The 56,669-nt window shown below is 66.8% G+C and carries 54 protein-coding genes and 2 pseudogenes; 38 read left to right on the forward strand and 18 right to left on the reverse strand.

All coding sequences use genetic code 11. The annotated features are described in order from the left end of the window. Nucleotides 1-368 precede the first annotated feature (368 nt). From ACPYN4_RS10050 to ACPYN4_RS10085, 8 genes are all read right to left on the reverse strand, one after another. Entirely contained in the window at nucleotides 369-3,452 is a 3,084-nt protein-coding gene (locus ACPYN4_RS10050) for a type III restriction-modification system endonuclease (protein ID WP_239279651.1), read from the reverse strand. A gap of 557 nt (nucleotides 3,453-4,009) precedes the next feature. Beyond that, entirely contained in the window at nucleotides 4,010-5,911 is a 1,902-nt protein-coding gene (locus tag ACPYN4_RS10055; RefSeq protein ID WP_424446289.1) for a site-specific DNA-methyltransferase, read from the reverse strand. Nucleotides 5,912-5,967: 56 nt separating this feature from the next. Then, a complete protein-coding gene (locus tag ACPYN4_RS10060; protein ID WP_239279648.1) occupies nucleotides 5,968-6,633 on the reverse strand; it encodes a DUF4391 domain-containing protein in 666 nt (221 codons plus the stop codon). Further along, nucleotides 6,630-9,884: a helicase-related protein gene (locus ACPYN4_RS10065; protein ID WP_239279647.1), complete on the reverse strand. Its 3,255-nt coding sequence runs from the start codon at nucleotides 9,882-9,884 to the stop codon at nucleotides 6,630-6,632. Before ACPYN4_RS10065 ends, ACPYN4_RS10060 begins: the two co-directional genes overlap by 4 nt. Before the next feature lie 3 nt (nucleotides 9,885-9,887). Further along, on the reverse strand, nucleotides 9,888-10,076 hold the full coding sequence (locus ACPYN4_RS10070) for a helix-turn-helix domain-containing protein (RefSeq protein WP_239279646.1): 189 nt from the start codon (nucleotides 10,074-10,076) through the stop codon (nucleotides 9,888-9,890). 119 nt (nucleotides 10,077-10,195) lie between these two features. Next, nucleotides 10,196-10,585 carry a hypothetical protein gene (locus ACPYN4_RS10075; RefSeq protein WP_239279645.1) on the reverse strand — a complete coding sequence of 130 codons (390 nt, stop codon included), beginning with the start codon at nucleotides 10,583-10,585 and terminating at the stop codon, nucleotides 10,196-10,198. 29 nt (nucleotides 10,586-10,614) lie between these two features. Then, nucleotides 10,615-11,010, reverse strand: a complete 396-nt coding sequence (locus ACPYN4_RS10080) for a hypothetical protein (protein ID WP_239279644.1) — start codon at nucleotides 11,008-11,010, stop codon at nucleotides 10,615-10,617. 53 nt (nucleotides 11,011-11,063) lie between these two features. Beyond that, the gene (locus ACPYN4_RS10085; protein WP_239279643.1) at nucleotides 11,064-11,417 is read right to left on the reverse strand and encodes a MarR family transcriptional regulator; all 354 of its coding nucleotides are present in this window, start codon (nucleotides 11,415-11,417) and stop codon (nucleotides 11,064-11,066) included. Between the two features lie 251 nt (nucleotides 11,418-11,668). On the opposite strand from ACPYN4_RS10085, the gene ACPYN4_RS10090 reads away from it, so the two are divergent. The 5 genes and pseudogenes from ACPYN4_RS10090 (at nucleotide 11,669) to ACPYN4_RS10110 (ending at nucleotide 18,013) form a co-directional block, all read left to right on the forward strand. Beyond that, on the forward strand, nucleotides 11,669-12,391 hold the full coding sequence (locus tag ACPYN4_RS10090; RefSeq protein ID WP_239279642.1) for a TnsA-like heteromeric transposase endonuclease subunit: 723 nt from the start codon (nucleotides 11,669-11,671) through the stop codon (nucleotides 12,389-12,391). Next, the gene (locus ACPYN4_RS10095; protein ID WP_315551895.1) at nucleotides 12,388-14,505 is read left to right on the forward strand and encodes a hypothetical protein; all 2,118 of its coding nucleotides are present in this window, start codon (nucleotides 12,388-12,390) and stop codon (nucleotides 14,503-14,505) included. Before ACPYN4_RS10090 ends, ACPYN4_RS10095 begins: the two co-directional genes overlap by 4 nt. Beyond that, complete coding sequence (locus ACPYN4_RS10100) at nucleotides 14,502-15,623, forward strand: ATP-binding protein (RefSeq protein ID WP_315551893.1); 1,122 nt, start codon at nucleotides 14,502-14,504, stop codon at nucleotides 15,621-15,623. Before ACPYN4_RS10095 ends, ACPYN4_RS10100 begins: the two co-directional genes overlap by 4 nt. Nucleotides 15,624-15,649: 26 nt before the next feature. Then, nucleotides 15,650-16,048, forward strand: a pseudogene (locus ACPYN4_RS10105) (TniQ family protein); the annotation flags it as partial. A 168-nt stretch (nucleotides 16,049-16,216) separates the two neighbouring features. Beyond that, nucleotides 16,217-18,013, forward strand: a complete 1,797-nt coding sequence (locus tag ACPYN4_RS10110; RefSeq protein WP_424446369.1) for a LysR family transcriptional regulator — start codon at nucleotides 16,217-16,219, stop codon at nucleotides 18,011-18,013. Here the strand turns inward: ACPYN4_RS10110 and ACPYN4_RS10115 are convergent. Further along, nucleotides 17,967-18,251: a helix-turn-helix transcriptional regulator gene (locus ACPYN4_RS10115; protein ID WP_315551889.1), complete on the reverse strand. Its 285-nt coding sequence runs from the start codon at nucleotides 18,249-18,251 to the stop codon at nucleotides 17,967-17,969. The two genes, ACPYN4_RS10110 and ACPYN4_RS10115, sit on opposite strands and share 47 nt — an antisense overlap. 244 nt (nucleotides 18,252-18,495) lie before the next feature. Here ACPYN4_RS10115 and ACPYN4_RS10120 point away from each other — a divergent pair, with 244 nt between their 5' ends. The 4 genes from ACPYN4_RS10120 to ACPYN4_RS10135 all read left to right on the forward strand — a co-directional run bounded on the left by ACPYN4_RS10120 (nucleotide 18,496) and on the right by ACPYN4_RS10135 (nucleotide 19,855). Continuing rightward, nucleotides 18,496-19,050 (forward strand): hypothetical protein, encoded by a 555-nt coding sequence (locus ACPYN4_RS10120; RefSeq protein ID WP_424446290.1) that lies wholly within the window; start codon nucleotides 18,496-18,498, stop codon nucleotides 19,048-19,050. A gap of 130 nt (nucleotides 19,051-19,180) precedes the next feature. Then, the gene (locus ACPYN4_RS10125; RefSeq protein ID WP_424446291.1) at nucleotides 19,181-19,300 is read left to right on the forward strand and encodes a sigma factor-like helix-turn-helix DNA-binding protein; all 120 of its coding nucleotides are present in this window, start codon (nucleotides 19,181-19,183) and stop codon (nucleotides 19,298-19,300) included. Further along, nucleotides 19,297-19,461, forward strand: a complete 165-nt coding sequence (locus tag ACPYN4_RS10130) for a hypothetical protein (protein ID WP_315551882.1) — start codon at nucleotides 19,297-19,299, stop codon at nucleotides 19,459-19,461. Before ACPYN4_RS10125 ends, ACPYN4_RS10130 begins: the two co-directional genes overlap by 4 nt. Nucleotides 19,462-19,648: 187 nt before the next feature. Next, nucleotides 19,649-19,855 carry an ABC transporter ATP-binding protein gene (locus ACPYN4_RS10135; RefSeq protein ID WP_300591229.1) on the forward strand — a complete coding sequence of 69 codons (207 nt, stop codon included), beginning with the start codon at nucleotides 19,649-19,651 and terminating at the stop codon, nucleotides 19,853-19,855. Between the two features lie 117 nt (nucleotides 19,856-19,972). On the opposite strand, the gene ACPYN4_RS10140 is transcribed toward ACPYN4_RS10135, so the two are convergent. Further along, on the reverse strand, nucleotides 19,973-20,155 hold the full coding sequence (locus ACPYN4_RS10140; RefSeq protein ID WP_300591230.1) for a hypothetical protein: 183 nt from the start codon (nucleotides 20,153-20,155) through the stop codon (nucleotides 19,973-19,975). 304 nt (nucleotides 20,156-20,459) lie between these two features. Here ACPYN4_RS10140 and ACPYN4_RS10145 point away from each other — a divergent pair, with 304 nt between their 5' ends. The 7 genes from ACPYN4_RS10145 (at nucleotide 20,460) to ACPYN4_RS10175 (ending at nucleotide 27,138) form a co-directional block, all read left to right on the forward strand. After that, complete coding sequence (locus tag ACPYN4_RS10145; RefSeq protein ID WP_300591231.1) at nucleotides 20,460-20,612, forward strand: hypothetical protein; 153 nt, start codon at nucleotides 20,460-20,462, stop codon at nucleotides 20,610-20,612. Between the two features lie 121 nt (nucleotides 20,613-20,733). Beyond that, nucleotides 20,734-22,299: an AAA family ATPase gene (locus ACPYN4_RS10150; RefSeq protein WP_315551879.1), complete on the forward strand. Its 1,566-nt coding sequence runs from the start codon at nucleotides 20,734-20,736 to the stop codon at nucleotides 22,297-22,299. A 26-nt stretch (nucleotides 22,300-22,325) separates the two neighbouring features. After that, a complete protein-coding gene (locus tag ACPYN4_RS10155) occupies nucleotides 22,326-23,303 on the forward strand; it encodes a hypothetical protein (RefSeq protein ID WP_315551878.1) in 978 nt (325 codons plus the stop codon). Next, nucleotides 23,300-24,010: a hypothetical protein gene (locus tag ACPYN4_RS10160; RefSeq protein ID WP_315551877.1), complete on the forward strand. Its 711-nt coding sequence runs from the start codon at nucleotides 23,300-23,302 to the stop codon at nucleotides 24,008-24,010. The genes ACPYN4_RS10155 and ACPYN4_RS10160 overlap by 4 nt, the downstream gene beginning before the upstream one ends. Before the next feature lie 307 nt (nucleotides 24,011-24,317). Further along, nucleotides 24,318-24,677 carry a Cd(II)/Pb(II)-sensing metalloregulatory transcriptional regulator CmtR gene (gene cmtR / locus ACPYN4_RS10165; RefSeq protein ID WP_229935213.1) on the forward strand — a complete coding sequence of 120 codons (360 nt, stop codon included), beginning with the start codon at nucleotides 24,318-24,320 and terminating at the stop codon, nucleotides 24,675-24,677. Then, entirely contained in the window at nucleotides 24,674-26,581 is a 1,908-nt protein-coding gene (locus ACPYN4_RS10170; RefSeq protein ID WP_424446292.1) for a heavy metal translocating P-type ATPase, read from the forward strand. Before cmtR (ACPYN4_RS10165) ends, ACPYN4_RS10170 begins: the two co-directional genes overlap by 4 nt. Before the next feature lie 131 nt (nucleotides 26,582-26,712). Beyond that, nucleotides 26,713-27,138, forward strand: a complete 426-nt coding sequence (locus ACPYN4_RS10175; RefSeq protein ID WP_229935211.1) for a signal peptidase II — start codon at nucleotides 26,713-26,715, stop codon at nucleotides 27,136-27,138. Between the two features lie 226 nt (nucleotides 27,139-27,364). Here ACPYN4_RS10175 and ACPYN4_RS10180 read toward each other — a convergent pair whose 3' ends face one another. Genes ACPYN4_RS10180 through ACPYN4_RS10195 form a run of 4 tightly spaced genes read right to left on the reverse strand, consistent with a single transcriptional unit; the run spans nucleotide 27,365 to nucleotide 30,950 of the window. Beyond that, nucleotides 27,365-27,628 carry a DUF2933 domain-containing protein gene (locus ACPYN4_RS10180; protein WP_424446293.1) on the reverse strand — a complete coding sequence of 88 codons (264 nt, stop codon included), beginning with the start codon at nucleotides 27,626-27,628 and terminating at the stop codon, nucleotides 27,365-27,367. Further along, nucleotides 27,625-28,668: a type II glyceraldehyde-3-phosphate dehydrogenase gene (locus tag ACPYN4_RS10185; RefSeq protein ID WP_005049566.1), complete on the reverse strand. Its 1,044-nt coding sequence runs from the start codon at nucleotides 28,666-28,668 to the stop codon at nucleotides 27,625-27,627. The genes ACPYN4_RS10180 and ACPYN4_RS10185 overlap by 4 nt, the downstream gene beginning before the upstream one ends. Before the next feature lie 39 nt (nucleotides 28,669-28,707). Further along, the gene (locus ACPYN4_RS10190) at nucleotides 28,708-30,363 is read right to left on the reverse strand and encodes an ABC1 kinase family protein (RefSeq protein WP_424446294.1); all 1,656 of its coding nucleotides are present in this window, start codon (nucleotides 30,361-30,363) and stop codon (nucleotides 28,708-28,710) included. Further along, complete coding sequence (locus ACPYN4_RS10195; protein ID WP_424446296.1) at nucleotides 30,363-30,950, reverse strand: AAA family ATPase; 588 nt, start codon at nucleotides 30,948-30,950, stop codon at nucleotides 30,363-30,365. Before ACPYN4_RS10195 ends, ACPYN4_RS10190 begins: the two co-directional genes overlap by 1 nt. A 60-nt stretch (nucleotides 30,951-31,010) precedes the next feature. On the opposite strand from ACPYN4_RS10195, the gene ACPYN4_RS10200 reads away from it, so the two are divergent. The 7 genes from ACPYN4_RS10200 to istB all read left to right on the forward strand — a co-directional run bounded on the left by ACPYN4_RS10200 (nucleotide 31,011) and on the right by istB (nucleotide 37,293). Continuing rightward, nucleotides 31,011-31,295 carry a metal-sensitive transcriptional regulator gene (locus tag ACPYN4_RS10200; protein WP_005049572.1) on the forward strand — a complete coding sequence of 95 codons (285 nt, stop codon included), beginning with the start codon at nucleotides 31,011-31,013 and terminating at the stop codon, nucleotides 31,293-31,295. A 46-nt stretch (nucleotides 31,296-31,341) separates the two neighbouring features. After that, a complete protein-coding gene (locus ACPYN4_RS10205) occupies nucleotides 31,342-31,701 on the forward strand; it encodes a heavy-metal-associated domain-containing protein (RefSeq protein WP_051498747.1) in 360 nt (119 codons plus the stop codon). Continuing rightward, nucleotides 31,698-33,977, forward strand: coding sequence for a heavy metal translocating P-type ATPase (locus tag ACPYN4_RS10210; protein ID WP_424446297.1), 2,280 nt, complete (start codon nucleotides 31,698-31,700; stop codon nucleotides 33,975-33,977). Before ACPYN4_RS10205 ends, ACPYN4_RS10210 begins: the two co-directional genes overlap by 4 nt. Nucleotides 33,978-34,002: 25 nt before the next feature. After that, nucleotides 34,003-34,281, forward strand: a complete 279-nt coding sequence (locus ACPYN4_RS10215) for a YHS domain-containing protein (protein WP_005049577.1) — start codon at nucleotides 34,003-34,005, stop codon at nucleotides 34,279-34,281. Between the two features lie 30 nt (nucleotides 34,282-34,311). After that, complete coding sequence (locus tag ACPYN4_RS10220) at nucleotides 34,312-34,929, forward strand: hypothetical protein (RefSeq protein ID WP_135948657.1); 618 nt, start codon at nucleotides 34,312-34,314, stop codon at nucleotides 34,927-34,929. 328 nt (nucleotides 34,930-35,257) lie between these two features. Then, nucleotides 35,258-36,508 (forward strand): IS21 family transposase, encoded by a 1,251-nt coding sequence (istA, locus tag ACPYN4_RS10225; RefSeq protein WP_315550624.1) that lies wholly within the window; start codon nucleotides 35,258-35,260, stop codon nucleotides 36,506-36,508. Continuing rightward, the gene (gene istB, locus ACPYN4_RS10230; protein ID WP_281652965.1) at nucleotides 36,508-37,293 is read left to right on the forward strand and encodes an IS21-like element helper ATPase IstB; all 786 of its coding nucleotides are present in this window, start codon (nucleotides 36,508-36,510) and stop codon (nucleotides 37,291-37,293) included. The genes istA and istB overlap by 1 nt, the downstream gene beginning before the upstream one ends. Before the next feature lie 64 nt (nucleotides 37,294-37,357). On the opposite strand, the pseudogene ACPYN4_RS10235 reads toward istB, so the two are convergent. From ACPYN4_RS10235 to ACPYN4_RS10250, 4 genes and pseudogenes are all read right to left on the reverse strand, one after another. Further along, nucleotides 37,358-37,567, reverse strand: a pseudogene (locus ACPYN4_RS10235) (cytochrome c biogenesis protein ResB); the annotation flags it as partial. Beyond that, nucleotides 37,545-38,462 (reverse strand): prolipoprotein diacylglyceryl transferase, encoded by a 918-nt coding sequence (lgt, locus tag ACPYN4_RS10240; RefSeq protein ID WP_239279408.1) that lies wholly within the window; start codon nucleotides 38,460-38,462, stop codon nucleotides 37,545-37,547. The gene lgt and the pseudogene ACPYN4_RS10235, both read right to left, overlap by 23 nt. After that, the gene (locus ACPYN4_RS10245; RefSeq protein WP_005049595.1) at nucleotides 38,435-39,106 is read right to left on the reverse strand and encodes a M23 family metallopeptidase; all 672 of its coding nucleotides are present in this window, start codon (nucleotides 39,104-39,106) and stop codon (nucleotides 38,435-38,437) included. Before ACPYN4_RS10245 ends, lgt begins: the two co-directional genes overlap by 28 nt. A 394-nt stretch (nucleotides 39,107-39,500) precedes the next feature. Further along, the gene (locus ACPYN4_RS10250) at nucleotides 39,501-39,956 is read right to left on the reverse strand and encodes a DUF6153 family protein (RefSeq protein ID WP_056207388.1); all 456 of its coding nucleotides are present in this window, start codon (nucleotides 39,954-39,956) and stop codon (nucleotides 39,501-39,503) included. A gap of 164 nt (nucleotides 39,957-40,120) precedes the next feature. Here ACPYN4_RS10250 and ACPYN4_RS10255 point away from each other — a divergent pair, with 164 nt between their 5' ends. The 15 genes from ACPYN4_RS10255 to ACPYN4_RS10325 all read left to right on the forward strand — a co-directional run bounded on the left by ACPYN4_RS10255 (nucleotide 40,121) and on the right by ACPYN4_RS10325 (nucleotide 56,592). Further along, the gene (locus ACPYN4_RS10255) at nucleotides 40,121-40,591 is read left to right on the forward strand and encodes a DUF6153 family protein (RefSeq protein WP_036286051.1); all 471 of its coding nucleotides are present in this window, start codon (nucleotides 40,121-40,123) and stop codon (nucleotides 40,589-40,591) included. Nucleotides 40,592-40,691: 100 nt separating this feature from the next. Beyond that, nucleotides 40,692-41,306 (forward strand): DUF305 domain-containing protein, encoded by a 615-nt coding sequence (locus tag ACPYN4_RS10260; protein WP_056207384.1) that lies wholly within the window; start codon nucleotides 40,692-40,694, stop codon nucleotides 41,304-41,306. A gap of 117 nt (nucleotides 41,307-41,423) precedes the next feature. Continuing rightward, nucleotides 41,424-42,284 (forward strand): F510_1955 family glycosylhydrolase, encoded by an 861-nt coding sequence (locus ACPYN4_RS10265; protein ID WP_060959933.1) that lies wholly within the window; start codon nucleotides 41,424-41,426, stop codon nucleotides 42,282-42,284. Between the two features lie 58 nt (nucleotides 42,285-42,342). Further along, nucleotides 42,343-44,805: a phosphoketolase family protein gene (locus ACPYN4_RS10270; protein WP_076688276.1), complete on the forward strand. Its 2,463-nt coding sequence runs from the start codon at nucleotides 42,343-42,345 to the stop codon at nucleotides 44,803-44,805. Next, nucleotides 44,805-47,426: a heavy metal translocating P-type ATPase gene (locus ACPYN4_RS10275; protein WP_424446298.1), complete on the forward strand. Its 2,622-nt coding sequence runs from the start codon at nucleotides 44,805-44,807 to the stop codon at nucleotides 47,424-47,426. The genes ACPYN4_RS10270 and ACPYN4_RS10275 overlap by 1 nt, the downstream gene beginning before the upstream one ends. Continuing rightward, a complete protein-coding gene (locus tag ACPYN4_RS10280) occupies nucleotides 47,419-48,948 on the forward strand; it encodes a multicopper oxidase family protein (RefSeq protein WP_048809213.1) in 1,530 nt (509 codons plus the stop codon). The genes ACPYN4_RS10275 and ACPYN4_RS10280 overlap by 8 nt, the downstream gene beginning before the upstream one ends. A 426-nt stretch (nucleotides 48,949-49,374) precedes the next feature. Beyond that, nucleotides 49,375-50,358, forward strand: coding sequence for a bile acid:sodium symporter (locus ACPYN4_RS10285; RefSeq protein ID WP_424446300.1), 984 nt, complete (start codon nucleotides 49,375-49,377; stop codon nucleotides 50,356-50,358). A 7-nt stretch (nucleotides 50,359-50,365) separates the two neighbouring features. Then, a complete protein-coding gene (cmtR, locus tag ACPYN4_RS10290) occupies nucleotides 50,366-50,701 on the forward strand; it encodes a Cd(II)/Pb(II)-sensing metalloregulatory transcriptional regulator CmtR (RefSeq protein ID WP_067165134.1) in 336 nt (111 codons plus the stop codon). Next, nucleotides 50,698-51,042 (forward strand): hypothetical protein, encoded by a 345-nt coding sequence (locus tag ACPYN4_RS10295; protein ID WP_287271459.1) that lies wholly within the window; start codon nucleotides 50,698-50,700, stop codon nucleotides 51,040-51,042. Before cmtR (ACPYN4_RS10290) ends, ACPYN4_RS10295 begins: the two co-directional genes overlap by 4 nt. Next, nucleotides 51,039-53,144, forward strand: a complete 2,106-nt coding sequence (locus tag ACPYN4_RS10300; protein WP_048809234.1) for a heavy metal translocating P-type ATPase — start codon at nucleotides 51,039-51,041, stop codon at nucleotides 53,142-53,144. The genes ACPYN4_RS10295 and ACPYN4_RS10300 overlap by 4 nt, the downstream gene beginning before the upstream one ends. Nucleotides 53,145-53,359: 215 nt before the next feature. Then, a complete protein-coding gene (locus ACPYN4_RS10305; protein WP_076688288.1) occupies nucleotides 53,360-53,812 on the forward strand; it encodes a hypothetical protein in 453 nt (150 codons plus the stop codon). A 90-nt stretch (nucleotides 53,813-53,902) separates the two neighbouring features. Then, complete coding sequence (locus ACPYN4_RS10310; protein WP_076688290.1) at nucleotides 53,903-54,571, forward strand: DsbA family protein; 669 nt, start codon at nucleotides 53,903-53,905, stop codon at nucleotides 54,569-54,571. A gap of 11 nt (nucleotides 54,572-54,582) precedes the next feature. Beyond that, nucleotides 54,583-55,590 carry a flavin-containing monooxygenase gene (locus tag ACPYN4_RS10315; RefSeq protein ID WP_239279410.1) on the forward strand — a complete coding sequence of 336 codons (1,008 nt, stop codon included), beginning with the start codon at nucleotides 54,583-54,585 and terminating at the stop codon, nucleotides 55,588-55,590. Nucleotides 55,591-55,603: 13 nt separating this feature from the next. Next, entirely contained in the window at nucleotides 55,604-56,320 is a 717-nt protein-coding gene (locus tag ACPYN4_RS10320; protein WP_076688294.1) for a copper resistance CopC family protein, read from the forward strand. Then, entirely contained in the window at nucleotides 56,317-56,592 is a 276-nt protein-coding gene (locus ACPYN4_RS10325; RefSeq protein WP_045246902.1) for a zf-TFIIB domain-containing protein, read from the forward strand. The genes ACPYN4_RS10320 and ACPYN4_RS10325 overlap by 4 nt, the downstream gene beginning before the upstream one ends. Nucleotides 56,593-56,669 lie beyond the last annotated feature (77 nt).

Here is a 56,669-nt window from a genome sequence, read left to right on the forward strand (position 1 = left end):
ATCAGAGCGCTACCGTGTCCCCGCGCGCGTGCTACCAGATCGTTACATCCGCGCTACCCGAAGCCCCGTCTTAACACGAAAGCCCGCTGTGACGTGCGCGCGGTGGACAAGTCGCACCGGTTCCTACAAGTGTAGGTTTTTTTTGAAGTTGTCCATTTCGCAGACGAAATGTCCACGATGTGTCCATATGGACATTTCGTCGTGACGCGGCCGCTGAAAGCGTCTACTGGACGACCGTCCGATCAGCTCGACGTTGCGGTGTGGTTGAGGTCGACGAGGGCTCCGCGAAGGACCTGCTGAGCGATCCGGGCAGTCTAGATGCGCGGTTTGAAGTTCTCCCGCAGTTGCTGACGCGGCTCGGGGGTTCCTTACGGTGTCGCGACGAGCTGCATCAGCTCGGAGTAGTCGGAGACGACGTCGTAGGTGACGTCTCGATCGGTCTTCGCGTTGAGCGCGGCGAAGAACTTGCGGGCGCACTCGATCTTGGCGTTCTCGACGCCCTTCAGCTGAAGAGTGGACAGTGAACCCTTGGTCTCGGCCACGAAGTAGACGTGCTTGATCTTCGTATCGTCGTCGCGGAACGCGATCGCCCAGTCCGGGTTGTAGTCGCCCACCGGCGTGGGGATAAAGAACCCCCGCGGAAGCTTGGAGTACACGACGACTTCGTCGCTGACGTCGAGCTTCTCTACGAATGATCGCTCAACCTTGGAATCGGTGACGACGTACTCGTAGACACTCTTCTTCAGCTTGTCACCTGCCTTGGACAGGTCCTGTGCGGCCTGGTTCTCTGTGAAGATCGACGAGTCGTAGCTGTTGTCGAGCGGGTCGTAGCTGAGGTGCTCGACGATCGCGGTTGCCTTCTGCTCGTTGATGAGCCGCGCGGCCCCGGTGATGAACTGCTCGGGGTTCTGCTTGAACTTCGCGAACGTGCCCGGGTGGATGCCGGTGAGGATCGCCGCGCACGTGCGGCGGGTGAGCTGCGTCTTCTCCGCGATCTCGCCTAGGAGGTCGTACTTGACGGTCGAACCTGCTGACACGGCTGAGTGCTCGACCTTCGTCTCGGAGACTTTGAAACCCGTGCCGGCTTCCAACTGCGCCACTTCGAGGCCGACGACTTGCTTGCCGCTTTCGACGAGGTACTGCATGACGGTGACGTTGAGCGAGGTGTCGAGTACGCGGATGCAGTTGTCGATCAGTTCCTGGGAGTCGAAGTCGACCTGGTAGACGGCCTTGTGGTTGATGCGTCCCCAGAGTTCCTGAAACTCGCGCTTGTTGAAGTTGGCTTCGTTGAGCGGGATCCTCTTCGGCTTGCGTCCGTCGGCTGGCTTCGGCACGTCGAGGTAGAGAGCGTCGACGAGTGGCCAGACGTAGTCGATGACCGGCTTCAGCGTCTCCGAGGTCGGGGCGGCGAGGGCTCCGTCGGCGCGTGCATCCTTGTACGCCTGCGTGACCAGGCCTGACTCGTCGATGTAGTCGTTCTTGACCAGGTGGAAGTAGAGGGCCTGCGCGACTGCTTTTTCCAGCACGCTTGTGGATCCGTCGCCCAGCGTGATCGACTTGCCGACGAAGTAGTCGACGCTCGCCTTGCGTGGCCGCGCGGACAGCGATTCGATGATCTCCTTCTGGAGCGCGGTCACGAAGTCGGTGTACGACTCGTCGGTAACGACAGTCAGCTCATTGATGTCGTGGACCGTGACGGGATTGTCCATCCGCTCACCGTGCTGATCCACGGAAAGTCGCAGACCGCGGCCGATCTCTTGCCGGCGCGTCGTGGTGTTGTCGCTCTTCTTGAGCATGCCCATCACGAAGACGTTCGGGTTGTCCCAGCCCTCGCGGAGCGCCGAGTGCGACCAGATGAATCGGACCGGCTCCTCGAACGAGAGCAGCCTCTCCTTGTCCTTAAGGATCAGGTCGTAGGCATCGACGTCGTCCGATTGACCTGCGAAGTCGCCACGGGCCGCGATCCTGCCGTCGACGAACTGCCTGGTCTTCTTGTCGATCGAGAAATACCCCTCGTGGGTCGAGCGGACTGGGATTGCTTGCACATGGTCTCGATAGCGTTCAGCCGCTTCATCCAGGTCGAGCTCGCCGAGGTAGTCGGTGAGTACAGCCTCGTACTCTTCCTCGAACACTCGGCCATACTCTCCGAGGGTGTCCTCGCGCTCGTAGTCGCGGTACTTGGCGACTTCGTCGATGAAGAACAACGACAGCGTCTTGATCCCCTGCGCGAACAGCTCGCGTTCCTTGGCGAGGTGGGCGCGGATGACCTCGCGGATCTGGATACGTCGCTTCTGGTCCTCGGCGACGTCCTCGGTGACCTCGCCCGCGCCGATGATGTCGCCATTGCTCAGCTCGATGATGTCGCGGGTAGCGTCGACGTCCCGGATGAAAAGGCCCTTGTACGCCTCGATCCCTCCGGAGATGTCATGCAGGTTCATTCCCTGGCTGAGGCGCTTCACCTGACGCTTGATGCCCTGGGCGGTCTGCACCTCGAGTTCGACTCGGGCTTTCGGGAAGTCGGCGCCCTTACCGATCTCGAGGCCGTCCACGTACAGGTAGGCGCTGCTTCCAGCCAGGTGTTTGACGGTGATGCCGCGCACCGCGATCTTCTTCACGAGCTTTTGGTTGTAGGCGTCGATGGCGTCGAGACGGTGGACCTTTGTGCGTTCGATCCTGTGCGTCGCGGAGTAGCGCAGCGCGAAGAGGGCGTTGAACGAGCTCAAGGCCTCCAATGACTTCGAGGGCTTCTTCGCATCGCCTTCGATCTTCTGGGGTTCATCAATGATGAGGATCGGTCTGTTCGCTGCAATCACGTCGATCGGCTTCCGTGATTGGAAGTCGTCGAGCACCTCGTAGATGCGTCGGGCGTCCTTGCCGGTGGCGTTGAACGCCTGGACGTTGATGATCATCACCTGCACACCCGCGTCCGACGAGAACCGCTCGATCTCGTGAAGACGTGAGGAGTTGTAGATGAAGGTGCGAGGCTTGGTTCCGTAGAGCTGCTGGAAGTGCTCGGCGGTGATGTCGAAGGACTTCTTCACACCCTCGCGGATCGCGATCGACGGCACGACGACGATGTACTTCGACCACCCATATCGCTTGTGCAGCTCCATGATCGTTTTGATGTACACATAGGTCTTGCCGGTGCCGGTCTCCATCTCGATGTCGAGATTGAGGGGAGCCGCCGACTTTCTCATCGGGTCTTCGAGATTCTTCGACAGCTCGAGCCCACGCGCCCGCTGCACCGCGTGCAAATTGCTAAGGAGTTGCGGTGGCGCTGGCGCGATCTCGGCGTTGCGAAGGCCTGTATCGTCCAGCAGGGTCGCGGCCGAGCCGGCACCGGGATCTACGCGGTACTTCACGCCGTCGGCGTACGGTTGCCCGGCGAATACGTCGACGACGGCATCCACAGCTTCGGTCTGGTATGGCTGAACCTTGAACTGCAGCTTCATCTGATCAGATCGTCCTTCGTCTTCGAGGGTGGGCTATCGAGGCGGATGCTCGTCGTTGACGCGCAACGACATCGCTGGCGTCGCCAAGAGCCGAAGTCTCGGAGGCAGTCGGCTTCGCAAGTGGTCAGGAGTAGCCCCATCGCTTCGAGCTGTTCTGCACTTGGTGTGTCAGAAGCGGCTGTGCGGCTGTGTAGCTTGCGGACCCTGGAGCGTGCACCTGGGTCCAATAGTTTCCTACGCCGCCACGCCCGACCTCCAATATGCTGCCTTCGGCCCCGGGGCCGAGCCGGTAAACCTGTTCTGAGCAGAGCCTGAACTCGCTACGTTCCGGCACAAAGTAGATGCGGCTATTGGCTATTGCGCCCATATCGTCGAGGCGTACAGGAAACTCGAACTGTCCAGTCGGAAGTTGCGCATACCCGTGGGGCCACGACCAGAAGGCAGGCTGGTTATCACGCGCGCGAAGCGGTATGAGGACGTACGCTTCCTGTCTGACTGCGTTGATGTCGTTGGGTGACAGAGACATGTAGAACTCGGTCATTGTGTACTCCACTTCCTCAGATGGTGCGCAGTTCGGTCAGGGTTGAGTAGCCGCTAAGCATCTGCTGCGCGTTGATGCGGGCCGCGGAGTCGGGGAAGGAAGAGTCGCGCACGACAACTCGGAGCGGTTCAATCACGCCAAGCTCTGCGAACAGCGCTGGCGGTAGCTGATCAGCGAAGCAAGCTACTAGCGCGGCGTCCTCGGCGAGCAGTACGTCGACTCCGGCCATAACCACCCGCCTGATAGACGACGCCGGATCCATCCCCAAACGCAGAAGCTCCTCAAAGATCAAGGCCAAGGGATCACTAGGCGTGGAGACCAGCTCCGTGAATCCGGGCAAGTCAGGTTGAGCGAGTTCATCTGGGAACCGCTCGACCGATGCAAGGTTTGACGCTGTCACCCCTAGAGCCCGGAAGCCGCGATCGGTGCCAGTCGCCGAAAGATCGTGATCGAGGCCAGCGACGGTGCGACGAAGCCTCTCGCGTGCTAGCTCCGAGATGGTTACGAAGCCCTGAGCGAAGGCCTCTGACGAGGTGTTTGTCTGCTCAGGGAGTTGGATCAGCACGAACCGCCGGTTCCCGCCATCCTCCGCATTGGCCTCAAGTACCGCTTGCCCAGTTGTTCCCGAACCGGCAAAGAAGTCCAGCACGAGATCGTTCGAATCTGAGTCAGTCGCCCACCCCAGAAGCGTTCGAACGAGCTCGATCGGTTTCGTGTAGTCGAACGCGGGGAAGCCAAACAGCTTCTTCACGCCCTTGGATGCCATGTCGTTCGAAAAGCGATTGTCAATGAGGTCGAGTGTCGTGCTCGCGCGCGTGCGGCGGTCGAGGATCACCTCATAGCCATCGCCTCGCTTCGCGATCGTCGCGTTCTCGTAGGTCTTCGTGTAGATGCGTGGACCATCGCGACCGTCCTTGAGTACTACGAACCCTTGACTGTGTCCGAACTCGAACAAGTCGCGCGACCATCGCCAGCACCAACCTGTTCGAGGGTTTCGAGCCTGACGCGCACTCATCTCGTCGGCGCTCGCACCACCTGGTCGAATCCGAACGCCGTCGAGATCGATCTCGTAGTCGAGCGATGCCGAGTACTGGATCGATCCATAGTCCAAGGTCTGGTTCAGCTTGTACTTCCCTCGGGTGGATACAAACTCGTCTTCGTACTTGAAGCCTGGATCCGTGTGAAACTCACGATTGAGCGCTACATCAGTGGTACGACCCCAAACCACGACGTAGTCGTGATTTGCAGCGATGAGGTCGCCACTCTTTCCTGCCCGTTTTGTGACACGTGGAAGCGTAGCGATGAAGTTCTCGCGACCGAACACCTCTCCCATGATCATCGTGAGGGTCGAGAGTTCGTGATCGTCGATCGAAACACAGATCACACCGTCATCTCGTAGCAAGTTCCGCGCAAGCTTCAGTCGCGGATACATCATCGAAAGCCAGGCCGAGCGGAATCGACCATTTGACTCGGGATTGGCCACCAGCCGTTCTCCGGTCTCGCTCCGCTGACCCGAACGGGCCAGATAGCTCGGCGCGTCCTCGCTGAAGTCGTCGCTATAGATGAAGTCAGTGCCCGTGTTGTACGGGGGGTCGATGTAGATCAGCTTGACTTTGCCGAGGTAAGGCTCTTGAAGAAGCTTGAGCGCTTCCAGATTGTCGCCTTCGATGAACAAGTTGCGAGTCGTATCGAACTCGATCGATTCGGACTCGAGAGGAGTTAGCGTCTGGTCGGTCGGGGTGTTCGCCAGTAAGGCTGAGGCTCTCTTACCTGGCCAGTCCAGTTGGAATCGTTCCTGCGGGCCCTCGACAATGTGCTCCGAGAGTTCTTGCCGGAGGAGATCAAAGTCGACTACGCGCCTGGGATTCCCTTCGTTGTCGGTGGATTCTGTGACCACCGAAGGGAAGATCTCCGCCAACGTATCGATGCTCGCCTGCGTGGGGCTAGGGAAAGTCATTTCAGGTTCTCCAGGGGTTACCTAAGGTGGTCCAGGTCTGCACGCTTCTCCTTCAGCTCTCGACGAATACCGACCTTTCGGTTGAGCTGTGGTTCAGACCGGAGCCTGCGTTCCAGTGCGTTGATCTCGCGTTCGACTCGACGCACCGCGTCCAGCCTGTCGTTGAGATCCGCCGGACTCTCGCCGGGCCGCAGGGCGAGTGGAGTGAGCGGGCCGATGAGTGCCGCATACAGCGCTCCCAGCGTGACCGCGAGGGGTAGCGGAGTACGAGGGAAGTCGTCGCGCGTCCACGCCGTCGAGAAGTAGGCGCTCGGTGCCGGTGGCGAGGAGCCCGCAGGTTTGTGTGCCGCCGCCATCCGCACGGCACGGCCGGTGCTGTCCCCACGGTAGATCTCAAAGATCACCGGATTCGGTATCGCCTTGTCAATCGACGCAAGCACCGGGACGCTGATGTCTTCTGTCTTCGCGTCCAGATGAAGAACTTCAATTTCTGGCACTTCCGGCGAACCGGGGAGGTTGATGGTCTCCTCCGCCAGCTTGTATGCCCAGCTGATGCGATTCACCTCCGCCACGAACTTCTCTCGCAGGGCAGCGGTTGATGCGGTGCGTTCGTAGAACCGCTCCTTGGGGACGCGTGCACCAAATCGTGCAGCAGCAGGCCACTGGTACAGGATGTCAGTCATGAGGCGCCCTCGGGATCGACGACGGCGATGAACGCGATCAGCTCGAAGTCGTCGAGCCCTGCGATCTGCTGGGTGAGGGCGGTCGTGTGCCCACCGCTGAAGAGGCTGTCGATGTCGCGTTCTTCGGTGACGTCGATCATCGAGTGGATGGCATCCGTCAGTAGCGCAGAGTATTTGCTCATGTCGGCGCCCTCGTGGGTGGCTTCGTTGAAGACACGAGTAACGTCGGCGACGGGTTCGTCGTGAGGCCGCGAGCCGGCGCGAACGACGTCTAGGAGGCGCTTCGCTTCAGTGTGATCAGCGATAACCCTCCCATCGTCATCGACGTAGACGAGGTAGTGCGGGTGGAGCCGGTTGCCCCGGTTCACGGCAGGGTCAGCATTGACGTTCTTGAGCGCGAAGATCACACCCGGCATGAGGCCTATCGCAGGGTCTGCGGGGATGACGGCGTGCAAGCCGTGCGGCGCGGTAGCGATGTCCCCGTACTCGTTCATGTACGCCAGCAGGTCCATGCGGAAGTCGTTGAGGCCGAGATCTGTGATCGAGACCCCCGCGCGGACGTCTTCGAGTTCGATGTTCTCGTTCTGCAGCTTGCGCAGCTGTTCCTTGCGGAACGCGGCATCCGAGTCCTCCGGGTTCAGCACGTTGTCGTCGGCTGAGCCGGCGAGGTCGGCGATCACCATCCGGTTCTCGACGCGCTCCTTGAGGTTGATGTACTCGTCGAGCGATATGTCGGGCCAGAAGTTGACGAGCTGGATGACCTCGTTCGTCGACCCGATGCGGTCGATACGACCGAACCTTTGGATGATCCGCACCGGGTTCCAGTGGATGTCGTAGTTGATGAGGTAGTCGCAGTCCTGCAGGTTCTGTCCCTCACTGATGACATCGGTGCCGATCAGGACGTCGATGTCCCCGGTCTCCTTCGGCATGGTGAGGTGACGCTGCTTGGATCGTGGCGAGAACATCGACATGACTTGCTGGAAGTCGAAGCCGGTGCCGATTGTCGACTTCGCGCCGTGGCTGCCACCGGTGATCACCGCGCTTTCCAACCCCGCCCGTTGCAGCGCCGGCGCGAGCTCGCGGTAGAGGTAGTTCGCGGTGTCGGCGAAGGCAGAGAAGATCAACACCTTGCGGTTCTCAGGGTTGAGCGGGTGCTCCGCCTTCTGCTGGACCAGGTCCCGCAGCTTGCTCAGCTTGAGGTCGTGCGCCGGAGTCACTTTGCGCATCTCGTCCAGGAGCTCGCGCAGCGTCTCCCGGTCATGCCAGAGGTCTCGCTGCCACGATTCGACGTCGATGTCGTCGATGTCGATGTGAATCTTCTCTCCGAACGACAGCGCCTCAACGTTGGCATCGTCCTCATCGTCGAGGTCGAAGTCGAGATCGTCCATGTCGCGGATCTCCGGGAGGGAGCCGGAGTGGTTGCTGAGCCGCGTGAGCGTGCTGTCGACGGCGGACTCGATCTTGGCCAACGTCAAGCGGAAGGCCTCGACGGAACTCTCGAGACGCTTGAACAGGTTGACGGTCATGAGCTTCTTTAGGCCCTCTTCGCGACCTTCCTGACCGAGGTTTGAGCGGGCGCTGCCGGTCGTGACGTTGTAGAGGTCTTCGTACTTGCTGATGCGGCTCGGGAACACGTACGCGAGTGGCGTGTAGACGCCCAACGTCAGCACCTGCAGCTGCTCGAAAATCTCGTTGAACGAGGGGACCTCCGCGAGGTCGGTGAGTGGCTCGCGGATGGATTCCGGCGGCAACCGTCGCGGGAAGGCGCCGATCTCGCTCGTGTCGTAGAACGCCTGAATGTGCTTGCGGGAGCGTGCGATGGTGACCGCGTCGAGCAGTTCGAAGAAGTCGAAGTCGAGCATCTGCAGGATGCGGTCGGCGGTGCGTTCCTCTGCGGGGAGCTTGGACCAGTCGTTGAACACCGTCTGCGCGTCGCGGAACACCCGCTCAACCGATGTCGAGAGCGTGAGCTTCGCGGCGAGGGTGTCGCTCTCGCCTTCGTATGCCAGCTGCAACTGATTCTTGAGGTCGTTGAATCGGTTGTTCACCGGTGTCGCAGACAGCATCAGCACTTTTGTCTTCACGCCTTCGCGAATGACCTGCCGCATGAGGCGCTGGTAGCGCGACTCCTTCTCTTCGGCGTAGTCGGCGTTGCGGAAGTTGTGCGACTCGTCGATGACGACGAGGTCGTAGTTGCCCCAGTTGATGCGATCCAGGCGGAGCCCGAGTGACTCTCCCCGGGTGCGGGAGAGGTCGGTGTGGGCGAGGACGTCGTAGTTGAACCGGTCGCTCGCAAAGATGTTTGTCGTGAGGTTGGCGTTGTAGTTCGTCCAGTTCTCGGCGAGCTTCTTCGGAGCCAGAACGAGGACGGACTTGTTGCGCAGCTCGTAGTACTTGATGACCGCCAGCGCGGTGAATGTCTTCCCGAGCCCGACGCTGTCGGCGAGGATGCAGCCGTTGTAGGTCTCGAGCTTGTTGATGATTCCGGTCGCTGCGTCCCGCTGGAAGTTGTAGAGGCTCTGCCAGACCTTCGTGTCCTGATAGCCGGTGCGGTCGTTGGGGAGCACGTCTTCACTGATGTCGTCGAGGAACTCCGCGAAGAGGTTGTAGAGGATGAGGAAGTAGATGCGCGCCGGGGAGTTCTCGGCGTACACGCTCGCGATATGGTCGTGTACCGCTTGGGTGACATCGGCCAGCTGGCCAGGGCTCGCCCAGATCTGGTCGAACAAGTTGAGGAAGTTGCTCGTCTCGGGAGCGCCCTCGAACTTTGTGACCATGTTGGAGACGGCGTTGCCACGCTCGTATCCGAGGTCTGCCGTAGTGAACCCCTGCAGCGGCATGTACGCTGCGCCGTCGTCGACGACGGCGAACTGTTGCATCTGGTGGCCGCTGGCGTTCGATCGGAACGTGACCTTCTCGCGTACCCAGGCGGCGCACTCGCGGGCGATCGCGCGCTGCGTCAGCTTGTTGCGGAGGCGGATCTCGAATTCCGACCCGCAGAGCGACGATTCAGCGTGCGGGATGAAGAACTCGCGACGATCCTTGCGCAGCTTGTCGGTGGCCTGACCGTTGCTGAACGACGGGGACGTGAAGATGAACTCGAGTTCCTCGACGTGTTCGAGTTCCTTGCGCAGGGCTTCGAACGCGAAGATCGAGAAGGTCGAAGCGGCGATGCGCACCTTCGAGCCCCGGCCGATCTCGGATTTGAGGTCGTCACCGAGCAGGTCGGAAACGTTGTCGATGATCCGCATGTTCTACGCGGCACCCCCGGCGCTGCTCCCGCCGCTCCGAACCCACGCATCAACCTCGCTCGCCTGGAACTTCCACAGGCGCCCGACCTTATGCGCCGGCATCCCCTTGTCGGCGATCCAGGCGTAGACAGTGTCCTTCGTGACGCCCAGGTGCTCGGCGATGTCGTCGGCAGAGAGCCACGGCTCGGTCATCACGCCTCCAGCGGATAGAACCGGATGTTTCCGGGTATGGCCGAGCATAGTAGGGCGGGCTGGTGAACCACATCTCGACTTCGCTGATCACTCGTGGGGTTCTCGGCCACTGGGTGTTCTCATGTCGTGTCGTCGCGGCCCCAAGAGTTGAGGAGCGACTGCTCGATCTCGCTCACCGGTTCTGGCGGCAGCGCGCGAGCCTCTTCCTTGAATCGGTGCACCACCTCCTCGATGAGCGCACGATGCCGGTCGCGCCACAGACGGATCTCCGGGTCGCGAAGAAGCCCAGACTCAGCGCTCCCTTGGTATCCAAGGAGCAGTTCGGCGTCGAGCACGGACTCGATCACGCGGGCATCGACTTCAGCGGATGAGCGCAGGATCGACAGGTGCGTGACGGCATCCGACTCAGACATCTCGATGCGGAATCGCTGGATGTCGCCGAACTCGGTTGCCTCAGTGCCGGCATGGGTGACGAGCACGGAGCGGTCACCAATCACGACCTTTCGCACGCGCCCTCCTTGATCCGAAATGAGCCCACCTACTCGGCTTCAGTGCGACCCGCGTCGGTCGTGATGTCGATGCGGCCGGGCCTGACGATGTCATCGTGTCCGGGGACGAACGAGATTGTTCCCACCCTCGTCCAGTAGCTAATGAGCCAGCGGTGCAGGAGCTCGAGTTGTTCGTGGCGCTCGAAGGCAGTCCTGCCCGGATCGACGATCGTGGCGTCCCAGTCATCGATCTCGAAGACAGCGTCGATGAGCTCGGCGCAGGTTGGTCCCGTTCCATGCGCGTCCCACCACTCGATCGTCTCCAGTCCAGCGCGATTCGCGGTAAAGGCGCCACCTGGCTCGTCGATCGTTCCCAGGAGCGCGCCGAAGTACGGGTCCTCAACTGCGGTCACGAACGACTCGTAGCGATCTTCACCGACGCTCATAGAGGAAGAATGCCATACCGATTAGGCACCCAGGTGCTCGGTCGATGTGGGAGCTACCGTCCCGCGGGCGTCGGCTCCCATTGGATCGTGAAGGTTCCGGCTGCTCGCGCGTCAGCCTCGGCCTCGAGTCGCAGTGCGTAGTCCCACGTTGGATGCACCGCACGCTGGTAGATCCTGATCCGCTCAGGGGTGACCTCATCGGTGCGTCGGACAAGTCCCAGCTGCTTGAGGCGCTTCAGCAGGGCGTGGATCGTGCTGGTCGACAGTCCGGTGGCACTCGCCACTGACGGAGTGGAGAACTTCCCGTCGGAGGAACGCGCGATCTCGGCCATGAGCGCGAGCATGTGGTTGCTGCCAAAGGCAAGCTTCGAGAGCTCCTCGCTCTGTTCGCTCGGCACGGTGTCCACCGCCTCATTTTCGCATGAGGCGCTCAACGCAGCAGGAGCATCGCAGGACGTCATCCAACGGCGTGGCGCATGTCGTGTATCTGACGTCCTCAAGCGTAAATGTCACATTCACTACTCGCCCCCTCCGCCGTGCGAGAAGCCCCAAATACGAGTACCTCGGCCCGCGTGTCGAAGCTGCGGATCGCCGGTATGTCCGTACGTTAACGACTCAAGAGTTATGACTCTATGTTCGTGATTTTTGGGAGATTGACATGTCAGCGTCCTCGCCGCGTTACACGCTGCGATTCGATCGGGATGACCTCGAACGGGGCGAGCTATCGGACCTGGACGCGCGCCACGTCTTCGAGGCGGAGCCTCGGCGAACGTTCCGCTGGCATCGCGGACAGCGCCACTACCCGGGGCGCTACTGGTCGGCAACGACGGAGGGCTTCGTCGGGTACGAGAGCCGCCTCGAACTCGCGGCGCTGCTCCTCGAGGACTTCGACCACCGAGCCGTTCGCATCGCCTCGCAGCCGTTCGAGCTGATCGCCGACCGCGACGGTGTCGAGCGAAGCTACGTGCCCGACTACATGATTGAGCACGACGACCACCGATTCACGGTCATCGAAGTCAAGCCCAAGCGCCGGCTCGAGGACCCTGAGATCGCGGGTGCTCTCCGGTGGGCGGGCGACATCATCCAGTCGCGCGGGTGGGCATACCGGATCGTCACAGAACCCGCCCCCGCACTGCTCTCCAACATCCGGTTCCTAGCGGGCTACAGGCGTCCCTGGCAGTTTCCTCAGCGAGACGTCGACCTGGTCGAGGAAGCCACTCGCGAGGCGCCCACACTCGGCGCGGGTCTGCGGAGCGCTGGCGCCGCCTTGAGTGACGCTCCCTATGCGCGAGCGGTCGTGCTGCACCTGCTGTGGCGCCGCTCGATTCTCTGCGACCTCACCTCCGCCCTTGCCAACCACACCCAATTGGAGATGCCATGAGCCATAGCTTTGATATCCGAGTCGGCAGCACCGTCTCGTACGACGGTTGCCTCTGCACCGTCATCGAGATCGCCGGCGATGCCGTCGTCCTCGTCGACGGCGCCAAGAGAACTCGACGGGTTCGACTCGTCGAGCTCCTTCGCGACGCGATGGATGCATTCGGGCTGCCGTCGGAGGAGGCCGCACTCACACCGCTCGCGCTGATCTGGGCGGACGCGACGGAGGCGCAACGCGATGAGGCGCGAACAAAGGCCGCGCACATCCGGGAGATGCGCACGGGCTTTGCGTCGGGGCTGCCGACGCTCGCTCAGCCGCACGAGCCTCGACCGGAGTACGACCCGAAGCTCACAACCATCCACGAGCGTCGCCGTACAAAGGCTGCAGAGCTCGGTGTGAGTCCGAAGACGTTGAAGCGCTGGGATGATCGGTTCGACGAGGGCGAAGATCTCGCGCTGCTCGACTTCCGGAAGACATCGTGGACGCCCGCGCTCTCCGGCCTCGATCCGCGCTGGGTCGACATGTGCCGGCGCGTCGTTGAGGAGAACGTGCGCGGCGCAAAGCGCAGCGTCACGACCACTCTCGCGATCGTGCTGGCAAGAGTCAACCGGGAGTACCCGGATGCCGATGTGCGGATCCCCTCCGATTCGACCGCTCGCGACGCGGTCGCCGAACTCACCCGTGGCAAGGGGACGTTCGGCGCGAGCATGCGCGCGCAACGATCCATCGACACACGGCCGCCCGTACCGTACGGACGGTTGGTCGCGACAAGACCCGGTGAGTACGTCGTCCTCGACACCACACCTCTCAATGTCTTTGGCGTCGCGCCGGTCACCGGCAAGTGGATGCGCGCCGAGCTGACCGTTGCCCTCGACCTCTACGACCGGTCGATCCTCGGGCTTCGCCTTGCGCCCGTCTCGACCAAGGCGGTGGATGTCGCGGGAGTGCTGATGGAGGCGCTCATGCCGCGCGAGATGCCGGCGGAGTGGGGCGACCGAGCGACCTGGCCGTTTCACGGCGTACCCGAGAACATCGTCATCGATGTCGAGAACCTCAAGGCGCTGCGGTTCCGGCGTCCCGGCATCCTCCCCGACACGATCATCATCGATCACGGGAAGCCGTTCATGTCGATCCACGTGGCGAGCGTATGCCAGCGACTCGGGATCTCCATCCAGCCCGCGCACGTCTATACCGGCACCGACAAGGCGTGGGTGGAACGGTGGTTCCGCACCATCAACGAGGTGCTGCAAGAGCTACCCGGGTACAAGGGTTCAGACATCGCGTCGCGCGGTGAGGCGCCCGAGGTGGAAGCCGTCTACACGATTCCGCAACTGGAGCAGATTCTCCGGGAGTGGATCGCGACGATCTACCACATTCGCCCGCACGACGGCCTTGTCGACTCGCAGCTGCCCGCGGCCAAGATGAGCCCGGCGCAGAAGTTCGAGCAGGGGATCGCGGTGGCCGGCCGCATCCGGGTCCCGTCGAACCCGAACCTCCTCCTCGAGATGCTTCCCGTCGTCAAGCGCAAGTTCAACCACTACGGCGTCGAAGTCGGCACCCTCCGCTACAACGGCGACATCGTTGGGAAGTACTACGACCGATCGCGGGCGATGGCGAAGAGCAAGCGGAAATGGCAGTTCTCGGTGAACCCCGACGACTTCTCGCAGATCTACTTCAACGACCCCGACGACAACTCCTGGCACGTGCTGCGCTGGGAGCACGCGCCGAAGGTCCCGGTGCCGTTCAGCTTCGACGCCCTCGAGTACGCCAAAGGCATCGCTCTTGACCGGCGCAACGGTGTGAATGTATCCGAAGTGCTCGGTGAACTCCTCGAACGATGGGGTGCCGGCCGTGCGAGCACGCCCGCCGAAAAGCGCATCAGCGCGCGACTTGCCGCCCAGCTCGCCGAGACCGCTGACGGCCCGGACAGCCCGTTCTTCCCGCACATCGCCAAGCAGATCGCGCAGCAAGTGGCTGGACCGGATCTGAGCGAGGAGCTGGGCATGGTCTCGCTCTCACCAGCACCGGCGAGCGAAAACGACGATCCTCTCGCCCTCACCGCTGACGAGCTCATCGACGAGGACCTCGACGACATCGACCTCCTGGAGGACCTGTGATCCTTCCGCTCGAGCGCGACGAACTCCTCTCTCGCTGGGAGGGGTGGCGGGACTTCGCCGAAGCGCCAGCCCTTGAGCAGCCCGAGCGGCTGTCGGTGAAACAGATCGAGCAGCTCAGCGAGGACGCGCGTGTCGCCTACGACTACCACCGCGAGCGATACCACGCGAACTTCCTGGTGAAGACTCCGCAGGTCGTGAGGCTGAACGGACGCCTCTGGGACCTGCTCGATGCGAACCAACAGGGACCGTCACGGGTGAAGGGCGCCGCCGTCATCGACTCGCCACCCGGACTGGGCAAGACCACCGCAGTCGACGCGTTCGGGCGAGCTTTCCACCAACGGCAGATCCTGCGGCACGGGCGTGACTTCGACGACGGGCAGACGCTCCACATCCCCGTCTGCAGAGTGGCGTTCTCCGGAAACACGACGACGCGCGCGTTGAACGAGTCCATCCTGAACTTCTACAATCATCCTTCCGCCGACGCCTCTAGGAGCCGATACCTGCGCAACCGAAACCTGGCTGCGCTGGCAGCCGAGTCGGTCCGCCGTCACGGCACGCGGTTGATCATCGTCGACGACGTGCACTTCCTGAAGATCCACACCGACGAGGGAGTCGCGCTGGCCAACGAGCTGAAGTGGCTCGCCAACGAGTACCCGGCAACCTTCCTCTTCACCGGCGTCAACATGAGCAGCACAGGACTGCTCAGCGAAAGCAAGACCGACAAAAAGCTCGCGATGTCGCAGATCGCGCGGCGTTGGACACGCCTGACCCTCCCGCCATTCGCGCACCCGGTCGGTGAGCACCGAAAGACCTGGATGACCTTGCTGGGCGCGATCGATGCGCGCCTCGTGCTGGCCAACGCGCGACCGCACATGCTCCGTGAGCAAGCGGACTACCTCTACGAACGCTCAACCGGAATGATCGGCTCGCTCTTCAAGCTGATCACCCTCGGTGCCGTGCACGCCATGCGTGACGGCACTGAGGAACTGACCCGTGCGGTGCTGGACGAGATCGACATCGACGTGGCGGCCGAGGATGCGCGGGAGGTCGTTGCAATGGAGCTCGAGGAGAAGAAGCTCGCCGCCGCCAAACGGAGCAAGCCTCGGTCCGTCGCATGAGCCTCCGACGCCTGTTCCACGTCGCGATGCCGCTCCCAGATGAACCTTTCGACTCGTGGGTAGAGTTCATGGCCCACAGCTATGGGGCGACTGTCGGCGAGATGGCTCGAGCGCTCGGACTGATCGGGAGCGACGAGGTTCCCGCCGCTGGATCCCAGTCCTCACGGGCGTGGTCCACCGCGCTCGAACCCCAGCAACTGCGCAATCTCGAGCTGACGACCGGCCGGTCGGGTGACGAGTTCCGTGCGATGACCCGCACCATGTTCGCCGCGAACGCCATCCGCCTCACGCCTCAGGGACGCATCAGCGCGTCCTGTCCGGCCACGGGAGTTGCCGCCCGTTACTGCCCCGAGTGTCTCGCCGACTCGGGAGGCCGCTGGCGCCTTTCTTGGCAGTTCCCGTTCGGGTTCGCCTGCCCACGCCACAGGCGTCTCCTCGTCGACAGGTGCCCGGGATGCGCCCAGCCTCCCCGGCTCCTCGCGCATCCCCTCACGCTCGTTCCGGAACCCGGGCACTGTCACAACAGACCGCCGACCGAATCGCCAGCGTTTGGCGCGCGTTGCGGCGCCGACCTCACCACGAGCGAGGAGTTTGTGGCGGCGGACACCGAGACTCGCGAGGCGCAACGTGCGATCCTGAGGGTCATCGCCACCGGCGTCGGCGAGTTCGGCATCTACGCCGACGGTCGACCGAGCACCGTCCAGGTGCTGTCCGACATGCTGCTGCTGTCACGAGCGGCACGACAGGCGCTCGTCGACGGAGAGCACTTCGAGTGGATGCCTGCGGGTCAGGTTGACGTGAGCCTGATCGCGTCTCACAACCGCACCGGCAAGGTGGATCTGCGGCCAGGCGCTGCCCGAGAAGTTGCTCTCGGCAACACGATCGCCTTCGTGGCGCTACAGTCAGGCGCCCGGATCACTGACCTGCTGCGCGGACGCGTCAGCGTCCACACCGCGCTCGACCATTACTCCCCGCCACTGCGCGATCACGTGAGCCGTGCGCTCGGACGAATGAGGCGTCCTACTGCGACCCTTCAGGCGGTGACGATGTCGGTGGTGGATCCGGCCGCGCGAGCCGCAAAGCTCCCCGCCGTCCTGTGGCCCGAATGGACCTCACGCCTCGCACCGCGGCGCCTGGATGCGGAGATCGCCGGCGGTGCGCTGGCGGCGGCCGTGGTCTTCGTGGGCACCCGCCTCACTCACGGCTCGGCCATCACGCTCCTCGATCCCGCAGCTCAGGGACGCCAGGTCAGCCACGTCATGCGGTCTCTCGGCCGCAACGGACCCGAGGCCGACACTATCCGCGCGATCGCTCGGCTTGTCGCGTTCCTCGATGAGACCTCGACGCCGATCGACTTCGCACGCCGGCGGGTCATCGACTACTCCGGCATCCTGCCCCGCGACGAGTGGCACGAGATCTGCCGGACGGCGAACGTCCTGCCCGGTGGGGATCGGCGATGGCAGACCGCCCGTGCGCATCTCTACGCCCTACTCAGCGGCAATCGCGTGGCGCGGGCGCCCTTCGCTCAAGAGGCTGGCTTCCCTGCGTTTGCCGAAGTTCGCTCGTTCCGTGACGGACTGCCCGAGGTCGTGTCCCGTGCGCTCATGGATACCGCGGCCGCGTTCCTGAAGGCCTTTCGCGTCGACGAGCCCGTGGCATGGATGCCGCACCTCGAGCTCGCCGGTGTGGTCGCGGATGCCCCCATGTCAAGTGGGAACGAATGGCCGCAAGCTCGCCCGGCACGCGCCGTGGTGAAGCCGACCCGCGCGGTCGCGGCGTACTCCGCGGGGCAGTCGGTGAGAGAGATCGCCTTCGAACACGGGGTCGCCCGTCAGACCGTCAGCCGAGTGCTCGAGGAGGTCGGAGTCAAGATTCGCATCGGTCGACGGAGGGCTAACATCGATGTGGAGTGGCTGCGGCGCCGCTACATCGACGAGCGCCGCACCATCCCTGAGATAGCCGCGGAGGTGGGCGTGACGATGACCACGATCAACCGCCACCTCGAGGCCGCTGGGATCCCGCGCCGAGCCCGCGGCAGCGCGAGCCGAGCGACCGCGATCCGGGTTGACCCACGCGCCGGCGACTCGCCGCTACTGCGCCGGATCCTCGTCGGACAGGACGCCACACAGCGCGCCGAACGATTCCTCATCGTCGCCCGCCACGACACGATGACGGCAGCCGCGACCGAGCTCGGAGTGACGCTGAGCATCCTCGCGAACCAGATGAGGCGCATCGGGGTGGACGCCGGCGGCCCGCTGATCCAGCGTGCGTTTCGAGGTCAGCCCCTCACCCTCACCGAGCTCGGCGTGGAGGCACACAACGAGTTGTCGCGCGCCTTCGGCCTCAGCGAAGTCGAAGATCCGGCGCGTGCGGCGGAAGGATCTCAGTGAGCTCGACGTCGAGGGCCTGCGACATCGCGAGCAGAGTGCGGATCGTCGGGTTCGCCGGCGTGCCCGGCTTCGACTCGCCCTTCTCGTACTTCTGGTACGTGTAGCGCGTCAGCCCCGAACGGTAGGCGACGTCCTCCTGGCTGAGACCCGCTTCGGCGCGTAGTCGCCGGAGGTTCGCGGCCAGCTGGCCGGCATAGTCGCTCCACGCAGCGTCCTCGGATCCGGTGCGCTTCGCCACCGGTCCAGCGTTCCTGTGATCGCGTGTCGGTATGGCCTAATCGGTATGGCCTCTAGTTCTAGGGTGACGAGTGGATCGCCATTGCCAGGAATCGAGGGGTGAAGAACTGCGCGATCGTCTGCCAACGATTCGTGATCCGATCACGCGCTCAACTTTTCTAGCGAGCGGCGAGGGGAACTCCCCGATGTCGGACATATGAGGGATCGTGGTGACTATGAGTTGATCAGGATCGCGAGGAAACGCCATGACCGGTAGCGACGAGCCCGATGGTTCATCCTCCGATGGCGTTCCCGCTCTCAGGGAATGGGCAGCGGATCAAGCCTGGTTGGCCGACGCGGATCGTGATCGAGCCGAGGAAAGAGTCGACCGGCTCGCCGGAGACCGCGATCTTGCGGCCGCCCTTTGCGCCGAGGGATATCGCGGCCGAAACTACGATCTCTTCGCGAACGAGATCGCTAAGTACGGCTGGGCCGTCATCCGTGGCTGGATCTACAAGAGTCAGATCCGCAGCGAGGTGAAGCGCAAAGGCTTCGGAGCACTGGAAGCCGAGCCTCGCATCGGGTCGATGATCGAAGACGCCGAGAGCTTGGCCGATGAGACGGTTGTCCTGGCGCTCAGCGCGTTCCGGGACAAGGTGCTCGTCCCTGGCAAAGTGGGACCCCGCCAAAGGTGCGTCCCTGCGCACATTCTTTGTGGGCCAGTGCCTGCTGCAGTTCAGCAACGTCTACAAACGTTGGCGTCGAGAAGAGCTGCGTTCGTATGCGGAGCCGCAGGCTCCGCGTACGGCGGCCTGGGCTGACGACTTCGAGGAGAGCCCGTCGACGCCGGTAGGTCCTGATGCAAGCGAAGCGGCGCAGGCGAAGGACGAGTTACGACGCGCGTTCGGGAGCATCAAGGATGAGCGTGTCCGCTCAGCGTTTTACCTGAGCGTGACGCATGGGTTCACGCACGCCGAGATTGGCGAGAAGCTGGGCATGACCGCGAAAGCGGTGGAGTCGGCGATCGCGCGAGCACGCCAGCAAGTACGAGAGAACCGGGAGTCCGCATGAGCAATGAGTTTCGGGGCAAGATCGAGCGCTCGTCCTTTGGCACCCAGAGCGCGAAGGCGGCGCGACGCAGCGTGCCGGCCAGCAAGGCGCAGTCGCTGGTTTCGAGATCGATGACGGCCAACGCGACGACGAAGAAGTCGAGCGGGCGCGAGGGGAAGTAACCGGCGGCGGACATATACCGAGATGTCGGGATCACAACTGAATAGAGCCGCCCCGCGGTAACGGGACGGCTCACAAGCCCTGAGAGCGTCAGGTCTCATCCAGAGCACTGACTGTACCGGAGTTGGCAGCCGCAGACTAGCGGCGCTCCGTCTCAGAGCACCCGGCTCAATCAGTGAAGGAGTTCCCATGGGAACCGTTCGTCGCTCCGCATCCACCGGTCGTTTCGTCTCCAAGGCCGCCGCGGCCCGCTGGCCCGGAAAGACCACCACCGAACGTGTCGGGTCCGGCACGAGCAACTCAACAACGGTGCACCGCTCCGCGTCGACGGGCCGGTTCGTGACCGAATCGACCGCCAACCGCAACCCGAGCGGCACGATCAGCCAGCGCGTCTGACTGTGACACGAGAGCCTGCACGTGCACGCGTGCAGGCTCTCGCCGTGTACGGCGAGAATCGACCGGCGACGACACGGTTGGGCCCGAGTTGGTAATTCATACCAGTCCCCACGTTCGCTAGCTACGGACGCGCTGCGACGCGGCACCGGCCTCTGAGGCGACGCTCTTGAGGAAGTGCTTCGCTTCGCGTCGAAGCGCGGTCTGGAAGCCTGGCTCGCGCCACACGTCGAGGGCATGCTGGGCGGCGCTGGCGAAAGCGGTCGCGAAGGCGCTTCGCGGGGTTGCGTCGATGAGTGCCATGGTTTCACCTCCTCCCAAAAGTCGTGGGTGCCGGCAAGGACCACGCTGGGTCGGCAGTCGGCCGCGTGACTTCGAGTTCGGACCGCCCAGCACGCGCGACCGAGAACGCAAAGTCGATCAGAATATGCCCGCCGGCCGGTCAGGTCAAGAAGCGGCGAGGCATCAGCCTGCGACTGGGTGTTGACGGTGCGTGCGTGCAGCCCATATCCTGATCAACTTTGCTTCGCGCCGACCTGTCTTCGACACCGACCGCGCGGCTCAAGGAATCAACGGGCGATAACTCAACTCGAAGGGAGGTGAACTCATGGGGAAGTACAACCGCGACCAGAACTGCTGGTCTCGTGGGGAGGTGAGCGACGCCCGTCTGCACCAGCACTCCGGACCCCAGCACGCTTTCGGCGGCTGGGAGAAGGTCAGCAACGGGGACGGCTCGTACTGGATGCGCCAGACGCACTAGTGGCCCCGCGTGTCCCGCTCGCTCGACGGCTCGGCGTCAGCGAGCGGGACACGTTCGCACTCTGCTTCGCAAGCAGTGGCCGACTCAATAGCATCAGACCGCGGGAACGAAAGGGCGCAGGGTGGAGAACCAAGATGAAGTAGTCGAACGCGACTCGGCCGGCGACCCAGTTGACGTGGCGCGCAAGGCTTACGGATCGGACTGGGTAGGGATTGACGGACGAGCCATGCGTGCACGTCGGGACGCCCAGCGTCGGCGGGCGAAGGAAGCAGTCGCTCAAGAGCGAGAGCGTCGCGAGCGTGAAGAGGCGGAGATCCTCGCGATGTCAGTCGACGATGTCCCGGTCTCGGTCAATCCCGCTCCACACAATTCCGCACCGGCTCCGCGCGCTCCGCAGCAGCGCGCGCGACCGACGGCATTGGTCGAGCGGCTCCACATCGAGAACCTCCGGTCGTTCTCAGGGGCTCACGACGTTGAGCTGGCGCCGCTCACCCTCATCTACGGGCCGAACTCCGCTGGGAAATCGACCGTCCTCAAGGCACTCAAGCTTCTGATGCAGACCGTCGACGCAGGACGGACTGATGCTCTTCGTGCCTGGGACAAGGCCTTCGAGGAGGCAAGCGCGCGCAACCTGATTACCTACACCGAGCCCGATCCCGAGGATCCGAGTGGGTTCCAGTGGCAGTCGCCGCTCGTCCTGGGTGTTGAATTCCGGACCCGGGACGGGCGTCTCGCTGCGGCGGAACTCAGCTACGACCTCAACCCCGTCGGGTCGATCGATATGCACTCCACCGCCCTGGCGGTGATCGGGGAGGGTCAGGCCTCCCGCAAGCGATTCATCCCGGAGGACTTCGCGGATGACCGCGACCCTTTCCACCCATCTGATTTCGGCAACGGCCTTCTCACGCGCTATCGCGTCGGCGAGAGCCGCGGAGGGTCCGACTGGGTAGAAGAGTCACGACTTGTGGATGCCGAGCTGTTCGCACACGAGGACCGGAAGCTGCAGTCTGATCTATTCGAGATGGCGTTCCTGCTTCGCTACTGCGGGCCTCACCGTGGCGAGCCGGGCAAGAGCTACGATCCGGAGCGAGGTGTCTACAACTCGGACTGGTTTGAGTTCTTCGGCAAGCCTCGGCGCGCCGGATTCAGTGAGTTCGACCTCTTGAACCAGATGCTCGCTCAGCTCGAGGTGCCGTATGTCTTCGAACAGGACGCACTTGCACGACTTCGGAGCCCGATCCAGCAGACGTGGATCATGAAGGACGTCCGCTCTGGCGCGCCAGTGGCATTGGATCAGGTTGGCTATGGAGTGAGCCAGCTACTGCCGGTCGTTGACGTAGCCGTCCATGCCGAGAGGCAGGTCATCTGTGTCGAGGAGCCCGAGTTGCACCTCCACCCTCGCCTTCAAGCGAGGCTCGGGAACTTGTTCGCCACGGCTGTAGTTCGCGGGCGCAACCAGGTGATCGTCGAGACCCACTCGGAGAACATCCTTCTCCGTGTTCGAAGGCTGATTCGCAACGGGAAGTTGCGTCCTGAAGAAGTCGCAGTCCTATACGTGGACAACGTGGATGAAGCTGGTGCATCGGTTCGCCGCCTGCGGCTTGGAGATCGTGGCGAATTGCTCGATCCTTGGCCGACGGGATTCTTCGACGATGGTCTCGCGGACATCCTCGGGATCACGAAGTGAGTCCATCAGCAGAGGCGCTGATCCCGATGAGCGTCGACCCCGATGCCCTCCGCGACCACCCCCGAGACTCGGACGAGGCCGTGCACAATACGCTCGTGGACTGGATATCGGATCGTGGCGTTCTCACGATCTCAGACAGCGACCTCGATGACTTCTACGACGCGATCAAAGGGCTGAGCGACCTTCCCAAGACGCTCTGGGTCAAGTTGCTGGGCGCGTTGTATGACCTGAACCGGCTAGACCAGGATCCCGACGCTCTATCGGTAGCAAGCCTTTTGAACGAGCTCGGTCTAAGCGATGCCGCGAACAGGATCCGTCTCCTGGTAGCAGGGGGCACGGCTGCGGCCGCGAAGGGCGTCGATTACGCGGTGGGGTCCCGTGTCGTTGGTGCCACGGAGGTGGTCTTGGCGGGCACCCTTCATCGGGCTGCTCTACTTCAGGCCTCGGAGACGGTAGGCATCTTCCCTGCCGGCCAGTCCCGCAGGCGCGCCGTTGCGAGCCGCTTTCTCGAACCGCTTGCACGGCGATCCCACGCGGTTAAGGCAGTTGACCCCCACCTGCTTGAGGACATCGTGAACGGGAGTGCAACTATCCCCCACACGGAGTGGCTTGTGACGACATTGGGGATGGCGATGCCTCCGAACGCGACATTGTCAGTGCTTGGGAAGTTGCAGTGGCACTGGGATAGCGACGAGAGAATCCATCAAGAGGCAAGGATTGCCGACTTTCTCGCCACGGCTCTGAGCGGGCGCACCGATCCACTAACAGTTCATGTGCGAGCAGTTAAGGCGACGCCCCTCAAGAATCGATTCCTTTGGTTCAGCTGTGGCCACTCGTACGACGTGCTGCACAACTTTGCCCCGCTGGCGGATGATCCCCTCAATGAAGAACTGCGGTTCTCGAGGCAGATCGATTATGTAGCCGAGGAGACCCTCAGGACAGCGGAGCGAATTGAGAACGCGAGGCAGGCAACGATGGTGAGCGTTACGAGGTCGTTCCCGTGATGCAGATCGTCCAAGCCACGAAGACGTCCGCCGACCCTTGGATCGATTCCGCGACGCTCGCCATCGTGGTCGCCGTAATTGCGCTGTTGGGTGTCTTGGTAGCGCAAACGATCACACTCATCAATGAGCGAGCCAAGCGGCGCGACGAGTTGACCAGGGCTGTCCGGGACGAAGTGCAGGGGCTGATGATGGCTTTCTACGACTGGGTCGAGTTTGCTCGACACACGTACCCCGGGAAGCGCATCGACACGCAATGCGAGCCCTTCGAGGAACAGTGGGCAACGGTTTCGCCGGCGCTGCCTGCGACGGCCGCACGGATGGCGGGCAGGGGGCGACACCGGACGATCGTGCTCACGCTAATCGATGGCATCACGATCCAGTCGACTGCGTACCGCGAGGGCGAGAGCATCGGCAGTACACCGCAAGCCGGATACACGCAGATGGGTTGGGCTGCGTTCGACACCGTCGCCGCTTGGCTGCGAGGCGAGCGCGTCCCTAGGCACGCACGGCGAACAGCACGCGAGGCGCAACGAATGCGAGAACGACTCGACGCGGAGTACATGTGGCGCGAGAGGGAGATGGACTCGAACCACAAATCGGGGGTCGTGCGTGTAGCGCTTCGCAAGGGCCGGTGGTGGCTGAAGGCCAGATACCGGGCGATCGCTAAGCCCATCAGGACAGGGTGGGACTTTCTGTTCGCCCCGTAGCAGCCGCGTGTGCCGGCCCGCACTTGATCCACGCCGCGCGACCGAGGCGCTGGATGGACAAGTCGTTGGGCGCTGAGGCTCCGCCGCCGTGGACATCTTGCCGAGTCAGCCTGCGCAATGGCGCGACTGTAATGGACATCTCTGAGCGGTTCCTACAGGTAGGTGGGTGTAGGGGTTTTTCTGAGATGTCCATTTCGCGGGTGAAATGTCCACGCGATGTCCATCTGGACATTTCAGGGAGACTCGCGGCTCAAGGCGTGAGTGCACGGCCTACGGATTAGTACAGTTGCTGATGTATAGTCACCGTATGCTGACTATTGCTGATCGACTCGATGTGATGAATCGGCTCGGCCGGGCTATGGCCGACCCGACCCGCTCTCGCATCCTCCTGACCCTGCTGGCCGGCCCGAGCTATCCCGCGGTGCTGTCTCGCGATCTGGGGCTGTCCCGGTCGAACGTGTCGAACCATCTGACGTGTTTGCGTGGGTGCGGGATCGTGGTGGCCGAGCCGGAGGGCCGGCAGACCCGCTACGAGGTCGCGGACCCGCACCTGGCTCGTGCTCTGACGGCGCTGGTGGACGTGACGCTCGCGGTCGACGAGAGCGTGCCGTGCATGGACCCCGACTGTGGCGTTGAGGGCTGCGTGGCGGGGGAGGTGCGGGCGTGAGCGCGGTCACGGGTTCGCAGGTCGAGCACGTCGACCTCGATGACGATGATGACGATGACGATGACCGGCCGTGGTATCGGAGTCCCAGCGTTCTGATCCCGATTGCCTCCGGTGTCGCGTTCGGTGCCGGTCTGGTGTGCGAGTGGACCGGCGCGGAGACCGCGGGCCTGGTGCTGTTCTGGATCGGTCTGCTGCTGGGCGCGTACACGTTCGTGCCGGGCGCGCTGCGCAAGCTGTTCACGAAGGGCAAGCTCGGCATCGGCCTGCTGATGACAATCAGCGCCACCGGCGCGGTGATCCTCGGCTATGTCGAGGAGGCCGCCGCGCTGGCGTTCCTGTACTCCATCGCGGAGGCGCTGGAAGACAAGGCGATGGACCGCGCCCGTGCCGGGTTGCGGGCGCTGTTGAAGCTCGTGCCCGACACCGCACTCGTCAAGCGCGGCGACGCCACGGCCGAGGTCGAGGCGAAGGAGCTGCGCGTCGGCGACGTGCTCGTGGTCCGGCCGGGTGAAAGGATCGCGACTGATGGCATCGTGCGCGCCGGGCGGAGCAGCCTGGACACATCCGCGATCACGGGCGAGTCGATCCCCGTCGAGGTCGAACCCGGCACCGACGTCTCGGCCGGGTCGATCAACACCACCGGCGTCCTCGAGGTCGAGGCCACCGCCGCCGGCACTGACAACTCACTGACCACCATCGTCGAGCTGGTCGAGCAGGCCCAAGCTGAGAAGGGCGACCGTGCCCGCCTGGCCGACCGGATCGCCCGCCCCCTCGTGCCCGGCGTGATGATCCTCGCCGTGCTGGTAGGCGTGCTCGGTTCGCTGCTGAGCGGCAACCCCGAGCTGTGGATCACCCGTGCCCTGGTGGTGCTGGTCGCAGCCTCGCCCTGCGCCCTCGCGATCGCCGTCCCCGTCACCGTCGTATCCGCAATTGGCGCCGCGTCGAAGTTCGGTGTGGTCGTGAAGTCCGGGGCCGCGTTCGAGCGATTCGGTGGCATCCGTCACCTCGCCGTCGACAAAACCGGCACCCTCACCCGCAACGAGCCCACCGTCACGCGCGTCGTCACCACCGGCGCGACCGAGACTGAGGTTCTCGCGTGGGCGGCGAGCGTGGAAGGTCACAGCACACACCCCCTGGCCGCAGCGATCACCAACGCGGTTCCCGACGCCCAGGACGCCGCAGACGTCACTGAGACCGCCGGGCACGGCATCGTCGGCACCCTCGACGGTGCCCGTCTCGCGGTCGGGAGCCCGCGGTGGCTGGACGCCGGCACACTGGCGGTCGACGTGGAGGCGATGGAGTCCGAGGGGATGACCGTCGTCATCGTCCACCGCAACGACCAGCCGGCTGGCGCAATCGGGGTGCGGGACGAGCTGCGGCCCGAGGTTCCCGAGGTCATCGCCACGCTGAACCGCCGCGGCATCGGCGTGACGATGCTCACCGGCGACAACGCCCGCACCGCCGCAGCGCTGGCCGCCCAGGCCGGTATCAGCGACGTGCGCGCCGAACTGCGCCCCGAGGACAAGGCCACCGCCGTCGCGGAACTGTCGAAGTCACAGCCCACGGCCATGATCGGAGACGGCATCAACGACGCCCCCGCGCTGGCGGCCGCCGATCTGGGGATCGCGATGGGAGCCAAGGGCGCGGACGCTGCGATCGAGTCCGCCGACGTCGCGTTCACCGGCCACGACCTGCGCCTCATCCCGCAGGCCCTCGCTCATGCCCGCCGCGGCCGCAGCATCATCAACCAGAACGTGGCGCTGTCCATCGCGATCATCGCGGTCCTGCTGCCGCTGGCGATTACCGGCATCCTGGGCCTTGCCGCCGTGGTGCTCGTGCACGAGGTCGCGGAGGTCATCGTCATCCTCAACGGCCTCCGCGCAGCGCGGCGCACGAAGGCATGACCGGCCCCGTTGACGGTTCCGCTCTCACCCCGACCCGGGCGGACGCCGTGGAACTGAGCAACCGGAGTCCGGCAGCGGCACGAGGCCGGCTCGGCAGATTCCTGCTCGCGAGCGTTGTCGCAGCCGGTGCCATGCTGATCGACCAAGGCACCAAAGCCCTCGCCCTCGCCCAGCTCAGCGAACACGACCGCATCCCGCTCCTAGGTGACTGGCTCGGCCTGCAGCTCGCGTTCAACCCCGGCACAGTGATGTCTCTCGGATCCGGTTCGACCTGGCTGCTCACCCTCATCGCGGCCGCAGCATCTGTGGTTCTGCTCATCGCCGCCACACGCGCCTGCACCGCGGGGTGGGCGGTCGCGATCGGGCTGCTGTGGGGAGGCGCGGTCGGCAACCTCCTGGACCGACTCTTCGCCCCACCCGGATTCGGCCGCGGCCACGTCACCGACTTCCTCGCCTACGGCAACCTATTCATCGGCAACCTCGCCGACGTCATCCTCGGTGTCGGCGTTGCGCTCGGGCTTCTGCTCTACCTCTCCAAGCCGAGGGCAGAAGGCTGAGTCATCAGCTCAACGAGAGCAGATCGACCTCGAAAGACATCTCGCTGCATGCTCGCGGCGGATCATCGAGGACATTTCGCTTGTCAACTCCCCGTCCTCCTGCTCCGCGGATGGACATCTCTGAGCGGTCCCTACACTGCCCACTGATTTCTGTCGTGTGTGCTGGTTCCGTCGCACGCCGACGAGGCAACAGCATGTGGATATGCACGCGCAGCGGTGGGGGTGCTCATGCGTCGTCGGGGGGCGGGTTCGTGTGGTCGTGACGGGTCTGTTCACGGTGTCGTCCGTGGCCTCCGTGTCCGCGGTGGCTGAACAGGTGCAGCAGGGCGATCACGATGATGCCGGCGTAGGGGGCGGCCGCAGCGAGGTGGGTCCAGTGGTCGATGATCAGGTAGAGGACGATCCCGGCGACGGCCAGCGCGATGATCACCCAGATCCACACGCGTCCAGCGCGGGGGGCACGGGGCGGCCCGGCGTTCGGGGAGGTCATGACCGCTCCGGGGCGAGGAAGTCCTGCCTCATGCCGAGGGTCGCGTCGGTGAGCCGGATGGAGGCGGCGGGGTCGGTGACGGTGCCGGTGAGGGCGCGGATCGCGTCGACGGTCTCGGGGATGACGATCGCCTCGTTGCACACCTGGTAGGTGAGGTACGCCTCGTCGCCGTCGACGGTGACGAGGTCTTCCCAGACCGCGACCTCCCACATGTCCCCGCGGGGCCGGCCGAGGTCGCGCATCAGCTCGACCGTGGAGTTGAGGGCGACCAGCCCGTCGGACATCCGGATGAACGCGATCCGGGGTGCGGCGCGCAGTGCGTCGAGGACCTCGTCGCGGGATGCGCGGCGGGTCAGCTGCAGGGTCCAGTAGTGGTTATGGGTCTGGGTGTGTGCGCCCTTGGCGGCGATGGTGACCACGTCCAGGTCGGGGAGCACGGTCTTCGCGTCGGGGCCCTGGTGGGAGGGGATGACCGGTTCGGGGACCATCGTGTTCATGATGCCGCCCAGGTGCGATTCCCACGGGTCGGTGGCGCGGCGGATGAGGACCCCGCGGGCGCGCAGCAGCAGCCCGGCGTTTTCGAGCGCGCCGAGGACGCGGACGATGCTGGTGGTGTTGCAGGACACCACCCGGGTCAGGTCCCGGCCGAGCGCGGTGGCGTAGTTGGCCTGGGCGACGAAGGAGTGCCCGGTGGTCGAGTGCGCTTCCCCTCCCTGCACGATCACCTTTACTCCCGCCGCCTGGTAGCGGGGCAGGTTTCCGGCGGCGACGTGCTTGGGGGTCGTATCGACGATCACGTCGCTCTGCGCGAGGAGATCGTCGAGGGTTCCCTCGGGGCGGATGCCGGTGTCCACCATGCCGCTGTGCGCGTCGGGGGTGGCGGCGAATACGGGCAGCCGCGGGACGGCGGATTGTATTCGCCAGTCGGTGACGATGTCCGCGACGCCCACCAGGTGCATGTCGGGTTGGGCGTGGACGGCGTCGGCGACCCTCTTGCCGATCACTCCGTACCCGTTGACGCCGACTCTGATCCTGTCCATCTTCGTCTCCTTTCGTGGTGTTCTTGAGCCGTGCACGGGTTAGTGGCGGGGCCGGCGGCGCCGCAGAGTCCACAGCAGGTAGCCGCCGAGCGCGCCGATCGTGCCGGTCCCGGCGCCGATCAGGACGCCTTCCCGGGAGCGCCATTTCGTGTTCCCGCCGACGAGGGTGCCGATCCCGCTGATCAGCGCGGCGGCGATCATTCCCGCGACGACACGGTTGCCGACGCGTTCGGCGCGCCCGACGAGAGGTTCCAGCTCCGTCGCGCGCAGGTGCACCTCGAACCCGCCGTCTTCGAGGAGATGCCGGAGCCGGCTCAGGGTGGCGGGCAGCTCGGTGAGCAGTGCCCCGGTGTCGGCTCCCGCGCGCGCCCATCGCCGGGCCAGAGCCGGCAGGGACAGCTGGGCGCGGGTGAGCTGCTCAGCGTAGGGCTGCAGGGCGTCGAGCATCTGGAAGTCCGGATCCAGCCGCGCCGCGGTCCCTTCGGCCATCATCAGCACTTTGAACAGCAGCGCCGTCTCCTGCGGAAGGTGCAGCTGGTGCTGCTGCAGGATGCCGAGCAGCTGCTGGAGCATGATTGCGAGGCTGATCTCCGACAGCGAACGGCCCCGGTAGCGGGCCGTGAACGCGGTGATCGCCTGCCGCAGCCCTGCCCGGTCGACGACGTCGGCGGTCCGGGAGAGTTCTATCAGGGCGGTGGTGAGGGTGTCCGGGTCGTCGCGGGTGAAGGCGAGCACGATGCCGGCGAGGCCGTCCGTGGTCTGTTCGGTGAGCTCCCCGACCATCCCGAAGTCGATCAGCGCGAGCGCGCCGTCGGGCTGCACGAACATGTTCCCGGGATGGGGGTCGGCATGGAAGAACCGGTTGTCGAACACCATCGTGAGCACGATGTCGGCACCCAGCCGCGCGAGTGCGACCCGGTCGATGCCGGCGGCGTCCAGGCCCTCCAGGTCGTCGATCCGCACCCCGCTCATCCGCTCCAGGGTCAGCACGCGCGAGGTCGTGGTCTCCCCGTGCACGCGGGGAATCCGCACCCGCGCCGCGTGGGCGAACTCCTGCGCGAACCGTTCGGCGTTGCGGGCCTCCTGCAGGTAGTCCAGCTCGGCACGCAGCGTGCGGGAGAACTCCTCCACCAGCCCGGGCAGGTCGTACTGCCGGATGGCATCCCAGCGCCGGTCGGCGCGGTCGGCGAGGTTGCGGAGAATGTCCAGGTCTTCATGCACCTGCGCGACCACGCCGGGCCGGCGCACCTTCACGACGACCTCGGTGCCGTCGTGAAGAGTTGCCGCGTACGCCTGCCCGATGGACGCCGCCGCCAGCGGCACCGGGTCGAACTGGGCGAACACGTGCTCTGGGTCGGCGCCGAGCTCTTCACGGAGCACGTCCCGAATGCCCTCCCACGGTGCCGCGGCGACGTCGTCCTGCAGTTTGGCGAACTCGGCGACCCATGCCGCGGGGAGCAGATCGTGCCGGGTGGAGAGGATCTGGCCCAGTTTCACGAACGTCGGCCCGAGCTCCTCCAACGCGACCCGCACATGCTCGGGGTTCGTGTAGGGGTCCTCCTGCCGGGCGTGTCCGAGGGCGCCGCGGTGGAACGGCACCAAGCCGCCCAGGCCCAGCACGCCGGCCAGGACGCCGAGTCCGTGCCGGCGCAGCACGGCCCCGATCTGCCGGTACCGGCTACTCCCCGCGCCCATCAGCTCACGCCCCTCTCGGCTGGAGTGCCGGCCGATGCTCGTTCGAGGATGAAGTCGACGCGCGCGTCGGGGGCGAGTGCGGGGACGGTGACGACGGGAAAGCCCAGCTCCTGGTACACCAGCCCGAGCAGGTCGTGGATGCGCCGCTGCGCGGCGGGGTCCTCGGTGCGCGCGTAGTCGGACGCCAGCGGGAGCAGGTCAAGCAGGAACACCGTCGCGTACCGGGCGCCGGCCAGCGCGCCCAGCAGGGCGGTGCCGGGGGCGAGGCCGAGGAAGCGGTAGTAGGCGAGCGAGTCCGGCAGAGCACGGTCCAGGAACACGGTCTGTTGCGGGTCGAGGGAGCGTTCCTGCTCGATCTGCATGTCGACGACGGCGAGCTGGAACTCGCTCTGCCGTGCCCGCACCTCCGCGGTGCTGCGCCCGGTGATCCGTTGCAGGTCGATGTAGTGGCGGGCGTGCTCGATTGTGGTCGTGTACCCGCGGCCCCGCAGCAGGTTGACCGTGGTGGTCTTGCCCGAGCTGGGACCGCCCGTCACGACGTGCCAACGGGTGGTCTGTGCGGGCCGCGGCTCCTGGATGCCGGTCATGACCTCACCCTACACCCTGTACCCCTACAGGGTATGGTAGATTGTGGGTGGAGGTGCGAGATGGCACACGGGTATGTGGACAACAAGCCGGCGCTGCTGGCGCGGCTGAGCCGCGCGGAGGGTCAGGTGCGCGGGATCGCGCGGATGATCGACGAGGACGTGTACTGCATCGACGTGCTGACCCAGGTGTCGGCGGCGACGAAGGCGCTGGAGTCCGTCGCGCTGTCGCTGCTGGAAGACCACCTCGCGCATTGCGTCGCGCAGGCGACCGCCGAAGGCGGCCCGCTCGCGGAGGAGAAGCTCCGCGAGGCGAACGCCGCGATCGCGCGCCTCGTGCGCTCCTAACGTCGTCCCCACTCACATCGTTCAACGCTCTTGAAGGGAGCACATCATGACCGGACAGGGATTCCAGGACCTCGGCCTGCAGGCGACCAGCACCGGCGGTGGCTGCGCCTGTTGCAGCCCCACCTCCCACGCCACGGCAGCCACCGACACCGGCGCGCCGGCGCAGCAGACGGCGGCGGGTGAGACCGTGTCGGCGCAGTTCCTGGTGGAGGGGATGACCTGCGCGCACTGCGTGCGTAGCGTCACCGAGGAGGTCTCCGCGATCGACGGTGTCTCCGACGTCGCGGTCGATCTGCACGCCGGTGGCGTGTCCACGGTGACGGTGTCCAGCGCGACGCCGGTGGATGCGGAGCGGGTGCGGGCGGCGGTGGAGGAGGCCGGGTACAGCCTCGCCGCAGCCTCATGAGCACGCTGGACGTCGATCTCGACATCACCGGGATGACCTGCGCGTCGTGCGCGACGCGGGTCGAGCGGAAGCTGAACAAGCTGCCCGGGGTGGAGGCGACGGTCAACTTCGCCACCGAGAAGGCCCGCGTGCACTCGGAGGCCCCGGTGCCGGTGGAGGAGCTGATCGCGGCGGTCGAGCAGGCGGGGTACGGAGCGAGCCTCCCAGCCCCGCCTGTGCCCGACACGGCTGAGCAGACCATCCCGCGGGACGATGAGCTGGCGTCGCTGCGGCAGCGGCTGATCGTCTCGGCGGTGCTGGCGGTGCCGGTCGCGGTGCTGTCGATGATCCCCGCCCTGCAGTTCACCTACTGGCAGTGGCTCACGCTCACCCTGGCCGCGCCGGTGGTGGTGTGGGGGGCGTGGCCGTTCCACCGCGCCGCGGCGATCAATGCCCGGCACGGGGCGGCGACGATGGACACTCTGATCAGCGTCGGGGTGCTGGCCGCGTTCGGCTGGTCGCTGTACGCGCTGTTCTTCGGCGGTGCGGGGATGCCGGGAATGCGGATGAGCGTCACCTTCGTCGGCACCCCGCAGGCCGGTGGCCACGAGGTGTACCTGGAGGTCGCCGCGCTGGTGACCGTGTTCATCCTCCTCGGCCGCTACCTCGAGGTTCGTGCCAAGCGGCAGTCCGGCGAGGCCCTGCGCGCCCTGCTGGAGCTCGGCGCCAAGGACGCAGTGATCCTCCGCGAAGGCACTGAGCAGCGCGTCCCCGTCGCACAGCTCGTTCCGGGTGATGTCGTGGTGGTGCGGCCGGGTGAGAAGATCCCCGCCGACGGCCTCGTCACCGAGGGAATGTCCGCGGTGGACGAGTCGATGCTGACCGGCGAGTCCGTGCCGGTCGAAGTCGCCCCCGGCTCCCGCGTGGTCGGCGCGACTGTGAACACCGGCGGGCGCCTGCTCGTGCAGATCACCCGCGTCGGCGCCGACACCGAGCTGGCCCGGATGGCGCGGCTGGTCGAGGAGGCGCAGACCGGCAAGGCCCAGGTGCAGCGCCTCGCCGACCGGGTGTCGGCCGTCTTCGTCCCCATCGTCATCGTCCTCGCCCTGGCCGCGTTCGCCGGGTGGCTGATCGCGGGGGCGCCCTTGGAGGTCGCCTTCACCGCCGCGGTGACCACCCTGATCATCGCCTGCCCGTGCGCGCTGGGGCTGGCGACGCCGACCGCTCTGCTGGTCGGCACCGGCCGCGGCGCCCAGCTGGGCATCCTCATCCGCGGACCCCAGGTGCTCGAGCAGACCCGCCGCATCGACACCGTCGTGCTCGACAAGACCGGCACCATCACCGCCGGCACCATGACCGTCACCGGCATCCACCCCGCTCCCGGCACCGATGAGGCGGAGCTGATCCGGTTCGCCGCGGCGCTCGAGCACGGCTCCGAGCACCCCATCGGCCGCGCCATCACCGCCGCAGCCGACGGCCCGACGGATGCCGTGGAGTCATTCGCCGCCGAGGCCGGTCAAGGCGTGCAGGGCATCGTCGACGGCCGCCTGGTCGCCGCCGGCCGCGCCTCCTGGATCACCACCCAATGGGCGCTCCCCATCCCCGCCGAGCTCGCCGACACCATCGCGGCGGACGAGGCGGCGGGAGCGACGGTCACGGTGGTGGCGTGGGACGGGCAGGTGCGCGGGGCGATCAGCGTCGCCGACACCATCAAACCCACCAGCCGTGAGGCGGTCGCACGGCTCCGGGAGCTCGGGTTGACCCCGATCCTGCTCACCGGCGACAACCCCGGCGCCGCCCGCGCGATCGCCAACCAGGCCGGGATCGAGGACGTCCGCGCCGGGGTCACCCCGCAGGGCAAGCTCGACACCATCCGCGACCTGCAGGCCGCGGGCCGGGTGGTCGCGATGGTCGGCGACGGCGTCAACGACGCCGCAGCCCTCGCCGCCGCCGACCTCGGGATCGCGATGGGCACCGGCACCGACGCGGCCATCACCGCCGCGGACCTGACCATCGTCTCCGGCGACCTGATGCTGGTCCCGGACGCGATCCGGCTGGCCCGCCGCACCCTGGGCACGATCAAGGGGAACCTGTTCTGGGCGTTCGCGTACAACGTCGCCGCGATCCCGGTCGCGATGCTCGCCCTGCTCAACCCCATCCTCGCCGCCGCGGCAATGGCGTTCAGCAGCGTGTTCGTCGTCACCAACAGCCTCCGCCTGCGCCGCTTCCGCCCCCTGCCCACCCCGACCCGTGCCGGCGCCCCCGCCACCCGAGAGCCCGCGCCCGTCCAGGCCTAACCATCGCTCGAGAAGGAGACACACCATGTCCCACGACCACGACCACTCCGGGCACGACCACACGCACGGGCACGACCATGGAGGACACGAGCATGGTGCGCACGAGCATCACCATCACGAGCCGCCGGCGGGGGCGACGAACCTGGTGACCTGTCCGGTGATGCCCGGCAACCAGGTCGACCCGGCCTGGGCCGAGCAGCGCGGCCTGTTCCGCGACTACCAGGGCAGCCGGTACTGGTTCTGCTGCGCCGAGTGCGGGCCGCTGTTCGACGCCGACCCGGCCCGCTACGCGCACGCCGCCTGACCGGCCAGATAACCCGGTCGGAGATAGAGGGTGGACACGGCGGTCGGGCTGGTGCAGGCGTACCTGCGGGTCAACGGCTACTTCACCGTCGCCGAATACCCCGTGCTGGACGCCACCGGTCCCGGCGGTCCCCGCACCATCACCGACCTGGACATCCTCGCCGTACGGCTGCACCGCGCACCGGGAGCGTCCGGGACCGTCGACGCACCGCTGGACCCGGCCCTGGGTGCCGGGGGCGGAGCGGACATGATCGTCGGCGAGGTCAAGGAAGGCCGCCCGCACCCCAACCCGGCGATGCGGGACCCGGCCGTGCTGGAAGCCGCGTTCACCCGGTTCGGGTGCTGCGCCCCGACCGATGCCGCCCGGCTGGTCGCCGAACTGCTGGAAACGGGACGGACGGTGGCGCCGGAAGGGCGCACGATCCGCACGGTCGTGTTCGGCAACCCCACCTCCCCGCCCGGGGCGGGGGCGCCGTGGCACACCGTCCCGTTCGCCCGGGTGCTGCGCTACCTCGAAGACCACCTGAGCGCGCACTGGGGCATCCTCGGCCGCACCCAGATCAAGGACGACACCCTCGCCCTGCTGGCCCTGCGGGAGAAGGCCCACCGCGCCGCGACCGGCGCCTCCCGCCAGGGCACGGACCGGTAGGGCGGGTCATGGCGGGGGAGCGTGTGCACACGCAGGGGGAGCCGGTGTGGGTGCGCACCCGTGGCGGGCGCGCCCCTTATGCGATGGTGCTGCCGGGCCCCGCCGGGGCCCCGGGTGCCGACGGTGGTGTTCGAGGCGGGATCGGCGGCGACCCGCTCCACCTGGGCGTCGGTGCAGACCCGGGTCGCCGCGTTCACGCGGGCCGTGGTGTATGACCGGGCGGGGCTGGGTCGGTCCGTCCCGGATAGTGCAGGGCGCATGTCGACGACGGGTGAAGACTGACCCCGAGGCGACGGTTGAATCTTGACCCCTCCGACACTCTTGGAGGGTGATTTCAGTGGAAGATTGGGCGGAGATCCGCCGGTTGCATAACGCGGAGAAGCTGCCGATCAAGGCGATCGTCCGGAGGCTCGGTGTCGCGCGGAACACGGTGCGGGCGGCGCTCGCGTCGGACGAGCCGCCGGTGTATCGGAGGCCGCCGCGCGGGTCGTTGGTCGACGCGGTGGAGCCGGAGATCCGGAAGTGGCTGCGTGTGGACGCGAAGATGCCGGCGACGGTGATCGCGGAGCGGATCGGGTGGGAGCACTCGATCACGATCCTCAAAGACCGCATCCGGCAGATCCGGCCCGAGTATGCCGGCGTCGACCCGGCGGACCGGATCGTGCATCAGCCGGGCGAGGCGGCGCAGATGGATTTGTGGTTCCCGGAGCCGCGGATCCCGGTCGGGTTCGGGCAGGCGGCGATGTTGCCGGTGTTGGTGATGACGCTCACGTTCTCGAGGTTCCTGGCCGCGGTGATGCTCCCGTCTCGTCAGGGCGGAGATCTGACCGCGGGCATGTGGCAGCTGATCGCGCAGGTCGGGAAGGTCTCGAAGACGCTCGTCTGGGATCGGGAATCGGCGATCGGCGGGAAGGGGAAGGTCACCCAGCTCGCGGCCGCGTTCGCGGGGACCCTCGCGACCCGGGTGGTGCTCGCGCCGCCTCGGGATCCGGAGTTCAAGGGAATGACCGAACGCAACAACGGCTTCCTCGAGACGTCGTTCCTGCCCGGCCGTCAGTTCGCCTCCCCGGCGGACTTCAACACACAACTGCAGGACTGGTTGCCGCGAGCGAACGCCCGGATAGTCCGTTCCCTCGGCGGCCGTCCCGTCGACGTCCTCGACAGAGACCTGGCTGCGATGACGGCGCTGCCGCCGCATCCGCCGGCCACCGGGCTGCAGGCGCGGGTCCGGCTGGGGAGGGACTACTACGTCCGCGTCGATGGGAACGACTACTCCGTCGATCCCAGGGTGATCGGCCGGCTCGTGGATGTCACCGCGACCCTCACTCGGGTGATCGTGGTCTGCGACGGGACCGCGGTCGCCGACCACGAACGGTCCTGGGCGACCAGCGCAGTAGTCACCGACCCTGCCCACGTGATGACGGCGAAGGGCTTGCGCAGCCAGTTCTCGGTCGCGAAACGCGAGCGGGAACGCGCGGGCCTCGCCTCACCGGAGCGGCGGGTGATGTTCCGCGACCCGGGCGACTACGACACCCTGTTCGGGGTGCGGTTCGATGAGACCACCGGGGAGGTGTTCTGATGGGCGCCACCACCGATACCGCCGCGACCCTCGGCTACCTCGCCCGCGCGCTCAAGGCGCCCACGATCGGGCGGGTCTGGGAAGACCTCGCCATCACCGCCCGCGGGGAAGGCTGGTCACACGAGGAATACCTCGCCGCGGTGCTGCAACGCCAGGTCGCGGACCGGGAAGCGAACGGCACCAGCCTCCGCATCGCCGGCGCGCACTTCCCCGCCGTGAAGACCCTCGAGGACTTCAACACCGACCACCAGCCCTCGCTGCGCCGCGACGTTCTCGCGCACCTCGCGACGACGACCTGGATCGCGAAGGCGGAGAACGTGATCCTGCTCGGCCCACCCGGGGTCGGGAAGACCCATCTGGGCATCGGGCTCGGGATCAAGGCCTGCCACGCGGGCTACCCCGTCGCGTTCGACACCGCCACCGGATGGGCAGCCCGCCTGCAGGCCGCGCACCGCGAGGGGCGCCTCGAGCACGAACTGAAACGGCTCCGCCGCTACCGACTGCTGATCATCGACGAGGTCGGCTACCTGCCCTTCGACGCCGACACGGCGAACCTGTTCTTCCAGCTCATCGCCGCCCGCTACGAACAAGGCTCGATCCTCGTGACCAGCAACATGCCGTTCGGGCGATGGGGCGAGATCTTCGCCGACGACATCGTCGCGAGCGCGATGATCGACCGGCTCGTCCACCACGCCGAGGTCCTCACCCTCGCCGGCGACTCCTACCGAACCCGCGCTCGACGCGAGCTCCTCAAGACCCCGCCCACCCCGGGCGGAGACCGATAACAACAACCCAGGGGGTCAAGATTCAGACGACGAAAAGGGGTCAGGATTCAGCCGACGTTGACAAGGAGCGTTGCGGGATCAACGACCCGGGGATCGCGGCCACCGCGAGCAGCAGCAACAACACCAGGGCGGTGCGCATGCTGGTCAGCTGCCGCCACGCCCACCGCGCCCACCCCGACACGCTCAGGCGCGGATTCGTGGGCTCGTCCACCGGCCGGTCGACGTGATCGGTGGGCAGCTGCGGGGCCTGCTCACTGCGGATCGACACGCGCATCCCCCCTCTCCAGAACGGGTGCGCGGCGGCGGGCGCGCCAGGAGGCGTGGGCGAGCAGCCCGACCCCCAGTACGGCGGCCACCAGGGCGGTGAGCACGTTCGCTTTCAGCCCGCCGACGAGCAGCTCGGTGGGATCCAGCCGGATGGACTCCAGCACCGCCCGCCCCGCCCCGTACCACAGCAGGTACACGCCCAGACTCAGCCCGGCGCCCAACGTGATCCGGCCGTGCCGGCGACGGTGATGCTCGAGCAGCACGATCACGGCGGCACCGGCCAGGTTCCACAGCAGCTCGTACAGGAACAGCGGATGAAACAGGGTCCCCGCTGGGGTCCCCGGCGGGATCGCGGGGGCTGAGGGGTCGATCTGCAACCCCCACGGCAAGGTGGTAGGTGGGCCGAACAGTTCCTGGTTGAAGTAGTTCCCCAGCCGCCCCACTGCCTGGGCGACCAGCATCCCCGGGGCGAGCGCGTCCAGGAACAGCAGCACCGGGATCCCGGCGCGACGGGTGCCGATCACGATCCCGACCAGCCCGCCCAGGATCGCACCGAAGATCGCGATCCCGCCCTCCCAGATGTAGAGCACCCGCCACAGGTCCGCGCCGGGAAAGAAGTAGTCGCCCGGATGGGTGAGCACATGGTAGATGCGGGCGCCGAGGATCCCGAACGGCACCGCCCACATCGCCACATCCACCACGACCCCGGCCGGATGCCCGACCGCCCGCAGTCGACGGCCGGTGATCAGCACCGCCAGCACGATCCCGGCCAGGATCGCCAGCGCGTAGAACCGGATCTGGAACGGACCGACCTGCACGAAGCTGATCCCCGGGCTCGGGATCAGCGCCGGAGCCACAATGAGGAGTGCGTCCATCAGGGCCTCACCCTCGCCGGAAGCCACGCCAGCGGGTCCACCGCTTCGCCTCCGGTGCGGATCTCGAAGTGCAGGTGTGCGCCGAAGCTGCGTCCACTGTCCCCGACCCGGCCGACCATCTGCCCCACCCGCACGGTCTGTCCCGGGGTCAGGGCGAGGGACCCTTCCCGCATGTGCGCGTACGCGCTTTCCACGACCTGCCCGTCGATCTCGTGCCGGATCACCACGTACACCCCGTACGCGCCGCCCTGCTCCGTCGCGGTGGTGACCACCCCGTCGGCGATCGCCTGGATCGGGGTGCCGATCCCGGGGGTCATGTCCAGTCCGGCATGGAAATTTGAGCAGGACGGGCATGGCGGGGTGCGGTACCCGAACGTGCTGCTGATCGGCACTCCCACGGTGAACGGCCACTGCACCGCCGATGCCGGGTCGTTGGTGAATGTGTCCGCGGTGTGCGCGTACGACTCGGTCCCGACGGGGGCGGTCACCGCCACCGTGTAGTCCCCGCGCACCATCACCGTCCCGGTGACGGTGTCGGGGGTGGTGAACGACTGGGCGCGCACCGGGGTGCGGGTCGCCTCGACGGCGAACACCGGCTCCGGCGTCAACGGGATCAGCAACGGCAGTCCGGCGATCGACGCGACCGGGAGCATCACCGCGCCGGCGAGCATCCGGGATCGGGTGAGCGTGCGGCGCGGCGCGTGTCGAGGTGTCCGGGCGGCACGGGTGGGCCGACGGCGTCGATCGCGTCGCGTCTGGACGGGTGGGGAAGACAGGGCGGCTCTCGCCGCACGGCGCGTTCCGGTACCGGGAGTCGGGGTGGAGGGGGCGGGTTCGGGCATACAAGACTTTCCTGGATGAGGGGGACGATGAAGGTGCGCACGGTCGCCGTCACACGGTCCAACCGGGAGCCGCGGCCCGGAGTGCACGGCGAGAATCCGGGATCGGATCACCCATGGCGCTGCCGCAGACGGGTCGCGCTCGCCTGCGGGCCGCACATCGTGGACCGTCGGCGACATCACGCGCCGGCGGCGGCTCAGGCGGCGGGCGCGGGCGGGGTGCTGATCAGGTGCGGCTGATCGACAGCACGATCAGGGAGGGCCGCAGAAGAGGCGACCCGGACGTGAACGAGCTCGACCTGCCGGGGAGGGATCGCAGCCACGCCAGCAGCGACATCCACCCGTCCCGGGCCGGGAGCACCAGGATGAGCAGGGTCAGCAACGCGAGCAGACACGTCACGGCAGCGAAAGCATGAGACGTCCCGCAGACCGTCTCATCGCACGAGGGCGTCACCACCCCGCTGACCAGGACATCAGCGGCGGCATCGGGGGCCGCAACGACTGCGGAGGCGGACACGACAGTGCCCGCCTGGTCCTCTTCCAGACTCAGCGAATGCATCGCAAGCAGCCCCGCGATGATCGCGGTCACCGCGGCCAGGTAGAACCACAGGGCACGCCGGGACCCGAGTGCCCGCCGTCGCGCCACCACCTGGTTCACCGTCGACGCCCCTTCCTCGATCACGCCCAGCATACCCCGGGCGGGTAGCCATCCCCGAAGCGATACCCATCCTGGATACCCCGGATGGGTATATGCTGAGTGGTAGGGGGCACCCGCTCCCGTGCGTGGTGTTCTGACCGTGTCGCGGAGGCAAGGCACCGCTACCCTGGACGGGAAGGAGGTCGGTCGTGAACGTGATTCGCTCGCACGCGCGTCTGACCCCCGGGGTGCGACGGCTCCTGCTGGCCGCTCCGATCGCCCTGGCGATCATCACCGGGCTGCTGTCCATGCACGTCCTGACCGGTTCCCACCAGCCCGCCCTGGCATCAGAGACCAGCGCGATGAGCACGCACAGCCAGGTCGGCTCCGCACCAGCCGCCGCCGACGATACGCCGATGACCGCAGCTGCGGCGGAGGGCGCTGGAGGGCATTGCCAGGACGGGTGCGGCAGCCCTGCGGGGATGCCGGATCACTCGATGCTGATGATGGTGTGCGTGCTGGCGCTGCTGGCCGCGGTGATCGTCCTGCTCGCCCCGACGTCCCGTGCCCTTCTCACATACGCCGTAGCCCGCTCGCGCTCCCATACCCGGACTCTGCTGGTCGGATTGCCGCATCCCCGCCCGCCTTCACTGCTTGTCCTGTCCATCAGTCGCACCTGATTCCGCCTGAACCCCGGCGACCCTTGCCGGGGATGCTGCACCCTGCCCTCCCGGGCACTGAATCAGACCCTCACCGACTGAATAGACAAGGACACCCCTGATGCGTTTTCGTACTCTCACGCTGACCGCCGGCGCCCTGGCCACCGTGCTCGTGCTCGCCGGCTGCGCCCCCACCGACGGCACCATGCCCGGCATGGACCACGGACCCGGGGGGATGACCAGCACCGCCCCCTCCCAGTCCGCCGCCGCGTTCAACGCCGCGGACGAGATGTTCGTGACCATGATGATCCCGCACCACCAGCAGGCCATCGAGATGGCCGATCAGATCCTCGCGAAAGACGGCATCGACGAGCGAGTCGTCTCCCTCGCCGAGCAGATCAAGGCCGCACAGGACCCGGAGATCCAGACCATGAAGGGCTGGCTGGAGGAGTGGGGCGTCCCGTACGACGACTCCATGTCCGGGATGGACGGCATGGACATGGGCGGCGGGATGATGTCGGAGGACGACATGGCCGCTCTGGATGCCGCGACCGGGGTCGAGGCGACCCGCCTGTTCCTGAACGGCATGATCGCTCACCACCAGGGCGCCGTGACGATGGCGCAGTCGGTGCTCACCGACGGACAGAACCCGGACGTGGCCGCCCTCGCGCAGCAGATCATCGACGGGCAGACCGCCGAGATCACCACGATGCAGGACATCCTCGCCAGCCTCTGACCCGGTACCCCTCGGACGGGACCCGCGCTCCCGATGCCGGTCCCGTCCGAGGCCCCACCCTCGACCCCTGTGCGGTCACCGGTATCCGGCGTACCCGCACGGAAAGGACCTCCGTTCATGATCTCTCCCACCACCCGCAGACTGGCGATCACGGCCACCGTCACCGTCGCGCTGCTGCTCACGGGCTGCAGCACCACCCCTGCGGAGCCCGATGCCCCCGCGGGCACCGCGGCCGGGTTCGGGCATGTGCACGGCATCGTCGACGCCGGTGACAGCACCGTGCTGCTGGGCACCCACACCGGCCTGTACACGCTGGGCGAGGACGGCACCGTCACCGGCCCGGTCGGTGGCATCGACCTGGACGCGATGGGACTGACCGCTACCGGTGACACCCTCTACGCGTCCGGGCACCCCGGCCCGTCCACCCCGGCGGAGCTCGGCGCCCCCAACCTCGGCATCATCCGCAGCCTCGACGCCGGCGCCTCGTGGGAACCGGTCGCGTTCACCGGGGAAGAGGACTTCCACGTCCTCACCGTCACCGGCGACGGCACCCTGTACGGGATCGGATCCTCCCGGCTGCTGCTGCGCACCAGCAGCGACGGCGGGCAGAGTTGGGCGGACGGTGCCGAGCTGCCCGCCGTCGACCTGGCCGCCGCGACCGACGGCACCCTGTACGCCGCCACCCAGGACGGGCTGCAGCACAGCACCGACGGTGGCGCCACCTTCACCCCGGCGCCGGACGCGCCAGTGCTGTACCTGGTGGAGACCGACCCAACCGGTGGGGTGGTCGGAGTGGACACCGACGGGACGTTGCGACGCCTAGTCGGCACCGGCTGGGAGAACGTCGGCACCACCACGGGAACCGTCCAAGCCCTCGGGGTCACCGGGGACGGTGCGATCGTCCTGGTCGATGACCGCGGCGTGGTCTGGATCCGCGACACCACCGCCACCGTTCTCATCCCGGCGGCAACACCATGACCACCGTCATTCGCACCTGGCGCGACCCGAGCGGTCGCGGATCGGAAGGAGACCGACCATGACCCCCACACCGGCACCCCCCGCGTGGGCGCACCGCACCACTGATGCCACCGCCGAGCAGTTGGCGGCGGTGGATGCGTGGTGGCGGGCGGCGAACTATCTGAGCATCGGGCAGATCTACCTGCAGGGTAACCCGCTGCTGCGCCACCGCCTCAGCCGGGACGACATCAAGCCGCGGCTGCTGGGGCATTGGGGCACCACCCCGGGCCTGAACTTCCTCTACGCCCACCTGAACCGCGCCATCCGCGACCGCGACCTGAACACCCTGTACGTGACCGGGCCCGGGCACGGCGGACCCGGCATGGTCGCCAACGCCTACCTCGACGGCACCTACACCGAACGCTACCCGGGCATCGACCGCACCGAAGAGGGGCTGCGGGCGCTGTTCCGGCAGTTCTCCTTCCCGGGCGGGATCCCCTCGCACGCGTCCCCGGAAACGCCCGGGTCGATCAACGAGGGCGGGGAGCTGGGCTACTCCCTCGTGCACGCCTACGGGGCCGCGTTCGACAACCCCGACCTGCTGGTCGCCTGCGTGATCGGTGACGGGGAGGCGGAGACCGGGCCGCTGGCGACCGCGTGGCACGGCAACAAGTTCCTCAACCCCGCCCATGACGGGGTGGTGCTGCCGATCCTGCATCTGAACGGGTACAAGATCGCCAACCCGACCGTGCTGTCCCGCATCCCCGAGGAAGAGCTGGTCGCGCTGCTGCGCGGCTACGGCCATCACCCCCACGTCGTCACGGTCGGCTTCGATGGCGAGACCCCGCAGGAGTCCCACGCGACGTTCGCGGCGGTCCTGGATGCGGTGCTGGATGAGATCGCGGACATCAAGGCCGCCGCGGCGGCCGGGACGCTGGAGGGGCGGCCGGCGTGGCCGGCGATCGTGCTGCGCAGCCCGAAGGGGTGGACCTGCCCGAAGATCATCGACGGTCTGCCGGTGGAGGGCACCTGGCGGGCACACCAGGTGCCGCTCGCCGAGGTCCGCGACAATCCCGAGCACCTGCGGATCCTCGAGGACTGGCTGGCGTCCTACCGCCCGCACGAGCTGTTCGACGTGACCGGCGCCCCCCGCCCGGCCACGGTCGCGATCGCCCCGGACGGGGATCGGCGGATGAGCGCGAACCCGGCCGGCAACGGCGGACAACTCACCGTCCCGCTGCGGCTCCCGGACTTCCACAAGCACGCGCAGCCGGTCGACCCGGCCGAGCGGGGTGCGGGAACCGGGGAAGCGACCCGCGTGCTGGGCGAGTGGCTGGCGGGGGTGATCCGGGACAACCCGGACAACTTCCGCATCTTCGGCCCGGACGAGACCGCCTCCAACCGGCTCGCCCCACCCGTCTACCAGGCCACCGGCAAGCAGTGGAACGCGGCCGTGGAGCCCGTCGACGAGCACCTGGCCCCGACTGGGCGGGTGATGGAGGTGCTCAGCGAGCACCAGTGCCAGGGCTGGCTCGAGGGCTACGTCCTTACCGGCCGGCATGGGCTGTTCAACTGCTACGAGGCGTTCACCCACATCGTCGACTCGATGTTCAACCAGCACGCCAAATGGCTCGAAGCGGCCCGGGAGGTGTCGTGGCGGGACCCGATCCCAAGCTTCAACTACCTGCTCTCCAGCCACGTCTGGCGGCAGGACCACAACGGGTTCTCTCACCAGGACCCCGGGTTCATCGACCTCGCCCTGAACAAGAGCCCCGACATCGTCCGCGTCTACCTGCCGTTCGACGCGAACACGCTGCTGTCCACCTACGACCACTGCCTGCGCTCGGCCGGGTACATCAACGTCGTCGTCGCCGGGAAGCAGCCCGCCCCGCAGTGGCTGACGATGGACGAGGCGATCGAGCACTGCACCCGCGGGCTCGGGATCCTGCCGTGGGCGGGCACCGAAACCGAAGGCACCGAGCCGGACGTGGTGCTCGCCGCCGCCGGCGACGTCCCCACCCTCGAGACCCTCGCCGCGGCGGCGCTGCTGCGCGAGCACATCCCCGACCTGAGAGTGCGGGTGGTGAACGTGGTCGACCTGACCCGGCTGCAATCCGAGGACCAGCACCCGCACGGTCTCCCGGACCGGGAGTTCGACGCGATCTTCACTCCCGACAAGCCAGTCGTCTTCGCCTACCACGGCTACCCGTGGCTGATCCACCGGCTCACCTACAAGCGTGCCGGGCACCAGAACCTGCACGTGCACGGGTTCCAGGAGCGCGGCACCACCACGACCCCGTTCGACATGGTCATGCTCAACGACCTCGACCGTTACCAGCTCGCCATCGACGTCCTCGACCACGTCCCTGGCCTGGCCGCCCGCCAAGCCGGGCTGCGTCAGGAGCTGCAGGACGCCCGCCTGCGCGCCCGCGCCCACACCCGTCAGCACGGCACCGACATCCCCGCCGTCGCCGACTGGGAATGGCCTCACCCCGACACTGATACACCCGCCACCGACCCCGTCATCGGGAAGGAACTGTGATGAACGACACCAAAACCGTGACCCTTCAAGTCAGCGGTATGCTCCGCGCGACCTCCAAGAACGTCACCGAAGCCCACCTGAGCCGCCAACCCGGGGTGATCGCCGTGGACGCGAACCCGGTCTCGCAGACCGCGACCGTCACCTACGACCCCGACACCACCTCGGTCGCGCACCTGCAGCAGTGGGTCATCGACTGCGGGTATCACTGCGCCGGCCAGTCCGTCCCCGACCATATCTGCGACCCCGCGCACGACCCGCACGACGAGGGTGCGCACGACCACAGCGCCCACCACGGCCCCGCAGCTGAGGGCGCACAAGAACCGCACGCGAGTCACGACGCGCACGAGGGCCACACGGATGCCACGGGTCACGCCAGCCACGCGGGCCATAAGGGTCCTGCGGGCTATCACGACGACCCCGTCCACGATCACGCCGCTGGCCACGACCACACGCACGCCCCGTCGGCGACGGCGGATGACGGTGAGCATGCCGGTCACCACGTCGAGCACGCCGGTCACACCGCGGCCGCGGGTGGGCACGATCAGGGTGCAGCGTCGGGTCACAGTGCGCAGGAGATGATGGGCCACGGTGGGCATCACGGCGGGATGTCGATGGACGCGATGATCCGCGACATGCGCAACCGGTTCCTGGTCGCGCTGATCCTGTCGATCCCGATCACCCTGTGGTCTCCGATCGGGCGGGAGGTGATCGGATTCGAGGTGCCGGCACCGTTCGGGCTGCGCGATGACGTGTTCATGCTGATCCTGTCCCTGCCGGTGATCTTCTACTCGGCGTGGATCTTCTTCGACGGCGCCTACCGGGCGCTGCGCGCGAAGACCCTCGACATGATGGTGCTCGTCGCGGTCGGTGTCGGCGCTGGCTGGCTGTACTCCCTCGCGGTCACCCTCACCGGCGGCGGTGAAGTGTTCTACGAAGCCGCCACGGTGCTTGCCACATTCGTGCTGCTGGGGCATTGGGTGGAGATGCGCGCCCGCGGCGGCGCGAACGACGCCATCCGCACCCTCCTGGAGCTCGCACCCTCGCAGGCGGTCGTGATCCGTGACGGGCAGGAGGTCGAGATCCCCACCAGCGAGGTCGTCCCGGGGGATCTGATGCTGGTGCGGCCGGGGGCCAAGATCCCCACCGACGGTGTCGTGGAATCCGGAGAGTCCGAGGTGGACGAGTCGATGGTCACCGGCGAGTCCATGCCGGTGGACAAAGCGCCCGGGTCGGAGGTGATCGGAGCGACCGTGAACACCGTCGGCACCCTCCGCGTCACAGCCACCAAAGTCGGCTCGGACACGGCGTTGGCGCAGATCGTGAAGCTCGTGCAGGAGGCGCAGAACTCCAAAGCCCCCGGGCAGCGCCTCGCCGACCGGGCAGCGTTCTGGCTCGTCCTGGTCGCCCTGATCGGCGGCACCCTCACCTTCCTGGTGTGGCTTTTCGCCGGCGCTGCAATCCCGATGGCGATCCTGTTCGCTATCACCGTCGTCGTCATCACCTGCCCCGACGCGCTCGGCCTCGCCACCCCGACGGCGATCATGGTCGGCACCGGGCTCGGCGCGAAACGGGGCGTGTTGTTCAAGAACGCCTCCGGGATCGAAACCGCCGCCCACATCGACACGGTCGTGTTCGACAAGACCGGCACCCTCACCAAGGGGGAGCCGGAGGTCACCGACTACATCCCCGTCGGCGGCGACGAGCTCGAGACTCTCTCCCTCGCGGTCGCGTTGGAGCGGGAATCCGAGCATCCTCTGGCGAAAGCGATCGTGAATTACGCCGACGCCCGCGACATCCCCCGTCGCACCGCGACCGCGTTCCGAAACGTCACCGGGCAGGGCGCGATCGCCACCGTCGACGGTCGACAGGTCGTCCTCGGCAACCCGCGCCTTCTCACCGGGGAGGGGATCGACATCAGCGGGGTGCAGGCCGCTCAGCAGGACCTGGCTGGGTCCGGCCGCACCGCGATCCTGTTCGCCGTGGACGGGCAAGTCGCCGGGATCATCGGTCTCGCCGACGCACCCCGGGACACCGCAAAGACCGCGATCGACGCTCTCCACGAGCAGGGCGTCGAGGTCGCAATGCTCACCGGGGACAACAAGCCCACCGCCGACCGGATCGCCGCTCTCCTCGGCATCGACACCGTGATCGCGGATGTGCTCCCCGAGGACAAGTCCGCGAAGGTCGCCGAGCTGCAGAAGACGGGCAAGAAGGTCGCGATGGTCGGCGACGGCGTCAACGACGCCCCCGCCCTCGCCCAGGCCGACCTCGGCATCGCGATCGGCGCCGGCACCGACGTCGCCATCGAGACCGCCGACGTGGTCCTGATGCGCTCGGACCCGCTCGATGTTGCGATCGCACTCAAGATCGGCAAGGGCACACTGCGAAAGATGCGGCAGAACCTGGGCTGGGCCATCGGATACAACGCCGCCGCCCTCCCCATCGCCGCTGGCGTGTTCTATCCGGCGTTCGGGATCATGCTGTCCCCGGAGATCGCCGCCCTGTCGATGTCCGGTTCCTCCGTGATCGTCGCCGTCAACGCCCTCCTCCTCAAGCGGCTCCGCCTGCCCGCCCAGGCGCCCGCTGCGACGACCATGCAGAAGGAGCCCGAACATGCCTGACCGTCCGCTCTCTCCCACACCGTCCTCCCCGATGCTGCTGACCCGACGAGGTGTGCTCGGACTCGGACTGGGCGCCGTCGCGGCAGCCGTGCTCGCCTCCTGCACCCCCGCGCCGCAATGGGTGACACCCACCGGCGCAGCGGTGTCCGGCACGGAGAAGAACCGCGGCGGCACCGGCCGAGTCACCACCGTCGACCTCACCGCCGCCCCCACCACGCTCGACCTGGCCGGTACCGCCGCCGCCACCTGGGCGTTCGGAGGTATCCCCGCCCCGGTAATCCGGCTCACCGCAGGCGACACGCTGAAAGCGACCGTCCGCAACCAGCTCGACGCGGACACCTCCGTGCACTGGCACGGACTCGCCCTCCGCAACGACATGGATGGGGTCCCTCCGGTAACCCAAGCCCCCATCGCCCCGGGCGGACAGTTCGCATACGAGTTCGTCACCCCGCATCCGGGCACCTACTGGTTCCACCCCCACGTCGGCCCGCAACTGGACCACGGCCTCTACGGTGCGCTCATCATCGACGACCCGGACGAGAAGGTGACGTGGGACGACGAGTGGGTGCTGATCCTCGACGACTGGCTCGACGGCGTCACCGCCACCCCGGACCAGGTCCTCACCGACCTCTCGAAGGGCATGGGAGACATGGGCGGGATGGGCGACATGTTCATGCGGATGGGGAACCTGCTGATGGGCGCCACCTCCGACCTGCTCGGCGGCGACGCCGGCGACGTCTACTACCCGCACTACCTCATCAACGGCAAACCCAAAGCCGACCCCGCCCAATTCACCGGCACTCCTGGTGCCCGGGTGCGGATCCGTGTCATCAACGCCGGCAGCGACACCGCGTTCCGGTTCGCGATCGGCGGCCACACCCTGACGATCACCCACACCGACGGGTTCCCGGTGGATCCTGTCGAGGTCGACAGTGTCCTGATCGGGATGGGCGAACGCTACGACCTGCAGGTCACCCTGGACGATGGGGTGTTCCCTGTCGTCGCCGACGCGGAAGGCAAGCAGGATCGCGCGTTCGCGCTCGTTCGCACCGCCGCTGGCACGGCTCCGGCCAGCGACGTCCCCGTCGCCGAGCTCGGCACCGGCAGGGTCGGCACCGCTGCCGGACTGAGCGCGACCGCCTCCGTCACCCTGCACCAGGCATCCCCCGACCGGGTCGTGCACCTCGCGCTGACCGGGGGGATGGAGGCGTACGACTGGGGGATCAATGGGCGCCGGTTCGACATGAACGACCCGTTGCGGGACGCGCACGCGGTCAGTATGGGGGAGCGGGTGCAGTTGCGGATCCGCAATGACACCGAGATGTGGCATCCGTTCCACCTGCACGGCCACACCTACCAGCACGCGAACGGCGGCCCCCGGAAGGACACCTCCATCATCCTCCCGGGCCAGACCCTGACAGTCGACTTCGACGCCGACAACCCCGGCCAGTGGGTCGCGCACTGCCACAACATCTACCACGCCGAGACCGGCATGACCACGGTGCTCGGATACCAGTCATGAACCGCGCGTTCATCCCCAGCACGGGAGGATGATCGCGCGGGCGATCGGACGGCGGCGGCGGACGTCAAGTCTAAGTGGACTTCCTACTCTTATGTAGGGATCTGCCATTTCGCGCGGAATCCTGCTGACGAAACTGCTGCCAATTAGCGTGGAATCCCCGAGTTCTCCGCCACCTTGACCGGGAACCTACACCCCTTATAGGTTCTCGGCGAAGATGGCGGATTCTTAGATGAAGTGGCGGACAAGTGGCGGATCCGAAAGATTGGTGAGAACGATGCGTGTAAGTGCCGTGTCGGTTCCTATCCGAAATGACAGATTCCGCGGGTAGTTGGCATGCACCTAGCAGTCCTGCCATTGGCTGGGGGTGAAGGGTTACTCGCTCACTCGATTAGGGGCGAACCGGCTACATTCGACAGGCTTGTGCTCGTGTGCACAGCTGTGGAGTGGTGGGAGCGGCATCAGGTAGTGCTCTACCTCGCAGCGATCGCCGTGGGTGCGGTGGTCGGTCTACTCGTGCCGGCGGTGGCGGATCCGCTCGAGTCGGCGATCAATCCCGTGCTCGGGTTGTTGCTGTACGCGACGTTCCTGGGGGTGCCGTTCACGGCGATCGGCCGGGCCTTCACGGATTGGCGGTTCCTGGGCGTCGTGCTCGTCCTGAACTTCGTCGTCGTGCCGGTGGTCGTGTTCGGGTTGAGTCGCGCCGTGGCGGCTGATCAGGCGGTGCTCGTTGGGGTGTTGTTCGTGCTGCTGACGCCGTGTGTGGATTACGTGATTGTGTTCACTGGCCTGGCTGGCGGTGCACGTGCGCGGCTGCTTGCTGCCACGCCCCTGCTGATGCTTCTGCAGATCGTGTTGCTGCCGGTGTACCTGTGGCTGATGGCCGGCGCCGAGGTGGTGGGTGCGTTCGACCCGCATCCGTTCGTGGAGGCATTTCTGTTGTTGATCGTGCTGCCGCTCGTTCTCGCCGCCGCCACGCAGCTGCTGGCGAAACGGTTCCGTGCCCGCCGCGCGATCGAGGGCGTGGTGCTGGCGGCAATGGTGCCGCTGATGATGCTGACTCTCGCCGTGGTGATCGGCTCGCAGGTCTTCGGCGTGAGCAGCGCTCTCGGCCAGCTGCTAATCGCGGTTCCCGTGTTCGTCGTGTTCTTCCTAATCGTGGCACCACTCGGTGCGCTCCTCGGGAGCGCGGCACGCTTGGATGTTCCCAGCCGCCGGGCGGCCACGTTCAGCGGGGTCACCCGCAACTCGCTGGTCGTGCTCCCGCTCGCTCTCGCGCTGCCGGCATCTTTCGCTCTGACGCCGTTGGTTGTAGTGACTCAGACCTTGGTGGAGCTCGTCGCAATGGTGGTCATGGTCGCCGGGGTACCGCGACTCATCCGCCCTCGCATTAGTACAGCGGAGAATGTATAGTCAGCCTGTGCTGACTCTTACTTCTCGCCTCGATGTGATGAACCGGCTGGGTCGGGCGATGGCCGACCCGACCCGTTCCCGGATCCTCCTCACACTGCTGGACGCTCCCGGCTACCCGGCTGAGCTGGCACGAGATCTCGAGCTGACCCGCACGAACGTCTCGAATCATCTGACGTGCCTGCGGGGCTGCGGGTTGATCGTCGCCACACCGGAAGGTCGGCGCACCCGGTATGAGATCGCCGACCCGCATCTGACCCAGGGGTTGCGACAGCTGCTCGAGGCGGTCGTCGCCGTCGACGAGGGCGCCCCGTGCATGGACGATCAGTGCGAGTGCTGCGCATGAGCCTCATCGACCGTGACCTGCTGCCGGTGGCCTGCACGCTGACGCCCGGCGCTGGTGCTGCACAGCTAGCCGCGTGGCAGGAATTCAACGACGACTACCTCCTCGACATCGACAGGACGGCCGCCCAGATCACCGTCCACTACCCAAAGATCGACGACGCGACCGCCCGGCTGACGGAGCTGGTCCGCACCGAGCAGTCCTGCTGCGCGTTCGCGACTTGGGCGATCGACACGACCCACCCCGACCTGCCCCTTTCCGTTACCGGCACCGATGACGCACTGGCCGCGCTCACGTTCCTAGAGCAGACGCCCGCCCCCGCAACGAAGGAGAGCGTGCAGTGAGCGAAGAGTGTTGCGGCCCCAACGAGCCGCGCAAGCCCGGTACGGTCCGGCGCATCGAACTGTCCCGGCCGCTCTCGACCGGTGACGCCTGCTGCGCCGCGGAACCCTCCTCCAAGACCGCGGCGCCAAGCGCGGTGCACGATGCGGGCGATGCCTGCTGCGGCCCCGACCTCGCCACCACCCCCACCGAGGCGGACGAGGAGCCGGAGGTCCGCCCGCCCTGGTGGCGCGACTTCGCGTTGCTTCCCTCCGCGCTGTCCGGGCTGTTCCTCCTCGCCGGATACACGTTCGAGTGGACTGGTCTGCACATCCCGGCGCTGGTGCTGCAGTGGGCGGCGCTGCTCGCCGGCGCCTACACCTTCGTCCCCGGCGCGATCCGCCGCCTCATCCGCGGTCGCCTCGGGGTCGGGCTGCTGATGACCATCGCCGCGATCGGCGCGGTCCTGCTCGGCCACGTTGGCGAGGCCGCGACCCTGGCGTTCCTGTTCTCCCTGGCCGAGGCGCTTGAAGACCGGGCGATGGACCGCGCCAAGGAAGGCTTGCGCGCCCTTCTGTCCCTCATCCCCGACACTGTCCGCGTCTCCCGCCTAACCAGCGACGTCACGATCCCCGCCGCGGACGTGCGTGAGCTGGACATCCTCGTCATCGGTGCCGGCGATCGCATCGCCACAGACGGCGTGGTCGTGGAGGGTAGGTCGAGCCTGGACACGTCGGCGATCACGGGCGAGTCGATCCCGGTCGAGGTCGGCCCCGGCGATCCGGTCGCCGCCGGTTCGGTCAACGGGGCGGCGACGTTGCGGATCGAGGCAACTGCGGACGGCCGCGACAACTCCCTCACCCAGATCGTCGCCCTCGTGGAGCAGGCCCACGCCCGCAAGGGCAACCGGGCACGCCTCGCCGACCGGATCGCGAAGCCGCTCGTTCCCGTCGTCCTGATCGCCGCTGCCGTGGTCGCCCTGTTCGGGCTGCTGGTCGGCGACCCGTGGACCTGGATCGAACGCGCCCTCGTCGTCCTGGTTGCGGCATCCCCGTGCGCGCTGGCCATCGCGGTGCCCGTGACGGTGATCAGCGCGATCGGAGCGGCGTCAAAGTTCGGCGTCGTCATCAAGTCAGGTGAAGCGTTCGAGCAGCTCGGCACGATCCGCGCCGTCGCCCTCGACAAGACCGGCACCCTCACCCGCAACGAGCCCACCGTCGTCGACGTCCAGCCCGCACCCGGTATCACCCGCGACGACCTACTCGCCTGGGCCGCCGCCGTGGAGGCCACCAGCACCCACCCCCTCGCCGCGGCCATCATCGCGGCCGCACCCGTCGCCAGCCCCGCAACGGAGGTGGTCGAGGAGGCCGGGCATGGCATCACCGGGACCGTCGACGGCCGGGCGATCCGGGTCGGCAATGTCCGCTGGCTCCATCCCGCCGGCCAGCAGTTGAACGCGGAGGCGATTGCCGCGCAGGGCATGACCGTCGTCGTGGTCGAGGCGGACGGGCAGATCGCCGGCCTGATCGGCGTGCGGGACGAGCTGCGCCCGGAGTCGGCCGAGACGGTCCGGATGCTGCAGTCGCAGGGCATTGAGACCATCATGCTCACCGGCGACAACACCCGCACCGCCCACGCCATCGCCGCCGAGGCGGGCGTAACCGACGTTCGCGCCGAGCAGCTGCCCGCCGACAAGGCCGCCGCGATTGAGGCGCTCGTCACGCAGCAACCGACCGCGATGGTCGGCGACGGCATCAACGACGCCCCGGCACTGGCGACGGCGACGGTCGGGATCGCGATGGGTGTGAAAGGCTCCGCGGCGGCGATCGAGTCCGCCGACGTCGCCTTCATCGGCCACGACCTCCGCCTCATCCCCGGCGCCCTCGCCCACGCCCGCCGCGGCCGACGCATCATGACCGCCAACATCGGTCTGGCTCTGGCGATCATCGTCGCGCTGTTCCCGCTCGCCCTGTTCGGCATCCTCGGGCTCGCCGGCGTCGTGCTGGTGCATGAGATCGCCGAGGTCGTCGTCATCCTCAATGGCGTCCGCGCCGCCCGTCGCCCCGCTGCGCTACGGCAACTCGCCACGGTGCCCGCTCGCCAGCCCGAACCCGCCCACGCCTGACCACCGACCCCTCGCCCCGCGGTGGCAGAACACCGCCCGACTTGGAACCGGCCCTTGTGAAGACCCCCATCAAAGCCACCTTCGCCACCGTTGCCGTCGTCATCGTCCTGGTTGACCGGCTAGCCGCGCCGGACCCGGCCGGCGCTGCCGGCGCTCCCGTGCTCGGGTGAACCGGGCTCCGAATGGGTTTAGGTGCGCACGGTAGGCTATTGGCGATGGTCTCTTCGGCCCGGACTCCGCAATCCGTGACGCTGAATGAGCAGTTGTTGATAATGAGGCTCATTACCAGCGTCGGTTTGGCGTTGCTGCTGATGCTGGGTCTGGCAGCGACGGGTCACACAGAGGCGGACGGTTCGACTCCTGTCCCGCTGGTGATTTCTGGGTTGATGGACCCGCATGTCGAGCCCGTGGCAGACGCCCCGGCCGAGCATGAGGCGGTCGCCGGTGCCGTCGCTTCTGGGCCGGACGCGTTGGTGGGCGCTGCGCTGTGCATACTCGGCGTGTTGTGCGGGCTGACGTTCATGGTGGTGCTGCGAGGACTGTGGCGTCGGCGGATACCTCCGGTGCTCGGTGACGGACCACGAATGCCTTCGCTGCTTCCGGCGCCGGCCGCCCGTGCTCACCCGATCGTCTTCTCGCTGACTCAGTTGGGCCTTTCCCGAACCTGACATCTGGCACGCCGCCCTTCCGGGTGGCGCTTCGTCCCGGGCTGCGTGCCCGGGTTCTGTCCTGTGCCGTGTCTTGGTTTGGAGTACCCGATGAAAACCCCTGTGAAGGCGACACTCGTCACCATAGCCGTAGTGGTGGTGATGGTGGTCGCCGCGTTGATCTACGTCCTTGTCAATCAGAGCCAGACAGCTCCACCTTCATCGGGGGGCGGTGACGCATCCCCGCAGGTGGTGCGAGAGAGCTCGCATGTCCTCGACGACGGCGGGGAGGGCGCTGTCACCCTGGTCGAGTTCCTCGACTTCGAGTGCGAGGCGTGTGGCGCGTTCTTCCCGATCGTGGAGGATCTGCGGGAGCAGTTCGCGGGGGAGATCACATATGTGGTCCGCTACTTCCCGCTGCCGGGCCATTTCAACTCCAAGAACGCGGCGGTCGCAGCGGAAGCGGCCGCGCAACAGGACCGGTTCGAGGACATGTATGTCCGGCTGTTCGAGACGCAAGCGGAGTGGGGAGAGGCGCAGGAATCTCGCGCCGACCTGTTCCGCGGCTTCGCGGAGGAGATCGGTCTGGACATGGCCGCCTATGACGCCGCCGTGGCGGACCCGGCCACGACGGAGCGGGTGGAGCTGGACTTCGAGGAGGGCCAGGCGCTCGGCGTGAGCAGCACACCGACGTTCTTCCTCGACGGTGAGCTGCTCGAGCTGCAGGAGTGGGACGACCTCGAGAACGCCATCCAGGCTGCGGTGAACGGTGGCCAGTGATGAGGGCGGGTTTGACGCATCGGCGGGCGATCATCGTCGGCGCCGGGCAGTCCGGGCTCGCGGTTGCCGCGGCTCTGAGCGCGGAAGGGCTGCGGCCGCAGCACGAGTTCGTGGTGATCGACGCCGCCAGCACGGGGCAGCGTTCCTGGTCCTCACGGTGGCATTCGATGGAGCTTCTCAGCGACGCCCGGCATAGCGCGCTGTCTCCGCGGCGGCTGCTGGGGGACCAGCGCCGGCATCCGCGAGTGGACGAGATGGCGGACTACCTCACCTTCGTGGAAGCCGGGCTGGGCGTGGAGACGGTCTGGGGCATCCAGGCGACCGGGGTGGAGCACCGCGGGAATGGTTCGACTTTGCTGCTGTCGACGACGGCAGGGGAGGTGCAGACCCGCAACGTGATCTGCGCGACGGGCGCGGCCGCGCACCCGCGGATTCCGGAATGGGCACCCCGATTGACGGTGCCCGGGGTAGTGCTGCACAGCAGCGAGTACCTGTACCCGAAGCAGATCCCCGTCGGCGACCTCCTCATCGTGGGCGGCGGGAACAGCGGCGTGCAGCTGGCCCGCGAACTGTCCGCGTCGCACACCGTGACGCTGTCCGTGCGAACCCGGCGGCAGCATCGCCCCGCGATGAGCTATCCCGCCGCGGCGGGGGAGAGGGTGCCGCTGTTCTCGCGGGAGCGTCGACCCGAGCCGATCTTCGGCGACAGCTATGAGCAGCTGCGCCGCGTCGGGGTCACGATCGCAGCTGCGGTGCAGGACGCGGCCGGCGCCGGGGTGACCTTCGCCGATGGCACGCAGGCATCCCCCCGCTCGGTGATCCTCGCCACCGGCTACACCCCTGGCGACGACTGGCTCCCGGAACCGGCCCGCGTCGACCGGCCGCGGCGCACCCTGACCGGCCTGCCCGGGCTGTTCGTGGCGGGGATGCCGCAGTACGGCGGCCGCGGCTCCGACACCCTCGCCGGGGTCTGGAAAGACGCGACGACGATCGCCCAGCACATCATCAACCGGCCCTGAAAGGACCACCGCCTTGACCACCGTCACCGACCACGAACACCCGCACCGATCCGGCTCACGGAGACGCATCCTCCTCCTGTCCACTCTGACGACGCTGCTGCTGGCCGCCGGGCTCCTGTTCGCCACCGCGGCGCCCGCAGCCGCGCACGATGAGATCGTCTCCTCCTCCCCGGAAGCCGGATCCACGGTCAGCGTGGTCCCGGAGGAGATTTCGCTGACGTTCAGCGGCGAGATCCTCACCGATTTCAGCGCCGTGATCATTGAGGTGGTCGCCCCGGACGGGCAGAACATCGCATCGGGGGATCCGGTCATCGACGGGACCACGGTCACCCAGGCGGTGACGCCTGGTCAGGCGGGCGTGCACACGGTGCGGTGGCGGGTCGTGTCCAGCGACGGGCACCCGATCAGCAACGAGTACCAGTACACTGTCGAAGCGGTCACCGTCCCCACCAGCGCCCCTACCCCCGAAGCGACCGAGGAGCAGACACCCGACCCGTCTCCCACATCTGCCGCCAATACGTCCGGAGAGGTTCACAACGGGCCATCCGGAGGTGGGGAACTCCTCCCCGTCCTTGCGGTCCTGAGTGGCGTAATCGTGCTGGGCGGCGCGCTGGTGGTCGTGCTCATGGTGGCCAGAGAGCGTCGTCGCCGCGACCGAGCAGCCGCGGCCGCGGCCGCCGCGGATGGTGGAACCGCCGACGACCAGCAACAGAAGGAGAACCCCTCATGAAATGTCCGGTCGACGGGACCGCCCTGCTGATCACGGAACGCTCCGGGGTCGAGATCGACTACTGCCCGCAGTGCCGGGGCGTCTGGCTGGACCGTGGCGAGCTCGACAAGATCATCGACCGCGCCGCCGACCTTGCCGGCGGCGGCCGGCAAACCAGCACCGCCCCCTATCCGCGCGAGGGCGACCACCGTTCTGACCGCGACAGGGATCATCACGGTCGCTCCGGGCGTCGGCGGAAGGAAGGGTTCCTCGGTGACCTCTTCGACTTCTGACACCAAAAACCTCTTCCTGATAGCCGGTCTGATGACCGGGTTATCAGCGGCCCTCGCGAACGCAGGAGGAGCCGCTG

The sequence above is a fragment of the Microbacterium sp. CH-015 genome (genome assembly GCF_049707015.1).
Lineage (GTDB): Bacteria > Actinomycetota > Actinomycetes > Actinomycetales > Microbacteriaceae > Microbacterium > Microbacterium aurum.

Excerpts from the sequence above, each read along its gene's own strand:
- ACPYN4_RS10050 (WP_239279651.1), bottom strand. The coding sequence starts at position 3,452 with ATGAAGCTGCAGTTCAAGGTTCAGCCATACCAGACCGAAGCTGTGGAT.
- ACPYN4_RS10060 (WP_239279648.1), bottom strand. The coding sequence starts at position 6,633 with ATGACTGACATCCTGTACCAGTGGCCTGCTGCTGCACGATTTGGTGCA.
- ACPYN4_RS10065 (WP_239279647.1), bottom strand. The coding sequence starts at position 9,884 with ATGCGGATCATCGACAACGTTTCCGACCTGCTCGGTGACGACCTCAAA.
- ACPYN4_RS10070 (WP_239279646.1), bottom strand. The coding sequence starts at position 10,076 with ATGACCGAGCCGTGGCTCTCTGCCGACGACATCGCCGAGCACCTGGGC.
- ACPYN4_RS10080 (WP_239279644.1), bottom strand. The coding sequence starts at position 11,010 with ATGAGCGTCGGTGAAGATCGCTACGAGTCGTTCGTGACCGCAGTTGAG.
- ACPYN4_RS10090 (WP_239279642.1), top strand. The coding sequence starts at position 11,669 with ATGTCAGCGTCCTCGCCGCGTTACACGCTGCGATTCGATCGGGATGAC.
- ACPYN4_RS10095 (WP_315551895.1), top strand. The coding sequence starts at position 12,388 with ATGAGCCATAGCTTTGATATCCGAGTCGGCAGCACCGTCTCGTACGAC.
- ACPYN4_RS10120 (WP_424446290.1), top strand. The coding sequence starts at position 18,496 with ATGACCGGTAGCGACGAGCCCGATGGTTCATCCTCCGATGGCGTTCCC.
- ACPYN4_RS10130 (WP_315551882.1), top strand. The coding sequence starts at position 19,297 with ATGAGCAATGAGTTTCGGGGCAAGATCGAGCGCTCGTCCTTTGGCACC.
- ACPYN4_RS10135 (WP_300591229.1), top strand. The coding sequence starts at position 19,649 with ATGGGAACCGTTCGTCGCTCCGCATCCACCGGTCGTTTCGTCTCCAAG.
- ACPYN4_RS10140 (WP_300591230.1), bottom strand. The coding sequence starts at position 20,155 with ATGGCACTCATCGACGCAACCCCGCGAAGCGCCTTCGCGACCGCTTTC.
- ACPYN4_RS10145 (WP_300591231.1), top strand. The coding sequence starts at position 20,460 with ATGGGGAAGTACAACCGCGACCAGAACTGCTGGTCTCGTGGGGAGGTG.
- ACPYN4_RS10155 (WP_315551878.1), top strand. The coding sequence starts at position 22,326 with ATGAGCGTCGACCCCGATGCCCTCCGCGACCACCCCCGAGACTCGGAC.
- cmtR (WP_229935213.1), top strand. The coding sequence starts at position 24,318 with ATGCTGACTATTGCTGATCGACTCGATGTGATGAATCGGCTCGGCCGG.
- ACPYN4_RS10175 (WP_229935211.1), top strand. The coding sequence starts at position 26,713 with ATGCTGATCGACCAAGGCACCAAAGCCCTCGCCCTCGCCCAGCTCAGC.
- ACPYN4_RS10180 (WP_424446293.1), bottom strand. The coding sequence starts at position 27,628 with ATGACCTCCCCGAACGCCGGGCCGCCCCGTGCCCCCCGCGCTGGACGC.
- ACPYN4_RS10185 (WP_005049566.1), bottom strand. The coding sequence starts at position 28,668 with ATGGACAGGATCAGAGTCGGCGTCAACGGGTACGGAGTGATCGGCAAG.
- ACPYN4_RS10190 (WP_424446294.1), bottom strand. The coding sequence starts at position 30,363 with ATGGGCGCGGGGAGTAGCCGGTACCGGCAGATCGGGGCCGTGCTGCGC.
- ACPYN4_RS10195 (WP_424446296.1), bottom strand. The coding sequence starts at position 30,950 with ATGACCGGCATCCAGGAGCCGCGGCCCGCACAGACCACCCGTTGGCAC.
- ACPYN4_RS10200 (WP_005049572.1), top strand. The coding sequence starts at position 31,011 with ATGGCACACGGGTATGTGGACAACAAGCCGGCGCTGCTGGCGCGGCTG.
- ACPYN4_RS10205 (WP_051498747.1), top strand. The coding sequence starts at position 31,342 with ATGACCGGACAGGGATTCCAGGACCTCGGCCTGCAGGCGACCAGCACC.
- ACPYN4_RS10210 (WP_424446297.1), top strand. The coding sequence starts at position 31,698 with ATGAGCACGCTGGACGTCGATCTCGACATCACCGGGATGACCTGCGCG.
- ACPYN4_RS10215 (WP_005049577.1), top strand. The coding sequence starts at position 34,003 with ATGTCCCACGACCACGACCACTCCGGGCACGACCACACGCACGGGCAC.
- istB (WP_281652965.1), top strand. The coding sequence starts at position 36,508 with ATGGGCGCCACCACCGATACCGCCGCGACCCTCGGCTACCTCGCCCGC.
- ACPYN4_RS10245 (WP_005049595.1), bottom strand. The coding sequence starts at position 39,106 with ATGCTCGCCGGCGCGGTGATGCTCCCGGTCGCGTCGATCGCCGGACTG.
- ACPYN4_RS10260 (WP_056207384.1), top strand. The coding sequence starts at position 40,692 with ATGCGTTTTCGTACTCTCACGCTGACCGCCGGCGCCCTGGCCACCGTG.
- ACPYN4_RS10265 (WP_060959933.1), top strand. The coding sequence starts at position 41,424 with ATGATCTCTCCCACCACCCGCAGACTGGCGATCACGGCCACCGTCACC.
- ACPYN4_RS10270 (WP_076688276.1), top strand. The coding sequence starts at position 42,343 with ATGACCCCCACACCGGCACCCCCCGCGTGGGCGCACCGCACCACTGAT.
- ACPYN4_RS10275 (WP_424446298.1), top strand. The coding sequence starts at position 44,805 with ATGAACGACACCAAAACCGTGACCCTTCAAGTCAGCGGTATGCTCCGC.
- ACPYN4_RS10280 (WP_048809213.1), top strand. The coding sequence starts at position 47,419 with ATGCCTGACCGTCCGCTCTCTCCCACACCGTCCTCCCCGATGCTGCTG.
- ACPYN4_RS10295 (WP_287271459.1), top strand. The coding sequence starts at position 50,698 with ATGAGCCTCATCGACCGTGACCTGCTGCCGGTGGCCTGCACGCTGACG.
- ACPYN4_RS10305 (WP_076688288.1), top strand. The coding sequence starts at position 53,360 with ATGGTCTCTTCGGCCCGGACTCCGCAATCCGTGACGCTGAATGAGCAG.
- ACPYN4_RS10310 (WP_076688290.1), top strand. The coding sequence starts at position 53,903 with ATGAAAACCCCTGTGAAGGCGACACTCGTCACCATAGCCGTAGTGGTG.
- ACPYN4_RS10325 (WP_045246902.1), top strand. The coding sequence starts at position 56,317 with ATGAAATGTCCGGTCGACGGGACCGCCCTGCTGATCACGGAACGCTCC.